This window comes from Candidatus Limnocylindrales bacterium, from assembly GCA_035626395.1.
Taxonomy (GTDB): Bacteria; Desulfobacterota; Binatia; order UBA1149; family CAITLU01; genus DASPNH01.
In genome coordinates, this window is record DASPNR010000030.1 from 55,801 (window position 1) to 113,471 (window position 57,671).

Sequence of the window (57,671 nt, forward strand, 5' to 3'; positions counted from 1 at the left end):
GGCAGTGGTTTCAAGGTAGCCGGGTGGGTAGACTCCGCGCCGATGCGCCCGCGCGCCCTCTCTCCGTCTTCGCCGCTCCCGCCGGAGCGCACTGCCTGCGCGCCGGTGCGCGCGTAGAGCGGCCCGATGCGAATCCTGCACTGGACCGAGCTCTATCGGCCGCACATCGGAGAGGTCGAGCTTCTGACCGAGCACCTCATCGGCGCTCTGCACGCCCGCGGCCACGAGAACGTCGTCGTCACCTCGCACACGTCGGCGCCGCTTCGCGACGAGGAGCAGCGCGGGCCCGCGCGCATCCACCGCTTCCGCTTCCAGCATGCGCTGGTCGCCCACGACGGTGCCGCCGTCGACGATTTGCGGCGCCGCGTCTGCGAACTGCTCTCGGCCATCGCGCCCGACGTGGTGCACGTGCACACGCTTCGCCCGAGCCTGCTCTTCCTCGAAGCGGCCGGCAGCGGCCCCTGGTCCACGATCGTCACCGCCTACGACGCGCAAGCGGCATCGGCCGCGCTGGCTGCGCGCGCGCTGACCCGCGCCGATGCCGTCGCGGCAACCTCGCAAGGCGGCCTTGCCACGTTGCGGCGCCTGGTCCCGACGCTGCCCGACACGGCGATCACGGTTCCCATCGGTCTTCCTGCCTCGACGCGTCGCGTGGCCGCGCGCGAAGCGGGGCCGCTCATCGTCGCGGCCGGACGTCTGGCGCCCGACGAAGGCTTCGAGCTGCTCCTGCGTGCGATGCCGATCGTGCTGCGGGTCTTCCCGCAGGCGCGCCTGCAGATCGCGGGCGACGGCCGAGATCGTGCGCGTCTGACGGCGCTCATCGAGGAGCTGCGCATCGGCCAGGACGTCGAGCTTCTGGGCTGGCAGTCGCAGGCGCGCACCGAAGCCATGCTGGCGCGGGCAACCGTGGTGGTCGTGCCCGCACGCCGCGGCGACGCGCTCGGCCTGACCGCGTTGCAGGCGGCGCAGCTTGGGCGGCCGGTCGTGGCCACCGCCTGCGGCGCGCTGCCGGAGATCGTGCATGACGGGGTCACCGGAGCGATCGTACCCAAGGCGCAAAGCAATCCTCTGGCATGGGCGATCATCGAGCTGCTCGCGCATCCCGACCGCGCGCTGCGAATGGGCGCGGCGGCTGCCGAGCGCGCCGCGCGCGATCTTTCGATGCCCGCAATGGTCAACGCGTACGAGGATCTGTACGCGCACGTCTCGCGCGAGCGCCGCCGGCGCGCCAGCAACGCTCTTTCCCATCGGCCCGTGCTGGTGTGGGAAGGGCCGCTCTCGGGCTACAGCGCGCTCTCCTACAGCAACGCCGCCATCTGCAATGCGCTGTTGCAGATGCAGGCCGTCGATCTGCGCATCGTGTCGAACCAGCGGACCTGGACGGATCTGGACTCGCGTCCCGAGCTGCAGGGCCTGCGGGAGCTGGATTCGGCCGTGGCCGGCAGTCCCGTCGGCGAGGCGGCCAACCGTGCATCACTATGGGTGCGCAACCAGTTCCCGATGCGCGGCGCGGCGCCCGGACGTTTCCCCTGGGTCGTCTCGCAGACCTGGGAGTATTCGCTGATCTCGACCCCGATGGTGGAGGCGCTCAACCGCTGCCGCGAAGTCTGGACGCCCTCCGTGTTCAGTGCCGAGGCCGTGCGGCGCTCGGGCGTACGCATGCCCGTGGAGGTCGTTCCGTTCGGTGTGGATACGACGCTGTTCACGCCCGAGGGCAAGCGCTTTTCGCTGCCGCACGACGATGCTTTCCGCTTCCTGTTCGTCGGCGCATCGATCTATCGAAAGGGTCTGGACGTGCTGCTGGCAGCCTATGCCCGCGCCTTCCGCCGCAACGAGAAGGTGCTGCTCGTGGTCAAGGACGTGGGCGTCGGCTCCAACTATGAGGGGCATACCAGCGGTGACCGCGTCGAGTCGTTCGCGGCCGACGCCTCCAACCCGCGCGTGGCCTATCTGGACGGGCGACTGCCTTCGGCGTCACTGGCGTCGCTGTACCGCTCCTGCGACGTCTTCGTCAGCGCCTACCGCGGCGAAGGCTTCTGCCTGCCGGCGCTGGAGGCGATGGCCAGCGGCTTGCCGGTCGTGGTCACCAGCGGCGGTGCCACCGACGATTTCGTCGATGAGAGCGTGGGATGGCGCATCCCGTCGCGGCCGCGCTACGTGGGCCGCTCCGTCTACGGGCAGCCTACGCCCGAGGACGTCTACCTGCTCGAGCCCGACGTAACCGCGCTCGCCGAGCTCCTGCGCGAATGCTTCGACCGTCGCGATGAAGTGCGCCGGCGTGCAGATGCGGCGCTCGAGCGCGTGCGTAGCGGCTGGACGTGGACGCACACCGCGCGACGCGTGCTGGATCGCATGGAAGCGTTGATGGGTCTCGGGGCCGCCGTGCAGCGCTGACGTCGGCAGCGTGAAACGCGAGAGCACGCACCGCCGCGCAGGACCATCGTATCCCGCAGCAGCGCCGCGCTCACCAGGGCGCAGCGGTTGGGCTCATCCGGCTACGAGTATCGCTTGATCCACAGCTTCATCTCATCGGTCAGCCGCTCGTCCTCCATGTAGACGCGCGGCGCGCCGGTGGGGCCCATCGCCAGGCGGATGATGAGATGGCCGTGGCGCAGCTCGCGCGGTTCATTCGAAGGGATGCCGCGCTGGTGCAGCAGCTGGTCGTAGTAGTCGTGGACATTGGGCGCCTGGAACCAGACCTCGGCCAGACGGTCGTTGAAGAAGTGTGCCGTCAACGTGCCGGTAAAGCCGATGTCGGTGAACCCGTGGACGTCCATGAACGTGTGCTTGAAGGGCGGCCTTCCCGGGTCGGACTCCGAGGTCTGCTCATCCTTGACGGACACTTCACCCGAGCCCATCGCTGCGACGCGACGCTGGAACTCCTCGGGAGTGATGTAGCTCGGCAGATCGCCGGCGAACAGGACCGGGTCGTACGCAACCTCGGTGAAGGACACGTTGCGGTAGGTCTCGTAGAACACGACGTGAGCGCCCCCGTAGAGCGCCAGCAGGAGCACCGGCAGGCCAAGGCCCAGCGCAAGATTGGTGGATCGGGCCATAGTTGGCTCTTTGAACGATCTGCGCGTCCGGGCAAGCGAACGTCAGGCAGGATCAGGCAACCCCGTGGCTGCGCGTCCATCGCTGACCGGGTAGGGCGGCCACACGACGACATCCTGGCGGCGGCTGAAGTGGAAGACGGCATCGCCTTCGCCCGAGATTCCCTGCTCCTGCGCCATGCTGTTCTCGGCGATCTCGGCGCCGGCGTGCTGCAGCGGCCAGGGCTGATGATGGATCTCGGCTCGCAGCAGCGTCCCGCTGGCCGTTTGCGAGTAGAGGCAGTAGCGCTCGGTCAGAAAATGCTCGAGCGTCCCGGGCTCCGGCTCGAAACGCGGCGAACTCGGCCAGTAGCTGGCCTGGAAGGCGATGCGGCGCTCGACGTTGCGACGGATGCTGCGGTAGTGGACGCGCTCGCGTCGTTCCTCGACTTCCATGTCGGCGACGAAGTACGGGAGCTGGAAGAGCAGGCGAGCGGCGGCGACGGCCAGGACGTTGGTGGCATCCAGGCTGACGAACCACACGCCCGCCTTGTCGCCATGCTCGACGTAGAGGCGCACGTTGAGCTCCGGGAACGCCGAGAACCACGGCAGGTCGGGCAGGCCGCGCACCATCACGCCCTCCATGCGGAACGGCACCACGCCGACCCACGAACTGCCGTTGAATTCCTGGATGCGCAGCTGGGACGGAACCAGCGGTCGCAGGGCGGATGCGGGCACGCGCCAATGCGCGAACAGCAGATCGCGCCAGCTCTGGCGCATCACCCATGGTCCCGATGGGAGGGGCCATGGGCGGTGCTCGGTGCGTCGCAGCGCGGGGTGCATGCCCGGTCGATTGTGGCCGGAAGATGCGCGCGGAGAAATGCAGGCGGCACGAATCAGCGCCGGTAGGCTCCACCAGCCGGGTAAGACCTTTGGCAGCTAGAAGCGGCGCGCCTTGCTGCAGCCGTATCTCGTACGTTCGCGGAAGAGACGCCGGTGGCGAGACCGCGCTCTCGCCACCGGCATTCAGGATCAGCGCCCGCCGCGGACGGCGCGCACGTAGTTGTAGACGGTCTTCGACGACGAGGCGATGCCGCCGGTCGCGTAATTGACGGTCCAGGCCTGGTTCGGGCTCGAGGACGACGTCGTCGAGGTCCAGTACGGCTTGGAGTGCGTGCAGCTGCAGTTCTCGACCATGCAGCCCGGCGCGCAGTTGTCGTTGTTGAAGGCGACGCTGATCGACGGGCTGGAGGTGCTGAAGTCGACGAGCGAGGCCATCTCGCGGACGTTCGGCAGCCGCCAGTCGTTGTAGCCGGCGAAGCCCGCGCCCTGGTCCATTGCGTTCAGCGAGTTGATCTTCCCGTAGGCACCCGCCCACTGGTACGCAAAATCCTGGTAGTCGTGAATGGTGCCGTCGTCCGACAGCTTCTCCCACATCAGGTTGGTGTTGACGTCGGTGATCGTTCCGTCGCCGTTGTCGATAAAACTGAACTCGAGCCCCGCGAGGAACTGGCCGTCCTGCCCCGAACCGTTGCACGCGATCGTGTTGATCGGATTCACGTTGTCGAGCGGGTCATAGCACGTGAACTGCCCGGTCTTCAGGATCGAGCCCTCGATGCAGATGAACTCGCCGCACGAGCACATCAGGTCGACATTGCCGCCGACCGAGCCTCGCAGCACTGCCAGTGCGTCCTGCGCCGTTACCGTCCCCGAATCGTTCACGTCGCCGCACGGCTGAAGCGGCTCGCACATCGGCTCTTCGCCGGCCATGGCGCTCGATGCCAGAGCGGCGACGAGCAGCCATGCCCCCAACACTGTCCTTGTCTTCATCGTCTTATCCCCTTGTCTGCGTATTCGTCGCGCGTGGACCCAGGGGAGCAAACCTCGCCCGTTATCCCTTCCGCCGCACGACGCGTCGCGAAGCTACCACGCTGGTCCGAGATTGGGCGAGCGGAAAGGCGTCAAAAACCTTGGCGCGTGAGCTCGTTCACGCGTGCGAACGCCGGCTCGTGGAGTTGCGCTCCGTTCAAGCGAGAACTTTCCATGGCCAAAGGAATGACGTGTCGAGCTCTCATCCAATCGTCGTGGAATCGAGCCTGGCCGGCGCTGTCATCTGCCGCGTGCCAGCGCCAACACCAGCCTCTCCGCCGCCGCCTCTCCGCTGCGCACGCAATCGGGGATGCCGACGCCGTGGAGCGCGGCGCCGGCCAGCGCGAACGCCGGCAATCGCCCGGCCTCGTCCTCGATGCGCGCCACGCGCTCGAGGTGTCCGACGTTGTACTGCGGCATCGATCGCGGCCACCGGACGATCCGCGCGTGCCGCGGCCGCGCGCGCACGCCGAGCAGCTCGGCGAGGTCGCGGTCGATCCCGGCAAGCATGCGCTCGTCGGGCATCTCGAAGTGCTCGGGGAAGAGCGCGCCGCCCACGAATCCGCGGATCAGCACCATGCCTTCGGGAGCGCGGCCGGCGTACTTGACGCTGCTGAACGTGCACGCCAGCAGCGTACGCCGCTCCACCGCCGGCACGACGAAGCCGAAGCCGTGCAGCGGATGGGCGATGTCCGCGCGGCGATAGAGGAGATTGACGATGGCGGTGGAGGCGTACTCGATGCCGTTCAGCGACCGCGCCAGCTCCGGCGATGCGCTCTCGAGGATGCGCGCGCTCGCATACGCGGGTGTCGCCAGGCAGACCGCGTCCGCCTCGATGCGCTCCTGCGCCGTGTCGAGCGTGTGGACGATCCAGCGGCCATCCTCGCGCCGCTCGACGCTCTCGACCATGACGCCCGTGCGCACGCAGCCCTGCGGCAGCAGCTCGCAAAGACGCGAAGGAAGAACCGACAGACCCTTGTCGAAAGAGATGAACAGCGAATAGCGCGGCCCAGCGGTGGAGCCGGGAGCCGCGGCGCTGCGCTTCATCGCCGCGCTCAGCCCGAGGATGAGGCTGCGATGCCTGCGCTCCATCTCCACGAACCGCGGCATCGTCGCGCGTAGCGACAGCCTGGCAGGGTCGGCGGTGTAGATGCCGCCGACCATCGGCTGCGCCGCCCGGTCGAGCGCCTCGCGCCCCAGACGCCGGGTGACGAAGCTGGCCAGGCTCTCGTCGCTGGCGTCGGTGCGTCGCGGCAGCACCAGGTCCATTGCCATGCGCGCCTTGCCCGGAAGCGAGAACAGCCGCGAGGCGGCAAACGTGGACAGGCGCGTCGGCGCCATCATGTAGAAGCCTTCCGGGATCGGGTGCAGCTTGTTGCCGAGCGCGACGAAGCTCTGCCGGTGCTCGTTGCTGGTGCCGATGATGCGGTCCTTCAGCCCGATTTCCTCAGCCAGCGCACGCGCCCACGGCTTCTCGGTGATGATGGAGTCGGGCCCCAGCTCGAGCAGGCAGCCTTCCTCCTCGACGCTTTCGATGACGCCGCCGGCGCGCGACGACCCCTCGAGGAGCACGACCTCGACGTCGAGCCCGCGCTCGCGCGCCAGCCTGTCCGCGCGATAGGCCGCAGTGAGCCCGGCGATACCGGCGCCGACGATGACGATGCGGGGCTTCAAGACCGCGACGAAAGCTCGTGCACGGTGTCCACGAGCGCGATGACGTTGTCGACCGGCGTTCCCGGCAGGATGCCGTGCCCGAGGTTGAAGATGTGCCCGGGCCTGCCGCCGACCTCCTCGAGCACGCGCGCCGCCTGCTTCTTCACGGTGGCGACGTCGCTCAGCAGGATGACGGGGTCCAGATTTCCCTGAATCGGCGTGCCCGGGAAGCGATCGAATGCCTGACCGATGTCCATCCGGTGATCGACGCCGAGCACGCGCGCGCCGGCCTCCATCTGAAGATCGAGCAGGGTTGCCGTGTCGGTGCCGAAGTGGATCACGGGCACGTCCTTGGGCAGCGCTTCCATGATCGCGCGCATGTGCGGCAGCACGTAGGTCTCGTAATCGTAGGGCGAGAGGCAGCCGACCCAGCTGTCGAAGATCTGAAGCGCCTGGCATCCGGCCTCGGCCTGCGCCGACAGGTACCGGGCGACCGCGCGCGAGAGCACCGACATCATCGCGTTCCACGCGCCGGCATCGGTGTACATGAAGCGCTTGGTGGCGACGTAGTTCTTCGAACCGCCGCCCTCGATCACGTAGGAGGCCAGCGTGAAGGGCGCGCCCGAAAAACCGATCAACGGGATATTCGGCTGCAGCTCGGCGCGGATGCGCGCGATGGCGTCGTAGACGAAGGCGAGCTCCTGGCGCGGGTCGATCTCGCGCAGGCGGTCGACGTCTTCGGGGCCGCGCACCAGGCGGGAAAGGCTCGGGCCGTCGCCGTGCACGTACTCGAGCCCAAGGCCCATCGGCTCCAGGATCAGAAGAATGTCCGAGAACAGAATGGCCGCGTCCGCGCCGATGCGTTCCTGCGCCTCGACCGTCACCTTGGCGGCCAGCTCGGGCATCTTGCACAGGTCGAGGAAGGAGTAGCGCGCCCGCACCTCGCGATACTCCTGCATGTAGCGGCCGGCCTGGCGCATCAGCCACACGGGCGTGTACGGCACCGGTTCACCGCGGCACGCCTTCATGAACGGGCTCTCGGAAAGGAGCCTGGGATCGGCCGCAGGCCGCGGCGGCCGCGCGGGCGCCGCGGCGGCCCGCAGCGTCGCGCGCTTGTCGGCAACGATGGCCGGTGCCTGCTCGCCGGCCTCCTTGATCAGCGTGCCGATCTTGGGGTGCGACGGCTGCATGTCGACGTGGAAGCCGTGCTCGACCAGCGTCTCCGTGCAGACCGGGCCGACCGAGCAGACCACCAGCTCACGCAGGGCTGCGCGGAACTCCTGCTCCTTTCCCAGGCGTCGTACGACTTCGAGCAGGCTGTAGAGCTGGTTGGAGCTGGTGAAGAGCAGGACGTCGACCGTGCGCGCCAGCACCTGCCCGATCGCGTCCTGCAACGGGTGGATGTCGTCGGGCAGCTCCCACCGGTACACCGGCACCTGATGCACGGCCGCGCCGCGCGCCCGCAGCGCCGCCACGAATTCATCGTTGCTGACGCCGTACTCCTGCACGGCGACGGTGGCGCCCTCGACTTCCACGCCTTCGGTGGCCTCATCCAGCGCTGCCAGGATCTGACGCCAGGTGTTGGGCTCGGGGACGGTGATGGTGACGGGGACGCCGAGCTCGCGCAGGACGCGCACCGGCTTGGGCCCGCGCGCCACGGTGGTGGTCGCGCTGAGCGCACGCACCAGGTCGGCCTGCTCGTAGCGCGTCTGCAGGGCGGCGAAGAGGTACCGCGTGCCAACCCCGGTCATGAAGATGACGATGTTTACGCGCCCCGCCAGCAGCTCCTCCGCAAAGACGAACGCCTGATCGTTCGCCTCCAGAGGCACTTCTTTCATCGTCGGCGCCGAGATCGGCACGCCGCCCGCGTTGTGGATCAGACGGCGGGCCTCTTCCGCCATGCGGCTTTCGAAGGAGACGACGCGAAGGCCGCCGAAACCGCGCTGGCTCGCTGCGTGGGGGGCTGAAACGGAATCGGCCATGAGGAGCCGCGATGCCGCGGCGCGCAACTGTCGCAAGATCACCGCATGCTGGCAACCGCCGCTATTGACGGAGCCGCGGTGGAGTGTCTTACTCGGGCCGACTGCGCGCGAGGGCTCGATCGCAGCGCACGCTGCGGCTTGGAGAACCCATCGGTCGGCCGGACCGATACGAGACGGAAGAGGTTGCCCGATGAAGATCCGCGACATCCAGAAGAGCAAACCCATCCAAATCCAGACCATCGATCCGGACAAGACGATCCATCACGCCATCAAGCAGCTGTGCCAGTACAACATCGGCGCTCTGCCCGTGGTCGATTCCTCGGGCTCTCTGGTCGGCATCATCTCCGAGCGCGACGTTCTGCGGCTGTGCTCTCGCGACGACTTCGTCGAGGCGCTGTCGCTCAAGGTCTCCGAGGTCATGACCAAGGACGTCGTCATCGGCGTCTGCGACGACGATCTCGACTACGTCATGTCGGTCATGACCGAGCGGCGCATCCGGCATCTCCCCGTCCTCGAAGACCGCAAGCTCGTCATGATCGTGTCGATCGGCGACGTCGTGAAGGCGCAGTACGATCAGAAGGACACGGAGGCGCGGTTTTTGCGGGATTATATGGCTGGGACCACCGCTTGATCGGAGGCGGCCGCCGCTAGCGCCCGATCTGCGCGTTGCACGCCTCGTCGCTCGCTCCAGCGGGCCTCCAGCCCGCTTACGCTCGCTTCTCGCCGTGCGCCTTGCATCTCGGGCACTATCGGCGGCCGCCTGTGCCACTGCCGCTAGCGCCCGATCTGCGGCGTTGCACGCCTCGTCGCTCGCTCCAGCGGGCCTCCAGCCCGCTTACACTCGCTTCTCGCCGTGCGCCTTGCATCTCGGGCACTATCGGCGGCCGCCTGTGTCACTCAAGGAAGGCGGAAGTGCCACGCGCGCGTTTTCGTCATTCGGTCGAAGCCGTAGTCGGACAACGTCACGCCGACGCCGCTGTCTTTCCAGCCTGACCAAGGGAGGGCCGGGTCGAGGAAGTCGCAGCGGTTGAGGAAGATGGTGCCCGCTTCGACGTGGGGCGCGACTCGGCGGGCGGCGTCGACGTCGCGGCTCCAGATGGAAGCCGTAAGGCCGTAGCGGCTGTCATTCATCTGTCGGATCGCCTCTTCGTCGCCTGCGATCGGAGCCACGGCGACCACGGGCCCGAAGCTCTCTTCCGTCGCGATGGTCATGGAATGGTTCGTGTCCGCGGCCACGGTGGCCTCGAACCAGCGGCCGCGCCCGCCGAGCTGCACGGCGTTGCCGCCGGTGGTCACGCGCGCACCCTTGCCGACGGCATCGTCGAGTTGCTCCTGCAGCGACGCCACCGCGTCGGCCTGGGCCATGGGGCCGAGCATCGTTCGTTCATCGAGGGGATCGCCCGGCTTCCACGCGCGCGCCGCCTCGGTCAGCGCATCGACGAAGTCGGCGTAGATCCTGTGATCGACGTAGATGCGCTCGACGGCGCAGCAGCTCTGGCCCGAGTTGTAGAATGCGCCCTCGGCCAGCGCTTCCGCCACGGCCGCGATGTCGACGTCCGAGCGGACGTAGGCCGCATCCTTGCCGCCGAGCTCGAGGCCGACGTCGATGAAGCGACCGGCAGCGGCCCGCGAAACCGCGCGCCCGCCCTCGACCGAACCGGTGAATGCGACATAGCCGACACGGGCGTCGGAGACGATGGCGGCGGTGATGCCATGCTCCGCGACGACGCCGGCAACCAGGCCATCGGGCGCGCCCGCGGCGGCGAAAGCCTCCTCGAAGTGCCGGGCGCAGCTCGGCGTGCGGCGCGAATGCTTCAGGATCACCGCATTGCCCGACAGCACCGCCGGCACGACGACATTGATGGCGATCAGCAGCGGATAGTTCCACGCGGCGATGTCGAGGACGATTCCGACGGGCACGCGCTGGATGCGGCGCTCGAAGCCTGCCTTCGGCTCGAGCATCGCGTCGGCCAGGCACCGCGACGCCGCCGCCATCATGTGCTCGGCGCGTGCGCGCATCGTGCGGACTTCGCCGCGACCTTGCGGAAGCGGCTTGCCCATCTGCTCGGCCAGCTCGCGCGCGATGGTTTCGGCGCGTGCGTCGAACGCTTGCAGAAAGCGGCTGCAAAGGTCGACGCGCTCTTGCAGCGGCGTTGCGCGCCAGTCGCCCGCGGCGCGCTGCGCACGCGCCAGCAGCGGCTCGACCGCCTGCGCCGACAGCATCTCGAACGTCGCTGCCACTTCGCCGGTGGAGGGATTGTCGACGGTTGCCTGCATGCCCGAACTTCGGCGAAAAAGCGGCGCAGGTCCAACCGCGCTGCAGGCGGCGATTCGGGACGCTCGCCGATCTTCGATATGGTCGTTTGGTGCGTTCTCTCGCCCTGGCCATCCTGCTGCTGGCATCGCCCGCCCTCCTGGGCGGCTGCACCGAGCAGGACACGGCGCCGCAGCGCGCTGCAGGAGCGCGCCATGCGCCGACGCCGCCGGCCAACCGGCTCGGCGACGAGACAAGCGCCTACCTTCGCGATCACGCGGCACAGCCGGTGCACTGGCGCACGTGGCGGCATCAGCCGCTGCAGGAAGCAGAGAGGCTTTCTCGGCCGGTGATGCTCGTGCTCGGCTTCGGCGCTTGCCAGGGCTGTCACGTGCTCGCGCGCGGCCCGTTCTCCGATCCCGAGTTCGCCGAATACGTCAACGAGCGATTCATCCCCGTGCTCGTCGATCGCGACGAGCGGCCCGATCTGGATGCGGTCTACATGATCGCCGTGCGACTGCTGACCGGGGGCGCGGGCTGGCCGGCGGTCGTCTTCCTCGATTCCAGCGGCGCGCCCTTCCAGGCGTACACGTACGGAGCGGCCGCCAGCGGCGAGCGCCGCGATCTCCGCGACGTCGTCGAAGGGGTGGCCAACGACGTCGAAATGGGAATGGACGTCGTCAGCATGCGCGCCTACGACATCAACGACCGTCTGCGCGTCTACTCGCAGCCGCGGCCGGCGGGCGACGTGCCCGAGACCGGCAAGGTGTTCGGGCCGCTCATGCTCTACCTCGCGCACAGCTACGATCGCGAGACCGGCGGCTTCGGCGACTCGCCGCGCTTCGTGCGGCCGCCCGCGCTCGACTTCCTGCTGCGGCTGCACCGGCGCACCGGGCAGACCGTGGCGCGCGAGATGGTCGAGACGACGCTGCTGCACGCACGCCAGAGCCCTCTGCACGATCCCGTCGACGGCGGCTTTCACCGCTACGCGCGCGGCCCGGCGTGGCGGAACCCGGCCTACGAGAAGACTCTGGCCGACAATGCGGCCATTGCCGCGGCGTACATGGATGCCTGGCAGACGAGCGGTCGCGACGAGCTCGCACAGACGGCGCGAACCACGCTCGACTTCATGGTCCGGCGATTGTCGTCGCCGTCGGGCGCGCTGTACGCGTCGCTGGATTCCGAGAGCGCCGGCGCGGATGGCAAGCCCTGCACCGGTTGCTACTACGAGCTGTCCGACGACCAGCGCTCCGCGGCGCTGGCATCCACCGAGGCCCGTGAACGGCTGCGACGCGAGCGCGAGACGAGGCACGTGCCGCGTCGCAACGAGGCGCTGCTCGCCGACGCCAACGGTCTGGCCATCGGCGCGCTCGCGCGCGGCGCCATGCTCTTCGGCGATGGTGAGCTGCACGCACGCGCCGTGGCTGCTGCCGATGCCGTCCTGAAACGTCATCGGCGCACGCCCGTGCCGAGCGCGTCTGTCGCCGCCACGGCCACGCTCGTGCACTGCATCTACGAGGACGGCGCGGCGTGTGGCAACGCCGATGCGTACCTGGACGACTACGTCTTCCTCTCCGCCGGGCTGCTCGATCTGTTCGAAGCCGATCCCGATCCGCGCTGGCTGCAGGCCGCGCGGGAGCTGGCCGACGAGATGATCGCGCGCTTCGAGCATGCCGGCACGGGAGGCTTCTTCCTGACGGCCGCCGATGCCGAGCCGCTGCTGTTCCGGCCCAAGCCCGATTCCGACACCGCGCTGCCGAGCGGCAACTCGGCGGCGGTGGTGCTGCTGATGCGCCTTTACGCGTTCACGGACGCGCAGGTCTACCGCGAGGCGGCCGAGCGCACGCTGCGTGCATTCTCCCACGTGCTGGAATTCCGGCCGTTGACCGCGCCCGCTCTGGCCGCGGGGCTGGATGCGTACGATGATCCCTTCAAGAACGTCGTCCTGGTGGTACCAGAGGGCGCCGAAGCCGAGCCGCTGCGGCGCGTGCTGGCGCGAACGTATCTGCCGAACCGTGCGATCATCGTCGCCGACGGGAAGCCGCCGCCGCTGCCCGTCGCTGCGCAGAAAGTCGCCAACGCCGGCCGTGCCACCGCGTACGTCTGCGAGAGCCACGTATGCCGCCCGGGGACCGACGATCCGCGTCAGCTCGCAGCTGCGCTGGCCAGCGTGGTTCCTCCCGACATGGACTGAAGCGCCGGCGCGCGTCCATCGCCGATGCTCCCGGCGGCTTACCGGAGAAAGACCGCCAGCGACGCCAGCGATGTCCGCCGGCTGCTGCCGCAACCTGCCGTTACGACAGCGCGCCCTGGCAGCTGGAGCCTGCGCCGGCGGTGCATCCGAAGCAGTGCGAGGCGGTGGCGATGGCGGTGCCGGCAAGATCGTCGATGTTGTCGATCGTCCAAAGCGTCTGCGCCGCGCCCTGGCGCACGAGCGGCATCTCCAGCATCTGATTGAAGTCGCAATCGTAGATCGAGCCGTCGTATCCGACACTGATCATGTCGCGGCACATCAGCGCGCCGACGGTCGCCGGATTGAAGTGCTGCACGAGCAGGCTCATGTAGCGCTCGTACTCGCCGGTGCGCTCGAGCATCTCCGCGAAGCGCTTGATCGGCATGTTCGTGATCGTCAGCAGACGGCGGAAACGGATCCCGTAGAGGCGGGCAAGCTCTTCCCGATATTTCTGCTCGAGCTCGGCCTGCGCCGGCGGCAGGAACGCACCGAGAGGATTGTAGACGAGATCGAGGTCGAGGCCGCTGTCGGGCTGGCCGTAGCCGAGGCTGCAAAGCAGCCGCAGCGCCTCGATGCTCCGGTCGAAGACGCCGCGCCCGCGCTGCCGGTCGACGTTCGCACCGGTGTAGCAGGGCAGCGAGCAGACCAGCTCGACGCCGTTGCGGCGGTAGAACTCCGGCAGCCACGCCATTCCCGGCTCGAACAGCACCGTCAGGTTGGAGCGAACGCACACGCGACGCCCGAGAGCGCGCGCCCGTTCCACGATGGTGGCGAAGAACTCGTTCAGCTCGGGCGCGCCGCCGGTGATGTCCAGTAACGCCACGTCGCGCGATGCCGCCAGCAGCTCCAGCACGCGTTCGGCCGTGGCGGCCGTCATGGTCTCGGTCCTCTTCGGACCGGCCTCGACGTGGCAGTGATGGCACGCCTGATTGCAGATCTTGCCGACGTTGATCTGCAGCGTGGTGCAGCGCTGCCGGACGGGCGCATCGAGGTCGTGATCGCGCAGGACCGTGAGGAAACCACGCGCTCCTGCGACGGCGGCGCTGCCGGCGCGCTCGGCCGGAACGCTCATCGCTAGCGGCCGTGCACTTCGATCACGCGCACACGGTGCGAGCTGAAGCGCGGAATCTCTTCGCTGAAGAAGACCATGCGGAAAGTGTCACTGCCGCGAGGCGGGATGGATCGGACGGCGGCCGAATCGACCTTGCCCGACTCGTCGGGCCGCATCGCCTCGGCGAGGCGATTGTATCCCTCCAGGTCGTGCACGACCTCGCCGGTGGGGCCGAGCAGCTCATAGCGCAGGAGCACGTGATGGACCGGGCTTCCGCTGCGGTTGATCAGCTCTCCGCGAATCACGAAGACGCTTCCTTCGGAGAACGGGTTGGCCATGCTTCCGCCCGAGAACAGCTCCGAGAGGTTGTCCCAGGACGTGGCGATGTTGCGAATCTCGATCGACGCGGGCGACAGCTCCTGACCCGGCTTCGATGCCGCGGTCCGGTCGCCGCCAGCCGCAGCGTCGTCGGAGGGACGACCCCGATCGTCAGTGCCGACGGCAGCGGCCGAGGGCGGCGCATCGGCAGCGTCCGACGAGCCCGGCAGCGGCCACAGCAGCCCCAGGGTCACCGAAGCCGCGAGGATTCCCGCGGGAAACGCGCACCGTCGCTCGACCATGGACGGCTATACTGCGCGCGCAGCGGTAATCAGGCAAGGAAGCGGCATGCGGCACTGGATCGCGCATCGTGCGCCTGGCGAGGATCGCCGTATCGTCCGCACTGTCTGCCCGCCGCACACCTGAGCGCGCCATTGAACGTCGAGTAAGGCTGCGCGGAGTCGGCCCGGCTTCGCCGCGACCCGATGTTGGCCGTCGTGCGCGCGTCAAAACCGGGTTGTCTTGCGGTCGTCGGAGTGACAATAAGTCGAGCAGGAGGGGGGATTATGCTACCGCACCGCGCCGCTTCCTCGAGCGGCGATAACCACGCGCGAAGCCGCTTGCGCACTCTCGGCGTCGCATTCGTCTGCAGCGCATTTCTCGTGGCTGCCGGCGTTGCTGCCGTGCGTGCCGGCTCCTGTCGAGTGCTCGTCGCGCTGGGCTCGATGCAGGTCGAGCCCACCGTCTCCGGCGCCATCGTCCGTCTCGGCGGGACGTGGGAGTTCGACAACCTGCTGCAGGTTGCCAGCGGCCTCTCCTTCAACGTCCTTCTGACCCGCGACGACAACTTCGTGCGGGTGCAGTACCCCGACACTGCCTACGCCGGCTATTTCCCCGGCCTCTCGACCTACGTCGACGAAGGCCTGGACGGATCCAAGATCGTCGGCATCGAGGCGGCAGGCGCCGTCGATCCGACGGCGCACTTCGTCAGCCTGGAATCCCAGCGCATGAAGCTGGCCGTGCCCATTCCGGCCGGCACCGGTCCTCTGAACGCCATCGCCTATCTGGTGATCGACGGCGACTACGTCTCACCCATCATCAGCAACACGCTATCGCGCTCGCTCAAGGAGCCCGAGGGCAACCCCGCCAAACGCGACGATTTCGGAGCGGCGCAGTGAGCCGCTCCTCATCGATGAAGGAGCTGCTGGCGGCCGCAGTGGTCGCGCTGGCCCTGACGCCGGCCGCGGCGCAGGCCACGCCGTGCGACGTGGTGCCGACCGTGTTCGACGGCGACCCGTGCGATCCGCTGACCGGGCCCTATCCGATGCTGCCCGGCCTGCCGCTGGTGCTGCCGTCCGACGGCCCCCGCGGCGACTGGAACGCGGGCGAGCCGATCATCGACAACGACTTCATCGGCGACGTCGACCTCGCCGTCCGCGTCGGCAGCTTTCTCACCGAGCCCGACGTTCCGGCACCCGCGGGCAGCGCGGGCAATCCTACGTTGTTCCAGAACGTGGCCGGCGGCGGCAACAGCAACCAGGGCGACGAGATCGGTTTCACGACCTTCGTCACCGACGGGCCCGGCACCGAGATGTACGGCACCGTGCTCACGACGAGCGAGCTGGATGCCCGTCCGGTGGCGGTTTTCGCGTACGCCGACCTGGATGGCGACGGCCGCATCGGCCCGCACAGCGGCGACGGCAATCTCGACAACGCCATCGAGCTGCAGGAGGCGCTCGCGCATCTCGGCCGTCAGGTCGGACAGGCGACGTCGGGTCGCTTCACGCATACCCTCGGCATTCGCGTGGGTGCGCCGGCAAGCATGGGTGGGCTGGTCGTGGGCCTTGCGGCCGGCATGTACACCGGCAGCGATTCGAACCAGCTGTGGTCGGATGGCACGCCGATCCTGACGCAGTGGCCGTTCTTTCCGCCGCTCGATCCGGTCAAGATCGTCTATCTGGATGAGCCGAACGCGCCCGATCCCGAAGGGCCCAACATCCTCTTCTACAATCCGTCCGAGTTCTTCCTGCCGGCTCCCGATCACCCCGATCTTCCCAACGTGTTCTCGGTTCCGGTCGATGGCAGCAATGCCAGCACCGACCAGTTCGTCTCCGTCAGCGGCGACGTCGTGGGCGCACGGCTGTTCCGCAACGCCGACCCGCTCACCTATGTGCCCTCTTCCAGGTTGACGGCGCGCGTGGCACCCGGGATCGGCGGCTTCGGCCGCAAGCTGGTGGTTCCGGCGGGCGAGATCGCGGTGGCGGCCGGAAACGTCGTCGAGCTTCGCCTGCTGCCGGTGGATGCTCTCGGCAACGTCGCCGACCCGCCTGGCGGCGGGTTCGACGTCAAGCTGCATGCCGAAGGCGGCCTGAAGATCCTGACGCCCGACTTCAACTCCAACACGGAGTTCGAGTTCGTCAATCTGGACGGCGCCGACGGCATCGTCGTCACGCTCGGCACCGACAGCGTCGTCGGCGGAGGCACGCTGGACGTGCTCGATCCTCCGCCGGCGCTCCCGGTCATCCGCGACCAGGCGGTCGTCACGGTCTCGGCCTCCGGCGACCTCGACACCGACGGCGACAACGTTCCCGACGACGGCGACGGCAGCCTCGTCGTCGGCGACAGCCCCTGCACCGCCGAGGCGATCGCCGACGAAGTTCCCTGCGACGACAACTGCCCCGATACGGTCAATCCTGCGCAGGTCGACACCGACGGCGACGGCCAGGGCAACTGCTGCGATGGCACCTGCGTGATCGACGACGAGACTTCCGGCTGCCTGGAATGTGCGCAGGCGCTGTCGCGTTTCCGCGGCACGTTCTCGCGCGTCAACGCCAAGCTGCAGCCGCGCGCCGCCGTCGGACCCGACTACGTCAAGCTGAACCTGCGCTTTCCGCTCGACGTCGGGCAGAGCATCGCGCCCGATGGCGAGGAAGTGGAGGTGTCGCTGGTCGAAGGCGACCGCCTGCATTATTTCGCCTCTCTGGCCGGAGCGCTGACGGTCAGGCGGCCGGGCATCTACGTCTACGAAGACGGCGAGGGCAGCAATGCCGGCATTCGCAAGCTGCGAATCAAGGTGCGAGGCACCGCGATCAAGGCGACGCTTGTCGCGCGGGGCTTCGGCATCCTCGACACCACGCCCGCCGAGACCATCGAGAACGGGCTGGTGCTGTCGCTCGGTATCGGCGACGACGCGTTCACAAGCCTCGTCTCCTGCACGACCACGCTGCGCTCGATCCGCTGCGCGGCGGGTCAGTAGGAAGCCGGCGCGGCGGTTCTCCGGCAGCGCGCGCCGGCAGATGGCGGATGCGCGCGCCGTGGCCGGGGTTGCTGGCGATGGCGTTGGACGAGACCATGCCTGACGGCGGGTTCTTTCGTAGAGTACGGCGTCCGTGACCCCGACGACGACCACGACGCAACGCGCCTTCGCAGCGCCCGCCCCTCCCGGCATGCCGTCGCGGCTGCTGGCCCCGGGCATCGCACGCGTGGTCGCGGCCATCGCGGCGTTGGTGATCGTCTCGGTGTGCGGCTTCAATTCGGCCGCGCGCATCGGTCAGCCCTTCCCGGGCTTTTTCGTCTGGGAGAACCTGTTCGTGCCTGCCATCGGCGCGTCCTCGTGGAGCGGCGTCGAGTCCGGTCTTCGCTATCACTCGTGGCTCCTGTCGGCCGACCGCGTGCCGTTGGCCGATGCCGCCGATCTGCAGCGCGTGCTGGCCGGCAAGCGCGCCGGCGACTCCGTCACGTACGAGGCGGAGCACCAGGGCCAGCGCTACACGGTGCAAGTGCCGGTGCGAACCTTCGGGCTTCGCGAGTACTTCGAGAGCACCGGCATCTATCTGCTCGACGCGCTGGCGCTGATGACGCTGGCCGTGATCATGCTGTATCTGAAGCCGCGCGGCGGCGATGCCGGGTCGCTGTTCGCGTTCGCGACCATGCTGTCGCTGTATCTGGCCACGGCGATCGATCTTTTCGGTCCGTACTACTTTCGCGAGCTGTACTTTTTCTTCGCAGGGTGCGCCCCCACCACCGCCCTGGTCGTGTTGAGTTTCTTCCCCGTGGGCCGCGTGCGCCGCCGCTGGGAGACTCCGGCGCTGCTGCTGGCGCTCGGCGTCTCGCTAGCCTTCGGCATTGCATCCAACTTCGTGTTCTTCCGCGACCGCAGCGCGCTGCTGCTGCTGGACCGGCTCTTTCACGTGTACCTGGCCGCGAGCATCCTGACCGCGCTCGGTTTCTTCGCATGGCACTTTGCCACGGCGCGCGACCAGGCGGTGCGCCAAAGGACGAAGGTCGTGCTGCTGGCCAGCCTCGGAGCCTTCCTGCCGGCGGTGGCGGTGTTCGCGCTGTATGCGGGCCTGGCGGCCATCCCCTTCAATGTGCTCACCGTGTTTTTCGTCATCTTCCCGGTCGGGATCGGCTACGCGATCGCCAAGCACGACCTCTTCGACATCGACCGGCTGATCAAGCGGGCGCTGGCATACGTGATTCTCAGCGCTGCGGTGCTCGGAGCCTATGGGCTGACGATTACGGTTCTCGAGCTGCTGTTCGCGAACCTCACCGGCGTGGCCGAGCGCCTGACATCGGGGCTCGTGGTTCTGGCGTTGCTGCTGCTGCTCAATCCCAGCCGCGACCGCGTGCAGGGCTTCGTCGACCGGCTCTACGACCGGCGCCGCTACGAGTACCGCGACGTCGTGCGGTCGGTCTCACGCCGCTTCAGCTCGATCCTGGATTTCGAGGCGCTGGTGCGTACGGCGCTCGAGCTGATCGACGAGACGGTGCAGCCGGTCAGCGCCGAGATCTTCACGGTCGCCGCCGACGGCAGCGTCACGCGCCGCGGGCTGCTGATCCACGACGCGGGAGGCAATGGCCGCCTGCTCGTTCGGGACGACCCGGCGCCCGAGCTGGCCGAAGCCGTGGATGCGATGCGCGGGAGCGATCTTCTGACCACCGGGATCGCGTCCTCGCCGGCGGCCGAGCCGGCGGTGGCCGCCGTGCTGCCCGAGCTCTCCGCCGTCGAGCGTGTGCTCGCCACGAGCATGCGGCTGGAGGGCCGACTGACGGGTTTCCTGGCCGTAGGCCGCAAGCGCGCCGGCGGCTATCACACGGCCGACGATGCGGAGCTGCTGCGCACGATGTCGGATCAGCTCGCCGTCGCGCTCGAGAACGCCCATGCCTACCAGACGATCGGCCTGCTCAACCTCGACCTGGCGGCGAAGGCGCAGGCGCTGACGCAGGCCAACCGGGAGCTGCATGAGGCGCAAGACCAGCTGATCCGCTCCGAGCGCCTGGCTGCCATCGGCGAGCTGTCGGGCGCGGTGGCGCACGCCATGCGCAATCCGCTGGCGGCGATCAAGATGGCGGCCGAGTTCGGCGGCATGGAGTTCGAGAACCACGCGGCGGCCGAGAACTTCCGCGACATCAGCTCGGAGGCAGGCCGCCTGGAGAAGCGCATTCGTGATCTGCTGGACTTCTCGCGTCCGTTCGAGCCGCATCCGGAGCTCGTCGACTTCGACCAGATGATCGCGCGTGCCGTCGACGTCTCTCGTGCCAGGGCCTCGCAGAAGCGCGTGCAGCTGGTATTCGAGGGCGACGGCGCGGGCACGGCGCGCCTGGATCCGACGCTGTTCGAGCAGGTGATCGTCGAGCTGGTGGCCAACGCCATCGACGCATCGCCCGAGGATGGGCGCGTCATCGTCCGCAGCGGGCGCGCATCCTCCAACGGCACCTCCAGCGCCTGGGTGGAGGTTGCCGACAACGGCCCGGGAATTCCCGAGGACAAGCGGGCGCGGATCTTCGATCTGTTCTTCACCACCAAGAAGCAGGGAACGGGCTTCGGCCTGGCCACGGTGAAGAAGATCGTCGAACGTCACAGCGGGAGCGTCGCGGTCGACACCGCGATGGGCAGGGGAACGACGTTCACGGTCACGGTGCCGGCGGCGTGAGGTTCAGCTGTCGAGCGCCACGTACTCATCGCACGGCGAACGACCTCCGGTATGCCAGCGGGCTCGTGCCGACCACCTGCGCGAAGTGCTGCCGAAGGACCGCCGCCGACCCGAAGCCGACCTTTTCGGCGATGGCTTCCACCGGCGAGCCCGTCGTCTCGAGCAGGCGCTGCGCGCGCCGCACGCGAGCCCGGTTGATCCACGCCGCCGGCGTCGTCCCGACCTGCTCGCGAAACCGCCTGCTCAAAGTCCTCGTGCTCATGGCCGCACGCCGCGCCACGACCGGAAGCGACAGATCGCGATGGAGATTGGCGTCGAGCCATTCCAGCACCGGGCCGAGCGAGCTGCCCTCCAGCGCCGGCGGCTCGTGCGTGATGAATTGCGCCTGGCCGCCCGACCGCTCCAGCGGAAGCACGGCAGCGCGAGCAACCTCGGCCGCAACGGCGGCGCCATGGTCGCGCCGCACGAGATGGAGGCATAGATCGAAGCCCGCTGCGGCTCCGGCCGAGGTGAGCAGGCGGCCGTTGTCGACGTAGAGGACGTCGGGGTCGACGTCGATGCTCGGGTACCGCCGCGCAAGCTCGGCCGCTCCGCCCCAGTGCGTCGTGGCGCGCAAACCATCCAAGGCGCCCGTTGCCGCAAGGATGAACGCGCCGCTGCAGATCGAGGCCACCCGAGCGCCGCGGTCGACGGCGCGGCGGACCGCACGCACCACTTCCTGCGCAACGAGTCGATCCACGTCGTCGATGCCGGGCACGATCACCGTCGCAGCACGTGCCAGCGAAGACAGCCGCCAGGGCACGGACAGTGCGACGTGCGCCGACTCGACCGTGGCGGAGGCGCTGCAGACGCGCACGTCATAGAGAGGGTGCCCAGCGCCGCTGCGAGCACGGCCGAAGATTTCGCATGGAACGGCGAGGTCTCCGAGGACGACGCCATCGAAGGCGAGCACGGCGACGACGTGAGGCGACGGTGGATTTGGCTCGATTCCTGCGCTCGGTGTCTTTCTGGCCACTGGCCGAGTCTGCCGCGTTTCCTAGAATCGTGCGAGGAGGAACGACATGGAGGCGGAAGCCACACGTTCGATCATGGACTACCTGGGGCCGACGCTTGGAGCGCTGGTCTTCATCGCCGTCATGTCTCTGGTCAAGGAACCGGCGAGGCGCAACTTCAATGCGATCTTCGTCGCCGGGGCGAGCGCAACCTACTTGAGCGGCGGCTTCGGCGTGTGGGAGCTGCTGTATCCTGCAATCGCGGCGCCGATCGCCTATCTCGGCCTGCGATCGCACCGCTACATCGGACTGGCCTGGCTCCTGCACTCGGCCTGGGACGTGGCACACCACGCGTACGGCAACCCGATCTGGCCCTTCATGCCGGGCTCATCGTTCGGGTGCATGATCTTCGACGCCGTGCTGGCGATCTGGTTCTTTGCCGGAGCTCCCTCGCTCTTCGTCGCTGCGGATCGACGAGCTTCGCCCGCCGTGCAAGGCGCGTGAGGAGCGAGGCTCCCGTGAAGCCGATCGCGCGGAACCGCGCAATCATGCGTGCGTGATCTGCCGGCACGGGAGCCGCGAAGCCGCCGATCGTTCACGGCTGGCGCCTTCCCGGCCCGCTCAGGCGCGCGGCACACGGCCCGTGGCCGACAAGGGCCGCAGCGGCGCTATACGTTGGACATACTCGATCAGGCGAGCCCGTCTGGCCGCACGAAACGCGACGTAGTCGTCGCGCAGCCACGGGCTCATGAGATGGACGAAGACTGCTTCCTCCAGAAAACCGGCATCCTCCGCACGCTGCAGGCGTCTCCAGACCGACCCCGGCGATGATCTATTCTCTCCAGGAGCGTCCGCACGTACTGTCGCCTTGCACTGCGATAACGCCGCGCGCACTCCGTACAGCTCGCGGGCATGCATCGACGAGTCATGCGGTGGTGGGGCGGAGAGCTTGGCCAGGGCATAGGTCATCCATACGTCGCCGTAGTCGCCTAGAGCCGTGGGATCCATCATCAGACTGCTGTCGGCCCCGTTGACGTCGGCCGGCCTGAAGAAGTGGCTCCGGTCCATGTCGTCACCGCCGCCCATGCGAAGCCGCAGCGTGTACCATCCCAGCTCGTACGTCGGGTCGCTCACGACGGCGAGGACGGCTTCCTCGTAGGCCGCGTGGCGGTTGCCGAGCCGGTCCTCGGTGTCGCTCAGGTAGCGATGGGCAGCACGATTCCAGGGATCCAGTGCGAGCGCCGCGTGAAACCCTTCGCGTGCCTTTTCGAAATCGCCCTTCCGGTAGTGCACATCCGCGTAGGCGGTGCGGATGACGGCATTTCCCGGGCAGAGCGCCGATGCCGCTTCGTAATGCGGGATGGCGTCGTCGAAGCGGCCCTGCGCAAACAGGTCCTCGCCCTCGTGGAAGCTCGCCCTGGCTTCTCGCGAACATGAGGAAACGTCGTCCGGAAAGAGCCAACGGCCATCGAGCAGGGCCAGCGAGTCGACGGCGAGCGCGAAGTCCGCCGTCTGACCGCCGCGACGGATCACCTCGAGCAGCGTCTTCCGCCGCGCGTAGTAGTCGTCGCTGCCGATTCTCGGCTGCGGCATCTGCCGAGGAGCCGTAGCTGGCTGGCATGCCGTGCAGACCAGGGCTGCGGCAATGAAGGATGCGAGGAGGACGGGCCGTTGCATGGGCGTGTGCTACCGCGACGGCAAAGCTGCCACCAGCCGGCCGTCGCCGCGCCGCACGGCCCGAGCGGTCATCGAATGGCGCATGTGTCCATCGCCACGCCGGCGGTGCGCCGTGTCAGCCGATCTGGAACTTCTCCAGTCTGTAGCGCAGCGTGTCCTTCGACATGCCGAGCAGGCGCGCGGCCACCACGCGGTTGCCGCCGGCGTGCTCGAACGCCTGACGCAGCGCCGACGCCTCGATCTCCTCGAGAGAAATCGGGCCGTCGTTGAAGTCGAGCCGGAAGTCGCCGACACGGCGGATCGGTCCGCCGGCGCCGCCGGCGGTTGCCGCACCGTCTTCGCATTCCATGCGCGGCTCGTTCGGCGCGAACAGGTGGATGTCGGGCGCGTCCAGCCATTCGCCCTGGCACAGCACCACCGCGCGCTCCATCGCATGCGCGAGCTCGCGCACGTTCCCCGGCCAGGAGTAGTCGAGCAGCGTCGCGTGCGCGCGGTCGCTGAGCCTGGGCGGCGTCATTCCGTATTCGGCGGCGTGCTTCTGCAGGAAATGCTCGGCCAGCAGGATGATGTCCCTTCCGCGTTCGCGCAGCGGCGGCGACTTGATCGGGAACACGTTGATGCGGTGGTAGAGGTCGGGAAGGAAGTTGCCGTCGCGCACGGCCTTCGGAAGGTCGAGGTGGGTGGCGGTGATGACCGAGCAGCGCATCGGTCGATCGCGCGTGCTGCCGAGCCGGCGCAGGACGCGCTCATCGATGACCTTCAGGATCTTGGCCTGCAGGTCCAGGCTCATGCGGCCGATCTCGTCGAGGAAGATGGTGCCGCTCTCGGCAGCCTCGAAGAGGCCGGGCTTGGCCTTGACGGCGCCGGTGAAGGCGCCGCGCTCGTAGCCCATCAGCTCGGCTTCGAGCAGGTGATCGGGGAGGGCCGCGCAGTTGACCTCCAGGAAGGGAGCGTCGCGGCGCGGCCCGGCACGGTGCAGGGCGCGCGCAATCAATCCCTTTCCCGTGCCGGTCTCGCCGGTCACGAGCACCGTGGGGCCGCCGCCGCCGCGCTTTTCGAGGCCCGCCAGCTTCAGCACCATTTCCCGCAACGCCTTGATGGCAGGCGAGTCGCCGACGATGCCCGAGCCCGCATCGTCGCCCGCAAGATCGCGCGACCGGTAATACTCGAGCTCGTTGCGCATGCCCTTGCTGGTCACGCAGCGCTCGATGATGAGGTTGAGCTCCTGGAGATTGACGGGCTTGGTGAGGTAATCGCTGGCGCCCGCGCGCATGGCCGAGACCGCATCCTCCACCGTGCCGTGCGCCGTGATCAAGACCACCGACACGGTGGCATGCGATTCCTTGACCAGCTTGAGAAGGTCGTAGCCGGTCATGCCGGGCAGCTGGAAGTCGGTGAGCAGGATGTCGGGCTCTCCCTCCTCGATCAGCCGCAGGCCGTCTTCGGCGGTTTCGGCGGCGCGAACGGTGTGCTCCAGGCGCTGGAGCGTGCCGGTCAGGTAGCGCCGCAGCACATCCTCGTCCTCCACTAGTACGATGTCGGCCATTCTCTCCTCGGCCCGCCGCGCGGCAGGCGATCTGCTGATTTCCCTGCCCGTGTACCTTGCCAGGTGGGCATTTGACCACCTCGCCGCCCTCTTGGACCGGCACGGTGCACGGGACCGCGACGTAAGTCATTGAAATCGTTCACGGCGCATCCGTGGCACACCAGTTGCTCTATGGGTTGCGTGACAAGGATGACCACCATGCGACTTGCGACCCCGACGAAGCGACCGGGCTCTGCGGCCACTCCGAGCACGGGCATTCGCTCCCAGATTCTGGAGGCGGCCCTGGCGGAGTTCGGCGAGCACGGGTTCGGTGACGCCTCACTTGCCGCCATCGCCCGCAAGCTCGGCGTCACCGCGCCGCTGCTGCTCTACCACTTCGGCTCCAAGGCCAACCTTTGGCGCGAGGCGGTCGACGTGCTGATGCTGCGCTGCGCGACCGTGATCGAGGCCGCCGTCGAGGACGGACGCAACATGGACGGCGCCAGCGCTCTGCGTCTGGTGCTGCGCCGCTTCGTCTATTTCCTGGCCGCCAATCGCGCGATGTATCGCCTGCTGCGCGATGAGGGCGCTGCCGATCACGAGAGCCGCGAATGGCTGGTGTCGCGCCACCTGGCACCGCTCTTCGGCCAGCTCGAGACGATCTACGACCGCGCGGTCGCCGACGGCGGGCTGCGCGCAGCACCGTTCCACACCACGATCTTCATGATCCTCGGCTCGGCTTCCCAGTATCTGGAATCGCGCTCTCTCGTCTCGAGCCTCTACGGCCGTTACGAAGTCGGCGCGCAGGCTCTGGCCGCGTACGCCGAGCAGGTCATCGATTTCTGCTTCGAAGGCATCGCTTCCGACCACAACTGGCACGCGCACTCCGGGCAGACCGATGCTCTGCGCGTCGCGGTCGGCTGAGCCCGGACGATACGGAGTACCGCCATGACGATGGATCGAGCCAGCATCACCGACGATCGTTTCACACTTGCCGAGACTCTGCCGTCCATCGGGCTGCTGCTCCTGGGCGTGCCTACGCTGACGGTGCTGGTGATGTCGGCCGTGCGCTACGTCGCCAACGGGAGCATCTGACGCGTCGGGCGTTTCCGGATTGGAGACTCGATATGCTGAGCATCGGTTGGAGCTTCATGATGGGCCGATCCCAAGGGGGAAGGGGGATGACCCGGAAGCGCGAGCTCGGGTCCCGACGCTGCAGTGGGACAGCAGCGTCGGGCACTCGGGCAAGCGAAGCGTCGCGCACACGTGTGCGCGAGGCATGGAGCCCTCGTGCGAGCGAGGGATGGGTCGGCGTCGGACTGTCGTCGCTGCTGCTGGGGAGTGTGGCAGTGGCGGCGACGCCGATCGACGGAGCACGCGCCATGGTGCTGCTCGGAAGCGACGCGATGCTGCGTGTGCTCGGTCTGGCCCTGCTCGTCACATCCACCGTTCATCTGCTCATGACCAGCCGGCGTGACTGGAAGCGCCTGGCGGAACGTGAGCGTCGCGCGCCCGGCCTTCTAACCTCGCTCGGGCTGGATGCGCGCGGCGCTCATCGTGACATTCGTGCAGAGGTCGGACCGCAACTCCGACCTTCTGTCGAACACCGGGGGGAGACCGGCGACCGTCGAATGTAGGGGTGATTCCGGATGCGACCGTGGTCGCATCCGGCTCCCGGAAAAGATGGTCGCGAACTGCGCCGGGCACGCCGCAAAGTGCCCGGCGCTTTTCGTTTCGGATCGGGGTGCGGTCTCGCTTTTGAGCGGAATGATGCGTGGCGGCAAAACGCTCGAATGCGAGACTGACCCCGATCAGTATCGCTGCATCACCGTTTCGGCGAAGCGGCGCATCTCGCGCTCCGGATCCTCGTTGATCGGGATGACGTACTGCTGGAGGCCGCCGCGCTCGAGCGCCCGCACGTAGTCGATGATCGCATCGGGCTCGGCGGCGATGGCCGTTTTGTCGACTAGCTCGGGCCGTACGAACCGCTTCTCGTCCTCGCGCGCGAACAACAGGTGCCCGCGGTGAAGCGTCAGATGGCGCTCATCCGGAGGCAGTGTGGCAACGTAGGCCTTGTACTCCGCAACGATCTCGGCCACGTCGCCGGTCCCGGCAAGCGGCGCGCGATCGCCCCATTCGCACTGCACGTGCAGCCAATTGGTGATGAACGAGGCCAGCACGCGCAGAACGCGCGGCGAGGCCTTGGTCTCGCCGGCCTCCAGCACCACCGTCGGCATGAAGGCGACGGTCGGAACCGGCGCGCGACCCGACCTGGCCGCCACCGCCTCGATCGCCGGACGCACCGTCGCCAGCAGCGGCGGCGAGATGCCCCAGATCATGTGTCCGTCGCACTCGCTGGCACAGAACTCGAGGATCCTCGGAGCCATCGCCGACAGGATGATCGGGATGCGCTCGCGCAAGTTGAGGTAGCCGCCTTCGCGATGAAGGAAGCGAACACGGACGTTTCTTCCCTCGGCCTCCATGTCGGCTGTCTCGCCGTCCAGCAATCGCCGGATGACGCGCACATCGTTCTTCAGGCGCGAGAGCGGGACGGGCGGCAGCGCCATCGTGTAGCGCGCGGTGTTGCCGGTGCCGATGCCGAGATCGACGCGTCCCGGCGCGAGCTGGGCGATCGTGGCGATGGAATGCGCGATCACCGGCGCCATGCGCGTGCTGACGACCGCGACGCCGGTGCCGAGGCGAATGCGCGAGGTGCGATCGGCCGCCAGCGCCATCGTGGCGTAGACGTCGGAGTAGATCATCTGCGAGTCGTAGAACCAGGCCTCGTCGAAGCCGAGATCCTCCGCCAGCTTGACGAGATGATGGTCGCCGACGCGCGATGCGAAGCTGACGCCGAACTTCATGGTGCTGCCTCCAATGGGGCACCCATGTTACGGGTGACGTCGACGCGATGATACGGCCGCGGCCGTTGCGGCAGATGCGGCGGGTGCGATAGGTTCGCCGCATGTCCTTCACCTACGAGCAGATCGTCGAGCAGATGACGGGACCCGGCGGGCCCTTCGAGCTGGTGCTCGAGGAGGTCGGCGGCCTCCCGATGAGGAACTTCAAGAACCGCGAGCGCTCCATTCGCGAGAAGCTTGCGAATGCGGGAGCGCGCCAGGGCATGCCGGCCATCGTCTGCGGCCCGCGCCGCATCGCCTACGACGAGATGGTCCGCCTGGTGTGGGGCGTCTCCCACAAGCTCAAGATCGAGCATGGGCTGCGCAAGGGCGACCGCCTGGCCATTCTTGCCTACAACAGTCCCGAATGGCTGCTGGCCGCTTTCGGTGCCACATCGGCTGCCGGCATCGGCGTCGCGCTCAACGGCTGGTGGCAGAGCGAAGAGCTCGAGTACGGCCTGAACGATTCGGGCAGCCGTTTCCTCGTCGTCGACCGGCGCCTGTTCCCGCGGGTGCAGCCGGTGCTTTCGAAGGTGCCGACGCTGGAGAAGGTGTTCCTCATCGGCGGAGGCGAGATGCCTTCGGGAGTCGTCTCCTTCGACGACCTCGTCGTCGAGAACGATCGGATGCCCGAGGATCCCATCGACGAGGACGATCCGTTCATGATCCTGTACACCTCGGGCACGACCGGGCGCTCCAAGGGCTGCATCACCACGCACCGCGGGACGATCACGCAGGTGCTCGGCATCCTGTTCGCCGGCATGGCCAACTCCATCCTCTCGGGGCGCGAGCTGATTCCGAGCGGCGGCCAGCCGGCAAGCCTGCTGACCTCGCCGCTGTTCCACGTCGGCGGCCTTCACTCGGGCGTCTGCTCGCAAATCACGGCAGGCGTCAAGATGGTGTTCCTGGACGGGAAGTTCGATCCGGATCGGGTCATGCAGACGATCCAGGACGAGAAGGTCGCGATGTGGCCGGCCATTCCGACCATGCTCCACCGCGTCGTGCACTCACCCAACATCGGGAACTACGATCTGTCCAGCCTGCGCAGCGTCTCCTTCGGCGGTGCGCCGACGGCGCCCGAAACCATCGACAAGGCGCGCGAGGTGCTGCCGGTCGAGCCGATGTTCACGAACGCCTACGGGCTGACCGAAACGCACGGCGTGGCCACGGTCAACGCCGGCAAGGACCTGCTCGGAAAGAAGACGGCGGCGGGGCGGCCGGCGCCGTTCCTGGACTGCAAGATCATCGACGATCAGGGACGCGAGGTGCCGCGCGGACAGCTCGGCGAAGTCCTCTTCTATGGCCCGACGATCACGCCGGGATACTGGAACCGCCCCGACGCCACTGCCGAAACCGTACGCGTGGGATGGCTCTACACCGGCGACGTGGGCTATCTGGACGACGAAGGTTTCCTGTTCATCGTCGATCGCGCCAAGGACATGATCCTGCGCGGCGGCGAGAACGTCTACTGCGTCGAGATCGAGAACGTGCTGGCAAGCCACCCGGAGATCGACGAGGCCGCCATCGTCGGCGTCCCCGATGCCGAGATGGGCGAGCGCGTTCGCGCAGTGGTCAAGCGAGTGGAAGGCTCGACGCTGGATGCCGATTCGGTCAAGCGGCACGTGGCCGCGCACATGGCCGCGTTCAAGGTTCCCGAGTTCGTCGACTTCATCGACGGGCCGCTGCCGCGAAATCCGGCGGGGAAGATCCTGAAGAACCAGCTTCGGTAGAGGTTGCACCACCAGCCCTGTTGGGGGCTGCCCGGGGCTCAACCCGTTGCTCGCACGGGCAGCAGGAGCGATTGTGATTCATGGAGTCGTATGCCCATCGTGAGCTCCAGGCTTCACAGCATCCGGTTCCGGATGATGATCGCTCGGCGCCGTCTACGGCACGGCCGTGGCACCGTCATGCGTTGGAAAGTGGAAGGAGGCGTGTCTCCGTCCAGACCGCCGTGCCGGGCGACGGTGCCGTCGTCACCGCAGGACGCGCGCCAGAAGAGAACCTGACGGATCACTTCGTTCAGTTCTACCAGGATGACGCGTCTCTGGTGGAATCGCTTGCGGACTATGTGCGGTGTGCCATCGAGTCCGACGAAGCGGTTGTCGTCATCGCTACCGCCGCTCATCGGTCCCGCCTGCGGCGCGTCCTGCGAAACCGCGGTGTCGATCTGGCGGCTGCCCGCCGGCGCTCGCAGTACGTTCCGCTCGACGCCGACGCTACGCTCGCAAAGCTCATGCGCGGGCCGGACCCGGACGCGGCCGCCTTCGACGCGGTGATCGGCGGATGCATCCGCAAGCTCGCCCGGGCCTGGCCTGCCGTGCGTGCATTCGGAGAAATGGTGACGCGCCTCTGTGACGCCGGCAATCGTGACGGCGCGCTGCGCCTGGAGGCGTTGTGGGAGGAGCTTGCCCGGCTGCAGCGGTTCTCGCTCTACTGTGCGTATCCGCTGCGGGCGTTCTCCGGCGACGGCGCGCCGGCCTTCCTCGACAGCGTCTGCCGCGCGCACTCGCATCTGATCCCGGCCGAAAGCTTCTCCGACGCACGCACGCGCTACGAGCAGCTGCGGGAAGTCGTTCTTCTGCAGCAGAAGGCGGAGCGTCTGGAGCACGAGATCGAGCAACGCGAGGCAAGCGAGCGCGAGCTGGCGGATTTCGTGGAGAACGCGATCGAGGGGCTGCACAAGGTCGGTGCGGACGGGACCATTCTGTGGGCCAATGGCGCAGAACTGCGCATGCTCGGCTACGAGCCCAGCGAATACATCGGTCACCACATCGCCGAGTTCCACGTCGATGCCGAGGTGATCGACGCGATGCTATGCCGCCTGCTGAGCGGCGAAAGCCTGATCAATCATCGGGCGCGCCTTCGTTGCAAGGACGGGTCGATCAAGAACGTGCTGATTCACTCGAACGGCTGCTTCGTGCACGGGAAGTTCGCGTACTCGCGCTGCTTCACCCGCGATGTGACGGACATCGAACGGGCGCACCAGGACAGCTCGATGCTGGCGACCGTCGTGGAGTGCTCGAACGATGCGATCATCACCAAGGCACTCGACGGAACCATTACGACGTGGAACCCGGCCGCCACCAGGATGTTCGGCTATACGGCCGACGAAGCGATCGGCAGTTCGGTCGCGATCCTGATTCCGGCCGACCGCCTGCAGGAGGAGGCCGAAATCTTCGAGCGGCTGCGCGAAGGCAACACGGTCGAGCACTACGAGACGGTGCGTCTGGCGAAAGATGGGAGACGCATCGACATATCGTTGACCGTGTCACCGATCCGGGACGAGCACGGCGCCGTCACGGGTGTGTCGACGATAGCTCGCGACGTGACGGACCGGATGCGCGCCGACCGCGCGTTGCGCGACAGCGAACGGCGCTTCTCCGCGTTCATGGAATGCCTGCCCGGGCTCGCATGGATCAAGGACTCCGAGGGGCGCTACGTCTACGCCAATCGAGCCGTCGAAGGCCCTTTCGGGATGAAATGCGAGCAACTGTACGGGAAAACCGATTCCGAGGTTTTTTCAGCCGAAACTGCGCGGCAGTTCCGTGAAAACGACGAGCGGGCGCTCGCGACCGGCGATGGCGTGAGGGTGATCGAGGCGCTCGAGCACGAGGATGGCGTGCATTATTCGCTGGTCAGCAAGTTTCCGATCGATGCCGGCGAAACGCGCTACATCGGCGGCGTCGCGATCGATATCACAGACAGAATGCGGGCCGAGGCCGCGCTCGTGGAATCCGACCGCAGGAAGGACGAGTTCCTGGCAACGCTGGCCCACGAGTTGCGAAATCCCCTGGCGCCGATCCGCAACAGCCTGCACATCCTGCGCATGCAAGACGGCGGCAGCGCCGCCAGGGACCGAGTCCACGAGATGATGGAGCGGCAGGTAGCGCACATGGTACGGCTCGTCGACGATCTCCTCGAGCTGTCGCGCATCAGCCGCGGAAAGATCGAGCTGCGCAAGGAGCGCGTCTATCTACGCGATGTGATCGAACAGGCTCTGGAGACCAGCAAGCCGCACATCGAAGGGGGCGGTCACGTCATCAGGATCGAGCTGCCCGACGAGCCGGTTCTGATCGAGGCCGATCCCGTGCGTCTGGCTCAGGTCTTCGCCAACCTGTTCAACAACGCGGCGAAGTATACCACCGAGCCCGGGACCATCACCGTTGCCGGCGGTCGACGCGGCGGCACCGTTTCCGTATCGATCATCGACACCGGCATAGGGATCCCCGCCGGCATGCTGTCGCGGGTGTTCGAGATGTTCGCTCAGGTCGATAATCCCCTGCGTCGTAGCCAGGACGGGCTCGGCATCGGCCTCAGCCTCGTTCGGACGCTGGTCGGTATGCATGGCGGCACCATCGAAGCGCGCAGCGAGGGTCTGGCACGCGGAAGCGAGTTCATCGTCACGCTTCCGGTCGCGGATTCCGCGACTTCCGAGCATGACGACCCGCGCACCTGGCGGAAGGGCGAAGGCCGGACCGTTTCGCGCATCCTGGTCGTCGACGACAACCGCGACGCAGCCGACAGCATGGGCATGATGCTGCGCTTCCTGGGTGCGGACGTGCAAGTTGCGTATGACGGCCCGTCCGCGCTCGAGGTGACGCGCATCGTACGACCCGACGTCGTGCTCATGGACCTGGGCATGCCGGGCATGAGCGGGTACGACGTGGTACGCCGCATGCGCGAGGATCCGATCTGTCACTCCGTGCTGTTCATCGCGCTGACGGGGTGGGGACAGGACGAGGACCGCAGGCGCTCTCGGGAGGCGGGCTTTCATCACCATCTCGTCAAGCCCGTCGATCTCGGCGCGTTGCAGGCGCTGCTCGCATCGCGCGAGTCGCGCGCCTGAGCGGATCGGCTATGGCTGCAGGATCTGCGACTTCCAGCCGCCGCGCGTGCGCGTGAACAGCTCCCGCTTGTGCAGGCGCGGCTCGGCGCGTTCCCAGAACTCCACCGAATCGGGGACCACCCGGTAGCCCTTCCAGTGCGCAGGACGCGGCACGCTGCCGCCGGGGAATCTCGCCGCCAGCTCGCGATATCTCTTCATCAGCACCGCCCGACTTTCGATGGGCGCGCTCTGATTGGAGACGGCCGAGGCGATGCGGCTGGCCGGCGGGCGTTCCTGCCAATAGGCGTCGGCCGCTGCCGCATCCAGCTCGCGCAGCCTGCCCTCGATGCGAATCTGTCTGCCGGTGACCTCCCAGTAGAAGACGAGCGCGGCGTAGGGATTGGCCGCCATCTCCCGGCCCTTGCGGCTGTTGGCGTTGGTGTAGAAGACGAAACCCGTCGGACCCGCCTCCTTGAGCAGGACCCAGCGGGCACTTGGCCGGCCGCGGGTGTCCGCGGTCGCCACGACCATGGCCTCGGGCAGCACCGCACCGGCCTGGACCGCCTGGCGAAACCAGCTTTGAAATCGCGCGATTGGGTCGGCCATGGCGGCCGACTGTAGACCTGCATGGGCATTGGTCAACGCGCCGGGACTGCCGAATCCCTTGGCGGCCAGGCTGAGGCTTGTCGCGCGAAGGCGGCGGCGGTCGGTCCGACTCCGGCGGCCGCACGGCTTCCGCCGGCGGCCAGGCCTCGGCCTCCGGGGACGGCCAAAATGCTCCCGCAGCCGAAAAAATGCGTTGACGGGGCGAAGTTGACGCAGTTAACTTGGCGCCAACGCCCTCCTGGCGTTCCGCGGAGGCCGGCGGTGCGACGCCGGTCCCCGCGGGTACCCCGATTCCGCCGGCACGGGCGATCCGTGCCCGCGCGACACAAGGAGATCACGATGGGATTGGCGACCTCCCCCGACCAAACGACCGTCGCAGCGCCGGCGCGTCTCAAGCAGGGCCCCTCGAGCTGGCAGGAGTGGTGGATCAACGCTTGGCGACCGTCGACGACCGAAGCCGCCTACCGCATCACCGAGATCGAAGGGGAGGTTCCGCGCGAGCTGAACGGAACGCTCTACCGCAACGGTCCTTCGCAGAAGATCCTGCCCGCGCAAGGCTACGGCGCGCTTCATCTGTTCGACGGCGATGCCCTGGTGCATGCGTTCCGGTTCGAGGACGGCGCCGTTCATTACCGCGGCCGCTTCGTCGAGCATCCCACGTATCTTCGAGAGCAGGCGGAAGGCCGCTACTGCATGAACGGCGTCGGCGTCAAGGTCGATGATCCGGTGGAGCCGTTCCGCGTCCAGCCGAACACCAACGTCGTCTTCCATGCAGGCAAGCTGATGGCGCTGGTCGAGAACTCCTGGCCCACCGTGCTCGATGCCGACACGCTCGCGACTCGCGAGACGATGTTCGGATTCGGGGATAGCCAGCTCGGCATGAGCGTGACCGCGCATCCCAAGATCGACGGCAAGACCGGCCAGATGATCATCCACGGCTACCAGCCCTTCGAGCCGTACCTGCAGCTCTACATCGTCGAGCCCGACGGGCGCTGTTCGCTCGCCGAAGCCATCGACGCGCCGTACGCGGTGATGGCGCACGATCTGGCCATCACCGAGAACCACGTCATCTTCGTATGGGCCCCCGCCTATTTCGACGGCATGAAGATCGCCGAAGGTGGCGGCTTCAATGAATCCATCCGGTGGGAGCCCGAGCGCGGGCTGCTGTTCGGCATCCGGCGCCGCGAGCCGGGCGCGAAGACACAGTGGTTCACCGCGCCGTCACCGGGTTTCATCTTCCACCCCGGCAACGCCTACGAGGAAGACGGCAAGATCTACATGGACGCCTGCACCTACCGCGACGGTGGCGCGCTCCTCGAAGCGCTGTCGGGGTTCCGCTCGGCCAAGGTCCGTCCCGGCTTCCACGCCGTTCCCTTTCTGTACGAGTTCGATCTGGCCAGCGGCACCTGCCGCGAGCGCCAGCTCGACGACCGCGGCGCGGAGTTCCCGCGAATCGACGATCGTCTGGTCGGTCACAAGAACCGTTTCGGATACGCCGCCATGAGCCGGCGTGGCAACGACATGGCCGACACGTGGGCAACCGTCGTGCGCTACGATCGCACCGGCGGCCACAGCGTCGTTCATGACTTCGGCAAGTGGCAGTGGCCGAGCGAGCCGGTGTTCGTTCCCAGAAGCGCCGGCTCCGCGGAGGACGACGGCTTCGTGCTGTGCACCGTCTACGACGGCAACACCGATGGCAGCTATGTCGCCGTCCTGGACGCCGCCAACCTCGATGCGAAGCCGCTGGCCAAGTGCCACCTGCAGCACCGCATTCCGATGGGGTTCCACGGCAACTTCGTCGCCTGAAGAAGAAAAGAACGTACGTGCATCGCGATCCGCGCGATGCACGTACCTGTCTCACCGGCTCCTGGTGCCCGGAGGCTCCTTGGCGAGCTTTCCGTCGTGGTCGAGCTTTCCTCCGTGACGGTCGTGCGTCTTGTCGTGTTGGGCGGTATCGCCGACGCGCTCGCCGGTCGCCAGTGGATTCTGCGCCTGTGCCCTGGTCTCTTCCGCATCGTGTTCGGGCAGCGGGCGCCAGCCCGTGCGCGGGCTGGGCGGGACGGTGCGCCCGCTCTCATCGAGTGTCCGCTCCGAACTTTCCCGGCCACCGATTCGATCGATCTTTCTCGCCTGAGACATAGCCTGCTCCTCGCTCATGTGCGCGCTGTCGGCGCCGAGCCGATACCGACGTGACAGGTGCGGCCTGCGCTTTATTCGCAGCGGCGGCAGGCGGGGGAGGCCGCGCAAGGCACATGCGAGCTTTCGGTCATCCCTCACGGTCGCATATGAGAGCGCTGGATCACGGGAGCCGCACACATGCTCATTGCCAAGTCGCGCCGCTCGCTCGTCCTGCTCTTCATCGTCGCCTGCACGGGGGCCGGCACCGCCGGATGCACCGCGCTGCGACCGCTCGTGGCGCCGAGCGCGCATCAGTGCCCGTGGATCGACGTCGAGCCGGCGCAGCTTTCCGGTCCTGGACGACAGCAGCTGCGCGCGCGCGTCACTGCCACCGGAGTCGATCACGCGTTCGGTGTTGCCGTCGAGCGGACCGAAGACTCGCTGCTGCTGGTCGGGCTGACGCCGCTCGGGACCAAGAGCTTCGAGGTCGAGCGGCGCGGCAAGCGCGTGCGAGCCGCGAACCATCTGGGCCTCGCGTCGGTCGTGCCGCCGCGAAACGTGCTCGCCGACGTCAGCGGCATCCTTGCCGCCAGCCCATGCAGTCCTTCGGTTGCCGGCGAGGCCGCTGCCGAGCTAGGCCGCTGGACCATCACCGACACGTGCAGCGGCGGCCGTCCGGCGCGGCGTCACGTTCGCGGCCCGGGCGCCGTCGGCAACGTCGACATCGAGTACCGCGGGAACGAAACGATCGTCACGCAGCACGACTGCGGCTACGAGGCCATCTACGTCGCGGTGGCCAGCGAGGACGCTGCCATGGTCGCGCCGCCGTCGTCCCAGCGCGACTTGACCGCGCCAGCTGCGTCCGCGCGCACTGCGTCCGAGCCCGCCGCGCCCGCGCCCGTCGCCATCGCGCCCGGTGACACCACGCCCGCGACCATCGCGCCCGCCGCAACGGCGCCCGCTGCGACGTCTCCACGCCCGAGTGACGGCGCCGTGGCGGCTGCACAGTCCGAGCCGGAGCGCCGGCCGCCGGCGGCGCCGCCGGCAGAGGTCGATCCGGCCTCGCTGACGATCTCGCCGCGTATCGCGGCCATCATCGAAGACATCGACCGCAGCGACGACGACCTCGCATTGGACGCCGGTCGCAGGCCCGCCGAGTTGCTCGCGTTTCTGGAGATCGAGCCCGGCATGCGCGTGGCCGAGCTAGGCGCCGGCGGCGGCTACACGGCCGAACTGCTGGCGCGCGCGGTCGGCCCACGCGGAACGGTCTATGCGCAGAACAATCGACTGATCCTCGACCGCTTCGCCGAGAAGCCATGGAGCGAGCGGCTCGCCAGGCCGGTCATGCGCAGAGTCGTACGCGTCGACCGTGAGTTTTCGGATCCGTTGCCGGCCGAAGCCCGCGACCTGGACGTGGTCGTGATGAACCTCTTCTACCACGACACCGTCTGGATGAAGGCGGACCGCGATGCGATGAACCGCGCCATCTACCGGGCGCTGCGTCCAGGCGGGCGCTACGTCGTGATCGACCACAGCGCGCGGCGCGGGCGCGGCATCCAGGACGTCGAGAGCCTGCACCGCATCGAGGAGAGCGTGGTGCGCGACGAAGTCGTGCGCGCCGGTTTCCGGCTGCGACGCCAGGCCGGCTTCCTGCGCAATCCCTCCGATCCACGCGACTGGAACGACTCGCCGCGGGCCGCCGGCGACCGGCGAGGCACCAGCGATCGCTTCGTCCTGGAGTTCCTCAAGCCGGGCGGGTGATTCTGAGACCGGTGGCCCACCGGCAGCGCGTCGCGTTCGGTGTCGCCATGCGGCGTCCTAGTCGTCGTCCGCGTCGGCGGGCATCAAAGCGATCAGCGACAGCACGATCCACGTCAGGATGACCCCGAACAGCGCGGTTCCGACGCGGCCGAGGCCGGCCGCCACGCCGGCGGCCGCCGTGACCCAGATCGACGCCGCGGTCGTGAGGCCCTGGATCGTGCGCCGGTCCTCGAGCTTCAGGATCGCGCCGGCACCGAGGAAGCCGATGCCGGCGGCAATGCCCTGGATCACGCGCGACACCTCGTCGAGCTCCATTCCTGCCGCCGATGCCGACAGCACGAACATCGCGCTGCCGATCGCCACCAGCATGTGCGTGCGCAGGCCCGCCGGCTTGCCGGCGCGTTCGCGCTGAATGCCGACGATGCCTCCCATCACCGTCGCCGCGAGCATGCGGAAAGCCACGCGCTGAAGCTGATCGACGTCGGGAAACCCTCCGGTCAGCTCCTCCCACAAGATCTGCAGCATCGGGTTCTCCTCAGCCTGCGCGCCCGCGGGCAGAATTCTCGCGTACGAATCGCTCGATGAACTCGAGCGGACTGGACCGGAAGCGCACCGACGGCGACAGCGAAGCAGCCATGTAGCCATGGTCGAGATTGCTGTAGATCACCGTCTCCACGCGGCCACCGGCGCCGGCGACCTTGCGGGCCAGGCTGTGGGTGTTGTCGACCCCCACCGACAGGTCGTCCTCGCCGTGCAGCAGCAGCAGCGGCGGATTGGTGCCGTCGACGAAGTCAATGGGCTGACTCGCACCGACCGGCGCCTCGCCGAAGATCCCCTTGATCTCGGGCAGGACGTCGACAGGAAAGTCGTACGGGCCCGACAGCCCGATCATTCCGCGCAGCCACTGGCGGCTGCCGCCGGCATTGCGCAGCCATTGATCGTCGAGCGTGATCATCGCCGCGTTGTAGGCGCCCGAGGAGTGTCCCATGACGAACAGGTCGGCGGCGTTGCCGCCGTAGCGGTCGATGTTCTGCCGCGTCCAGACGACGGCCGTGGCGGCGTCCTCCAGGAACGACGGATACTTGAAGGCGGGATAGTGGCGATAGTCGGGGATCACCACGACGAATCCTCGCGCGACCAGGCCCTCGGCAACGAATCGGAAATCGGCCTTACTGCCGTAGCTCCAGCGGCCCGGGTAGAAGAAGACCAACACCGGAGCGTCGCGCTCGTCGCGAGGCGTGTAGACGTCCAGCTTCAGGCCGGTGCGGCCGCAATAGGCGATGTCGCTGTAGCGGCGGCCCTCGCGCGGCGTCAGCGCGTTCATCCAGTCGGCCGCGCTGCAGCCGCCAGCGAGCACAGCAGCAGCGATCAGCGGAAGAAGCTTGAGCATGCGTGTCCTTTTGGTGACGAAACCTACTGCAGACGGATCGCCCGCACCGTGCCGCGCGACCTGGCGGCCGAGCTGTCGAACGTTCCGCTCAGCGTGCTCCCATCGGGCGACCATGCCAAGGCGAAGGTGCCGCCGCTGCTGCGCCGCGCACCCTGCTCGCGGAAGCGAAGGACGATCTCGCGGCCGCGCACGCGGCCGTCCACCGAGATGGCCGTCCGCGACTGCCCGATCAGCACGCGCCCGTTCTCCGACCACTTCTGTCCGCGACCGGTGATGCGGTCGCCATTGTGCTCGAGCTGGAGGCGATAGCCGAGACGCAGGCCCTTGAACGCTTCGACCGACGTCTGCTCCACGTGCGTGGCCAGGCCCCACCATCCGCTGAAGTTGATGTCGGAGGCGCTCGGCGCCTGGCCGGTGGCGCCGCGGTCGGTGGCCGGATCGCCGGAGCGGCGGCCGGGCGTCGTGGCCGCGGGCGGCGGGAGCTTCTCGGGCGCCCGGTTCTCGCGCATCACGCGCCGATCGTCTCGTCCCGGCACGACCCGCACGCGTATGTCGCTGGTGTCTTCGCGATCGTTGCGCGCCAGGGGCTGCCCTACCTCGCGCGCATCGCGCATCGCGATGTCGTCGCCGCCGTCGGCCTCGTCGGCGCCGTCGGCGCGAGGACCCGAGGCGCCGCCGTGCGCCGGCTGGCCATCGCGTGACGCCACCTCCTCGAGTTTCTGGCGAGTCGTATCATCCTCCCCGGCCTTCTCGTCGCGCCGCTCGCCCGTCGCATCCTCCTCGCCGACCGCCTTGCCGACCAGCACCGACCGCGGCCTGCTGACGCTGTCGTCCTCCTCGGCATCGTCCTGGTCCAGGCGGCGCCAGGCCTTGACGAGGCTGGCGACGATGCCGTCGGTCGGCAGCTCGCGCGGAATCTCGACCACGAACGCGTTGCGCGGAAGCGGCTCGCGCCCGGGACAGAAGGAAGCGGGCTCGCGCCCCGACAGGAACAGCTCCCTGCGGGTCTGGCGAGCCTTGACGTCGCAGCCCTTGCGCAACACGAGGCCGGTGCTGACGTCGACCTGGTATTCGCGAACGTTGTGCGGTCGCTCCCACGCTCCCGGCGAGCGCCGCCCCGCGTACACACGCTCGGCGAAGCGAGCCCACACCGGCGCCGCCAGGCGCGCGGCGGTGGCGTCGCTGACGATGGGGCGCGGCTGGTCGAAGCCGACCCAGATGCCGCCGACCAGCTCGGGCGTATAGCCGATGAACCACGCGTCGGTCACGTCATTGGTGGTGCCGGTCTTGCCGGCGACGGGAATGTCGACGCTCTTCGGAAGCGCTTCGCGGCCGGTGCCGCGCTGGACCGCTTCCGACAGGACGTGGTTGACCAGGAACGCCGTCTCTTCGCCGATCACGTCGCGCCGTTTCACCTGCGAGTACCAGATGATCTCGCCGTCGGCGGTCTCGACCCGGTCGATCATGCGCGGGCGCACGCGCTTGCCGGCGGCTGCGAAGGTCGTGTACGCGACCGTCAGATCCAAGGGCGAGACGTTGACGGCGCCGAGCGCGATCGAAGGCAGCTCGGCCTCCACGTCGATTCCGGCACGGCGCGCGAGCATGGCCACGTCTTCGAGGCCGACGGTCTGGGCGAGGCGCACGGTGGCGAGGTTGTTGGAGTGCACCAGCGCGTCGCGCAGCGGCAGGAAGCCCTCGGACGTCTTGCTGATGTTGTGCGGCTGCCAGATCGAACCGTCGGGCATGTCCATGGACAACGGTGCGTCCTCGAGAGGCTGCGACAGCGCATAGCCGCGCTCGAGCGCTGCCGCATAGACGAAGGGCTTGAATGCGCTGCCTGCCTGGCGCCTGGCCAGCGCGGCACGATCGAAGCGGGATTGCGCGAAGTCGCGCCCGCCCACCCAGGCCAGTATGTCGCCATCGTGCGCGTTCATCACCACGATCGCGCCTTGCAGGTACGGGGTCTGCCCGTCGGCCATGCGCTGGCTGGCCTTGTAGTGCGGCCCTTCGAACTTCCCGTACGAGCCTTTCTCGATGCTGCGCAGCTGATTGCGAAGCTCCTCCTCGGCTGCGCGCTGCATGCGCGAGTCGATCGTCGTGAAGATCCGCAGCGGGCGCGCGTAGAGCTGGTCGCCCAGCTCTGCCTCCAGCGTGTGGCGGATCTGCTCGACCGCGTAAGGGGCCAGGCCGGCCTCGGTGCTGCGCTCGCGTCCGCGCCTGGTCACGTGCAGCGCGTGCCGCCGCGCGGCTTCCGCTTCCACCGGCGAGATGCGCTGCTGGCGCTCCATCAGCGTCAGCACGAGATTGCGGCGACGGCGTGCCTCGTCGGGCCGCCGGCGCGGGTCGTAGTAGCCCGGAGCGCGCGCGAGGGCGGCGAGCGTCGCGGCCTGCGGCAGCGTCAGCTCGCTCGCTTCGATGCCGAAGTAGTGTCGCGCCGCGTTCCCGACGCCGTGGACCGCATTGCCGAGGTAGATGTGGTTGAGGTAGAGCTCGAGGATCTCGTGCTTCGAATACTTGCGCTCGATGTCGCTGGCGACGCGGATCTCGAGCAGCTTGCGTCGCAGCGTGCGGCGCTCCACGGGCAGTCGCTCGGGGAAGACGCTTCGCGCCAGCTGCATCGTGATCGTGCTGAAGCCCTGGTCGATGCCGCCTTCGCGAACGTTGGCCAACGCAGCGCCGCCCACGCGCCGCCAGTCCAGGCCGCCGTGGTCGAAGAAGCGCTGGTCCTCGATGGCCAGGAACGCCTCGGCCACGTGCCTGGGCAGGTCCGCGAGCGCGACCATCGTGCGCTCGGGTGGCGCGAAATCGGCAAACGGCTCGCCGCTGCGGTCGAGCAGCACCGGCGCACCGCCGGGCTGATAGGATGCGAGCCGCTCCACGTCGGGGCAGCCTCGCAGCCCGCAGGTCTGCCAGGCAACGACGCTGACAATGATGGCGAGCGCGGCCGCACCGACGACGGCTCCGGCATAATGGCGCGGATGCAGCGCGCGAGCGGACGATGCCAGACGTGCGCCTCGCTGCGAGGCGGCGCGGCGCAGGAAGCGAACGGCTCGGGAACGGCCGTCGCTGCTCTGTGGTTTCCCATTATCGATGCACTACAGTCTGGTCGCATCCCGCGGCGGCTGTCGATGACGTCCTCGGCTGCGCTGGCAAAGTCGCGGCGAATGGTCCCCTCGACCGTGGAGACTTTTCGTCAGCGGCCCTTCCAGATGGGCTTCCTCTTCTCCACGAACGCACGCTGCGCCTCGCGTGCGTCCTCGGTCCTGCGCAGCGGCCGGCCGAGCTCTTCCTGGCGCCTGTACGCCTCGTGTAAGGGAAGGTGCAGAAGCTCGCGGACGCCGCTGCGTGTGGCCGCAACGGCCAGCGGTGCATTGGACGCCACGGCGGCGGCCAGCTCGAGCGCCGTCTCCATCACGAGCGAAGCCTCCACGACCCGGTTGAGCAGACCGAGCTCGAGCGCGCGCCGCGCGCCGAGCGGCCGCGCCGTCATCATGATCTCCTGAGCGTGCACCCACGCGATCTGCCGCGGCAGCATCACGGCGGCATGTCCGGTGGGGAAGAGGCCGAGCGCCACCTCCTCCAGAGCGAACGTCGCGTGTTCGGCCGCAACGCGCATCTCGGAGGCGAGCATCAGATCGAATCCGCCGCCGCGGCAGTGGCCGTTGATCGCGCAGATCAGCGGCTTGCCCAGGTCGAACTCCACCAGCGTGGCGGTCGAGACGGCGCGCAGCCCTTCGAAGATCTCCGGATCGATTCTCTCACCGCGGGCGAAGGCTTGCGCGGCCGGAATGGTTTCCTTCAGATCCATGCCGCTGCAGAAGACGCGCTCGCCGGCGCCCGTCAGCACGACGCATCGGACGTCGTCGTCGGCTGCAATCTCGCGCCATGCGCGTGCCAGCTCGCGCAGCGCCGGCGGGTTGAGCGAGTTGGCGTGCCGGGGACGGTTGATCGTGACGACGGCGATGTGTGCGTGCGCCGCCGGACGATCGATGGAGATGACGGAGTCGGCCATCACGGGGGCAACACGATGGCCGTCCCTGGGATGGCCGGCGAGGGCAGGGCGGCATCGAAGGCCACTGCCGGACCGTCCAGGAACCAGAGGCAGCTCGCGCCGGTCATGGCATGGTGCCAGAGCAGGTCCGCCTTGCCGTCGCCGTCGAAATCACCGCTGCCTTCGACCGCGAAGGCGGTATCGGCAACCAGCGGCAGCTCGCTCGCGCTGACGGCCGCAGCATCCTCCATGATCCAGACGTAGGTGTTGCCGCCGAGGCTGTTGCGCCAGACCAGGTCGTCGTCGCCGTCGGCGTCGACATCGCCGGACGCGGCAAGGTCCAGGTCGGCGTCTGCCAGCGGAGGAAGAGCGACGCTTTGCGAGGGTACCGTTGCGTTCATCAGCCACGCGTAGAGCCAGCCCTGCGTCGCGTGGCGCCACAGCAGGTCGTCGCGGCCGTTTCCATCGAGGTCGGCAACCGCTGCAATCTCGTATCCGGGATCGGGCACCCACGGCAGGACGGCGCTGAGGGTGACGCCGCCGTTCTCCATCAGCCAAAGGAAGCTGGTTCCTCGCCGGCTGTCGCGCCAGATCAGGTCGTCGGTGCCGTTGCCGTCGACGTCGCCGCTGCCGACGATCTCCAGGTGCTGCCCGAGCACGACCGGTAGCGACGCTTCGGTGGCGGCCGCTCCGTTCATCAACCAGGCCAGATCGGTGCCGATGGCGGCATCTCGCCACAGAAGATCGCTCGTACCGTTGCCGTCGACGTCGGCGCCGACGGCGAGGGCGGGGCCCGCCGGCGGCATGGGTGTCACCGAGTGCATCGAGACGACGGCATCGCCGTCGATCAGCCAGAGCGAGTTGGCACCGTTGCCGCCGTGCCGCCAGAAGAGGTCGCTCTTGCCGTCGCCGTTGAAGTCGGCGCGTGCGCGCCCGACGCCCGGGCCGGGTCGATCCGGTGGCGGCATGCCCGCCGCCTGGCATGGGTCCGGAAGGGGCGGCAGTCCCTGCGGCGACGGATCGTACGGCGAAGGGCCCGGTTCGGGATCGCCCGGCAGATAGCCGGAGGCCAGCAGCTGATTGCCCGACAGGAAGAACGCGTTCGGCAGGTACGCCGTCGCCGACAGATCGTGCTGGACGTACGGATAGGGTTCGCCGGGTACCGACCATACAGGATGGGCGTAGCCATCCTTCGCACCGGGCATCTCGAGGACGAGGTTGACGTCCACCGCCGCTATGGAGTTGCGCACCATCTGTCGCAGGTCGTCTTGCGACGCTTCGGGATGCAGCTCGCTCAGGCGCGCAAGCACGGTCTGGAAGCGGGTGTCGACGGCGATGTCGTCACCGACTTCGCCTCCGTTGGAGGCCGACAGATGCAGCAGCGCACCGCGCTCGAGCTGGCCAAGCGTGCCATTGCCGTCGGAATCGCCGAACAGGAGGAGGTCGTCGCTGTCTCCGTCGTCGTTGAAGTCGAACCTGCTCAAAGTTTCGGAGAGATGGTACGTGAACAGCGGCAGCGGCTTGTCGCCATTCGGATAGGTGTCCTCGTCTTCCGTCCAGACACGCACGTGCCGGCTGACGACGATCCTGCTCTTCCTGCGGTACGGCCGCCCGTTGAGGCCCGTGCCGAACGCCTGTCGCCTCAGCAGCCCGTCGGACGGATTGTCGCTCGAGCGAACTCCCGGCGCGGCCTTGTCCACCCGATCGATCACGCCGTCGTCGTTGGCGTCGAGCGTGTACAGCACGACCTCCGCCGGGCGCAGAAGGTATTCGGGAGCTTGTCCCTGTCGGCGCAAGTCGGCCAGGTGCTTGTAATACTCCCGCCCGCTCGTGGTCGTCACGCCGGACGGGAACGTGAGCGCGAAGACATTGGGAAACTTCGTCCACTCGCTCCCGTCGCGCCACGTGCGCGTTTCGGTCTCCATCGGAGATTCGATTCCGGGCCCGGCATCCGCATAGAACGCCAGGCGGTACGGGGAGGCCTCGATGACGGAGTGCTGGCGGGTGGAGGCGTCGGTGCCGTCGTCGTTGGTGTGGATGCCGAGGCCTGCCAGGCGGATGTCGTCCAGGAGCAGCTCGCTGGCCTGACGACCCTGCTGTTCGAGATCGAGCTCGGTGCTGGCCCGGTCCGCGCGCAGCTTGACCGCCGTCATGAGCTGAAGGGTCGTGGCGGCGAGGACGCCGAACACCATCGTCGCCATCGAAGCTTCGACCAGACTGAACCCGCGCGAGCTGCATTTCCTGACGATCATCGTCAGCCCCCTGGAACCGGCCTGTGCGGGCCGCATCGGCTCTCTTTGCCTGGGCACGCGCAGTGTCTAGGATGCGCCGACTCATGGACAATCGGCAAGGCGCAGTATCCAGGGCCGCCCACAGCGGATTCGTTCTCGCCGTTGCCGCCGCGGTGCTGGGCCTGCTCGGCTTCGGCTCCGCCTACGCGGGGATCCTGCCGGGCTTCACCGGTTTTCTGGTGATGGCGCTCGGCCTGCTGACGGGCATCGCCGCCCTGATCCTGTCGATCGTCGGCCTCAGCGCCACCCGGCCGCACAAGGGCCGCACCGGCGGCAATCGTGCCCGCCAGGGCCTGGTGCTGTCGGTGGCGGTGATCGGTCTGATCCTGGCGCCCGCGATTCGTGTCGGGAATGTGCCTCGCATCAACGACATCACCACCGATCCCGCCGATCCTCCCGCCTTCGTCGCCGCCGCGCAGCTCGAGGAGAACAGGGGCCGCGACATGGCGTATCCCGGAGAGGCGTTCGCGGCTCAGCAGCGCGAGGGTTATCCGGATCTGAAGCCGGTGGAGATGGCGGTGCCGCCCGCCGTTGCCTTCGACAAGGCCCGCGCCGCGCTGGCGTCGATGGATCGCATGGAGATCATCGGCGAGAGCAAGGAAGAAGGACGCATCGAGGCCGTGCAGACCACGCGCCTGTTCAAGTTCAAGGACGACATCGTCGTGCGGATCCGGCCGCACGGCGACGGCAGCCGCATCGACGCCCGTTCCAAATCGCGCGTGGGCAAGGGCGACCAGGGCGCCAACGCCGACCGCATCCGCGAGCTCTTCGAGCTCATGCGCTGGAAGTAGCGCGCCCGGCACCAATGACCGGCGCCGAGGACGCCCTGCTGCTGCGCGCGGACGAGCGCCCGGCACCCGCCATCATCGTCCGCACGCAGCGCCTGGCTCGCCTGCTGCGCCTGCGCATCGCCGAGCTTCGCGAGCTCGCGCAGCGGCCGGTGGCGGAAACGCCCGACATCCTGACCATCGACCAGTGGATCGAGCGCGCGTGGGAGCGCACCTCGCCGCGCGAGCTGCTGCTGCCGGCTGCCGCCGAGCTGGCGGCGTGGGAAGGCATCATCGCCGGGGACGCGCGCGGACAGGTGCTCGACGTCGGCGCCGTCGCCAGCGAAGCCGCCAGCGCCTGGCGGCTTCTTCACGAATGGTCGGAGCCGGACTGGCAGCACGAACAGCTCTCGCCCGAGACCGAGGCGTTTCTCGGATGGCGAGACGAGTTTCGCCAGCGCGCGGCAGCACAGGGCTGGGTGACGTCCGCCGAGCTTGCCGGTCGTGTGACCGCGGCGCTGGAGGCGGCGGCCACGCCCAAGGGACAGACCCTGTCGCTTTTCGATCCGGCGCCTGCCGGCAACGACTCGCTGGCTCCGGGCCGGATGGTCTTCGTCGGCTTCGAGCGCCTGGAGCCCTACGTCGTGCGGCTTCGCGAAGCGCTGCGCCGTGCGGGGACGGTCATCGAGGATCACACTCCAGGCGATGGCGCCCCCTCGGCACCCGTGCTGCGCGTCTACGCCACCGCGCAGGACGAAGCGCGCGCCACCGCGCGCGACATCGCCGCGTTTCTTGCCGAGCGGCCGCGCGCTCGCGTCGGCGTGCTCGTCACCGACCTCGAGCGCTATCGCAGCCTTCTCGAGGTGACGTTTCTCGAAGAGCTCGATCCTTCCTCGCTGCTGCCCGGGCAGGAGCTTCGCCCGCGGCCCTTCGATCTTGCCGGCGCGCCGGCGCTGCACGAGCACTGCGTGATCGCGCACGCCCTGGATCTGCTCGAGCTGGATCGGCACGCCAATCCGCGCGCATTGGTCTCGCGCATCCTGCTGGCGCCGTATCCGCGGCCGGAAGCCGGCGGCGACGAGGAGCTGGAGGCGCGCGCGTTGACCGAAGCCGCGCTGCGCCGGCGCAATGTCCGTGCGATCGATCTCGAGGAGCTTGCGCGGCGCACGCGCGGCGGTGCGCCGCGTTTCGCTGGCGCGCTGCTCGCGCTGAAGCGGCAGCTCGAACGATCGCGCGTGCCGGCCGCTCCCGGCGCCATCGCCAGGCGCTTCATCGCGCGGCTGCAGGCGCTGGGATGGCCCGGCGCCGACCTGCAAGGCGATGAGCGCGTCGCGTTCTCGCGCTGGCGCGATGCGCTTGGCGCGCTGGCCGCGCTCGAGATCGTCGAGCCGGTCATGACCGAGGCGCATGCACGCCGGCGCCTGCTCGAGCTGTGCATGCGCACCAGCGTGCAGTCGCCGTCGGCGGGGTTGCAGGTGCAGGTGATGGGGCTGCTCGACAGCGCCGGCCTGGTCTTCGACCGCATCCACGTCCTCGGCCTCGATTCGATCAGCTTTCCTTCCGCGCTGCGGCCGAACGCGTTGCTGCCGGCGCGATGGCAGCGCGAGCAGCGCCTGCCGCTGGCGTCGGCGGAGGCCGAGCTCGAGTTCGCCGCGGCGGTGTGGAATCGCGTGCTGCGGTCGGCACCCGAGGTGCATGCCAGTCATGCGGTCGGCGGCGGCGAGGATGAGCTGCGAAGCGCCAGCTCGTTCGTGGCCGCGCTGTCGCGCGAGGAGCCGGCGCTGCGCGCGCACTCCCCGTGGTACGCCGCGCAGGCGTCGAGCGCGCTGGAGCCGCGTCCACCCGAGACCGCCGTGCCGGCGCTGGTGCGAAGCGGCGGCACATCGCTTCTGGTCGGACATGCGCGCTGCCCCTTCCAGTCGCTCGCGCACGTCCGCCTGGCGGCCGATTCCTTCGACAGCGAGCAGAGCGAGCCTGCCAGCAACACGCGCGGCGATCTCGTGCACGCGGCGCTGGCTCAGGTGCTGCCGCGCATCGGCACGCGGCGCCAGCTCGGCGTCCTGACCGACCGGGCGATCGCCACGCTGGCCGCCGAAGCCGCCGAGGCGGCGATGGCAACCGAGAAGGCGCGCGCCGTTCCGCCGCTGCTGCACGCGCCGACGCGCCACTGGCTGCAGGGCATCGTCGCCGCCTGGCTGGTCTGGGAGCGTGACCATCGCTTCGGCGACTGGACCTTCGAAATGGCCGAGCAGCGCCTGCTCGCCACGTTCCCGGCGGCAGACGGCGGCGACGACATCCGTGTCACGTGCGTCGTCGACCGCATCGACGTCATCGAAGGCGGCCGTCTGCTCATCGACTACAAGACCGGCACCAGCGTGCATCGCGTCGGCGCGTGGAGCGGCGAGCGCCCTGATGATGCACAGCTGCCGATCTACGCCGTCGCCGTCGGCGCGGCCTTCCCCGACCGTCCCGTGGCAGGACTGGCTTTCGCGCACCTCGACAACCGCGAGAAGCTCGAGCTGCTGGGCCGCTGCGACGTTGCACAGTCGGAAAAGCTCGGACCGCCGAGCAGCCGCAGCCGTGACCGCACAACGTGGAGCGGGTGGAACGATGCGCTGGCGCAGATGTCGGCGGCGCTCGGCGGCCTTGCCGCTTCCTTCGCGCGCGGCGACTTCGCAGTCGACCCGCTGCGCGAGGCCAACACCTGCCGCACCTGCCGGCGCCAGCGTCTGTGCCGCGTCTTCGAAGGCACGATTGACGACGAATCCGACGATGCCGCGGACGAAGCATGAGCGACGTCGTGGACATGCTGGAACGAGCCGCCGGCGAAGCGGCGCGCGTCGCGGCCGGCGACATGGTTGCCGACCACGAATCGCGCATGCGCGCGCTGTCGGTGGACTCGAGCGTGGTCGTGCAGGCGCCGGCCGGGTCGGGCAAGACCGAGCTGCTCGTGCAGCGCTTCCTGGCGCTGCTGGCGACCGTCGAGCGGCCCGAGGCCATCCTGGCGATCACGTTCACGCGCAAGGCCGCGGCCGAGATGCGCGAGCGCATCCTGGAGGCGCTGCGCGGCGCCGAGCGCGGCGACCCGCCGCGGGGGCCGTCCGATGCGCAACGGCTGCAGCTGGCGCGCGCCGCGCTCGAGCACGGCCGCCGCTGGAAGCTGGCCGAGAATCCGTCGCGATTGCAGGTCTACACCATCGACAGCCTGTGCGCGCGTCTGGCAGCCTCGATGCCGCTGCTGAGCCGCCTTGGCGGCGTGCCCGAGACGGTCGAAGACGCCACGCCGCTGTATCGCGAGGCCGCGCGCCGCTGCCTCTACGGCGACGCGCGCGAGCAGGATGCGGGGCTGGCGCACTGCATCGACCTGGTTCTGGAGCGCGTCGAGATGGGCGTCTCGGGCCTGGAGGCGCGCCTCGTCGACATGCTCTCGCGCCGCGAGCAGTGGACGCACGTGGCAAGCGCGGTCCTGGAGCAGCCCGAGCCGCTGCTGGCGCGCATCGAGGACGGCTTTGCCGCCGCGCTCGGCGACTGCACGCGCACGCTGGCGCTGCTGTTTCCCGAAACGCTGCGCGAGCTGGCGCACGAGGTCGCGCGCCGGACACGCCACGCCCTGCAGGGAAGCCTGCTCCCGTGCAACTGGCCGACCCTCGGCGAGAGCGCTCTGCTGTCGGCGGGGCCCGAATCGACGGCGGCATGGGGCGAGCTTCGCGCGCTGCTGATGACCAGAACCGGCCTGCGCAAGCCTTCCGGCCTCAACGTCAACGTCGGCGCCGCCGATTCCGCCGTCAAGACGTGCTACACGCGGCTGCTCGACGAGGTGCAGGCACTGCCCACGCGCCAGCTCGAGAAGCTGCTCGCCGATCTCTCGTGCGCTCCCGAGCTCCCGGCCGCTGCCAGGTTCAGCGGCGAGTCGCGCGATGCCATGCTGGCGCTGCTGCGCGTCCTGCTGCTGGCTCACCAGGAGCTGTGGCTGGTGTTCCGCGAGCGGCGGATGGTCGATTTCGTCCAGGTGGCCGCGGGCGCGGTCTCCGGGCTCGGCAGTACCGACGCTCCAAGCGAGCTGCTGCAGCGTCTGGACGCGCGCATCTCGCATCTTCTGGTCGACGAGTTCCAGGATACCAACCTCGTGCAGTGCGAGCTGGTCGCCAGGCTGACGTCGGCGTGGACACCCGGCGACGGCCGCACGCTGTTCCTGGTCGGCGATCCGATGCAGTCGATCTACCGCTTCCGCAAAGCCGAGGTCGGCCTGTTCCTTCGCGCATTCGAAGGCCGGCTCTTCGACCACGTGGCCGCCGAGCCGGTGCGCCTTCAGGTCAACTTCCGCTCCGACAGGAGCGTGCTGGCATGGATCAACCGCGTCTTTGCCGGAGTGCTCGGCGACGTCGACGACGCACGCCGGGGCCTGGTCCGCTTCGCGCCCTCGGTGGCGCGGCCGGGCGCTGCCGACGGGGAGCCGGTCAGGATCTACTCGTGGCGTGCCGTCGGCGACGCCGACGACAAGGGCAAGGGCGAGGCACGCGGCCTCGCCGACCTGATCACCGCCGACCTGCTGCCGCAGGCTCGCACGCGCGGCGGCAAGGTCGCGATCCTGGTGCGTTCGCGCTCGCACGCCTTGCCGCTGCTGGCCGAGCTGCGCGGACGCGGCATCCGCTATCGTGCGCCCGGCTTCGACATGCTGGCCAACAGGGCCACGGTCAGCGATCTGGCCGCGTTGACGCGTGCGATCGTGCATCCGGCCGATCGTCTGAGTTGGCTGGCGGTGCTGCGCTCTCCGATGGTCGGCCTGGAGATCGCCGATCTTCTGCGACTGTTCGAGCCCGAGGTCGAGGAGGCGCGCGCGCGCGCCGATCATGCGCCGCCGCGCCTGGTCGCCGCCGTCCTGCGCGATGCCGAAGCACGACGGCGCGTGCTCGGCGACGATGCGTGCGCGCGCGTCGAGAAGGCGCAAGCCGTGCTGAGCTGCGCGCGCGCGCGGCTTGGCGCGGTGCCGGTGGACCGCGTCGTGCGCAGCGCATGGATCGCGATGGGCGGGCCGGCCTGCGCCGATGCCGAAGGCCTGCTCGATGCGGAGCAGTTCTTCGCGCTCGTCCCCGGCTGCACCCAGCGCGCCACGCTCGACCTGGACGACCTCGAGCGCAGGCTGCAGACGCTGGAGGCCAGCGTCGACCCCGATCCCGCCATCGATCTGGAGGTGATGACGATCCACAAGGCCAAAGGCCTGCAGTTCGACACGGTGGTGCTGCCGCGGCTGGACGGCACCACGCGCGGCCGCACGCCGGAGGCGGTGACGATGGAGACGGACGCGGCCACCGGGCACATCGAGCTGATGGCGATGGCGCCGGCGCGCGGACGCACCGACGAGGACGAGGAGAAGCGCTACAAGCTGCTCGAGCGACGCGAGCGCGAGCGCGACGCGGCCGAGCTGCGCCGCATGCTCTACGTCGCCGCCACGCGGGCCGAGCACCGGCTGGTTCTGTCGGCGACCGCGCCTGCGGAAGGGAAGCCTGCACGGCGCGCCACGGCGATGGCGGTGCTGGAACCGTTCGTGGGCAGCGCCGACATCGTGACGCTGGACTGTCCGCCGGTGCTGGGGCCGCTCGGACGACCGTCGATGCGTCTTGCCGCGGGCTATGAGCCCGCGCCGCCGGTGCCGCGCGCGCAGCCGCGCACGGTCGTCGTGCAGCGGCCCTCGGAGGCCGGCGCCGAAGAGCTCGATCCGGCGCAGATGTCGGCCTCGATGAAAGCCATCCACATCGGCAAGGTCACCCACGCCGCCGTCGAGCGCATCACCGAAGACGGCGTCGATGCCTGGACGGCGGCGCGCGTGCGCGCCGAGCGCGGCTGGATCGAGCGCCGCCTGCGGATGGCCGGTGCCGTCGAGGAGGAGCTGCGCGAGTGCGCGCGCGCGGTGGAGGAGGCGCTGGTCGCGCTTCTCGAGGACGAGCGCGGCCGCTGGCTGCTGGCGCCGCACCAGGACGCGCGCACCGAGCTGCCGCTGACAGGCCTGCAGCCGCAGGCCGTGACGGTGGCCAGCATCGATCGCACATTCATCGAAGAGGGCGTGCGCTGGATCATCGATCTGAAGACGGGGCGGCCCGACGGGCGCGAGTATCGAGGCCTGTCCGAAGACGAGGCGGCGCGCCGCTATGTCGAAGCCCGCACCGCCGAGTACGCGACGCAGCTCGAGCAGTACCGCAAGCTCATCGAGCTCGCCGCCGGCGCGCACGGCGACCTGCCGGAGCGGGGCGCGCAGGCACCGGTGCGGCTCGGCCTTTTCTTTGCCCGTCTGCCTGCGGCACATCGTTGGCGAGAAATCACCACCCCGTCCGACAGGAGCCAGCGCTGATGTCGCAAGATCCCGTCCGTTATGCAGTCGACAATGAGATTGCCGTCGTCACCGTCGACGACGGTCGCGCCAATGCGCTGTCGCACGCCGTCATCGATGCGCTCGGCGCGTGCCTGGACAGGGCGGCTGCCGAGGAGGCAAAGGCCGTCGTCATGACCGGCCGCCCGGGCCGTTTCTGCGCCGGCTTCGACCTCAACGTGATGATGGCCGGCCCCAGCCAGCGCCGGAAGCTCGTCGAGGAAGGTGCGCACCTGTTCCTGCGGATGTACGAGTTTCCGCGTCCGATCGTGCTGGCATGCACCGGACATGCGCTGGCGGCAGGGGCGGTGTGGCTGACCGCGTGCGACTGGCGCGTCGGTGCCGACGTCGAGGCCAAGATCGGTCTGAACGAGGTCGCCATCGGCCTGCCGCTGCCGATCTTCGCGCTGGAGCTTGCGCGCGCGCGGCTGGCGAGCCACCGCGTGCTGGACGCGACGGCGCACGCGCGCATCTACTCGCCGCGTGAGGCGGTCGAGGTCGGCTATCTCGACGAGGTGGCCGCCGAGGCCGAGGTCATGGCGCGCGCCATGGAGCGGGCGGCCGCGCTCGGCGCTCTGCGCGACCCGGCCTACAGCCACACCAAGCAAATGGTGCGCGCCGCGGTGTCCCGCCACATTCGAAGCACTCTCGAAGAGGACATGGACAGGATCGGCTGACGAGGCCGCAATCGAAGGATCGACGATGGCGCAGAGGTTCGACACGCTGAGCGAAGAGCTGGCCGACTTCGTTCGGGCACAGCCAGTCTTCTTCGTGGCCAGCGCGCCGCTGTCGGCCGACGGCCACGTCAACGTCTCTCCCAAGGGCCTTGACACGCTGCGGGTGCTCGGCGCGGATCGCGTCGCCTACCTCGACCTCACAGGCAGCGGCAACGAGACGTCCGCGCATGTCGCGGAGAACGGCCGCATCACCATCATGCTGTGCAGCTTCGGCGCGCAGGCGCGCATCCTGAGGATCTATGGGCGCGGTCGCGCGATTCTGCCCGAAGATCAGGGATGGCCTGAGCTGCGCCGTCACTTCGGCGACTATCCCGGTGTACGTCAGATCATCGATGTGGCCGTCGACGAAGTGCAGACGTCGTGCGGCTACGCGGTGCCGCGCATGGACCTGGTCGGCGCGCGCGATACGCTGATCCGCTGGGCCGAGCGCAAGGGCGAGCAAGGCACGCGGGTCTACCAGAAGGAACGCAATGCGCGCAGCATCGACGGCCTCGTCACGCCCATCGGCCGGCGCGATCGGCACTGAGCCTCGTTGTTGCGGCCTCCGGTGGCCGGTGCCACCATCGCCGCAATGGGCGCGGCGCGCAGCATCGGCTTCACCGTCTACACCGACGTTCTCTGTCCGTGGTGCTACAACGCCACGGTGACGCTGACACGAGTGCGAGACGAGGTGGGCGACGTGCTCTCGTTGCAGTGGAAGAGCTACCTGCTGAGACCGCAGCCGCAGCCGCGGTCTCTCGACGCGTTTCGCCGCTACACGCAGTCCTGGATGCGGCCGGCCGCGCAGCCCGACGCCGGCGAGTTCCAGGTCTGGTCCACCGACGAGCCGCCGCCGTCGCACTCGATTCCGCCCAATGTCGCCGTCAAGGCCGCGGCGCGGCAGAACGCGCTGGAGCGTTACCACCTGGCGCTCATGCACGCGTACTTCGCACGCAACAGGAACATAACGGACACGGCCAACCTGATCGACGTCGCCGGCGAGTGCGGTCTCGACGTCGACCGGTTCGAGCGTGATCTCGACGACGCCTCGGTGCTCGCCGAGGTGATCGAGGATCATCGCGAGGCGATCTCGCTCGACATCCATGGTGTGCCCTGCGTCGTCGTCGAAGGAGGCTTTCAGCTTCCCGGTGCGCAGGAGCGGGCCGTCTACAAGAACGTCATCGCCAAGACGCTCGAACGCAGGAAGGTCCTTGCATGAAGCCCCCAGTCCTGGCCGACGCGGCGCTGCGCAATCTCGAAGAGGACGCGCAGGCGCTGGCGGGCACGATCATCACCAACCGCCGCCGCATTCACGAGCAGCCCGAGCTCGGGCTGATGCTGCCGAAGACGCAGGCCCTGGTGGTATCGGAGCTGGAGCGCATCGGCGTTCCGATCATCCGGACGGGACGCACGCTCAGCTCGGTCGTCGCCGACATCGAAGGCACCGCCACCGGCCGTGCAACGAGGGTGGCGCTGCGGGCCGACATGGACGCCCTGCCCCTGAGCGAGCACAACGACCTGCCCTACGCCTCCAAGGTCGCCGGCTGCATGCACGCATGCGGACACGACGCGCACGTGGCGATGCTGCTCGGAGCTGCCGAGCTCCTGATGAAGAAGCGCGACGCGTTCGCCGGAACCGTGCGGCTGATGTTCCAGCCGGGCGAGGAAGGCTTCGGCGGCGCCAGGCTCATGATCGACGAAGGCGTGCTCGAAGGCATCGAGTCGGCGTTCGCGCTGCACATCGACTCGAGCACGCCGATGCATACGCTGTCGCTGCGCAAGGGGCCGATCATGGCCTCCGCCGATTCGTTCCGCGTCGTCTTCCACGGCGCCGGCGGGCATGCCTCGATGCCGCATCTGACCAGCGATCCGATTCCCGCCATCGGCCCCTTCGTCGACGGCCTCTCGCACGTGGCTGCGCGCGAGACCGATCCGGACGACCGTGCGGTCTTCAGCGTTACCAGGGTCGTGGCCGGCACGACGCTGAACGTCGTCCCGCCCACTGCCGAATGCTACGGCACGATCCGCACCCTCAGCGCCAAACGCCGGCGCATCGCGCACGAGCAGTTGCGCCGCGTCGCCGAGGGCGTTGCCGCCTCTCGCGGCCTTCGCGCCGAGGTGCAGGTGGACGAGGGCTACCCGCCGACGGTCAATCACGACGCGCCGGTCGAGCTCATCGCGCAGACTGCGCGGGCGCTCGGCCTGCGCGTGCACGAGATGCCGAGCCCGATGATGGGAGCCGAGGACTTCTCCTACGTGCTCGAGAACGTTCCCGGCGCGATCGCGTTTCTCGGCGTGCGCTGCGAGGGCGGCGGTCCGCTGCACTCCGATCTCATGAAGATCGACGAATCGATGCTTGCCAAGGGCGCCGCGCTGCACGTGGCGGCGGCGTTGCGCATGATGGAAGGCTGACGCGCGCGGCGCCGGCCGTGCTCGGGCGGAGCCGCGTCAGGCCCTGCCGCGCGACTCTCCCATGACCACCGCCCTGGCGATCAGGTGCGCGACGCGCAGCGCTTCGGGCAGGTGCGAGCGCAGCTGACCGGCCGCAACGAGCGCGCTCGCCTCGACGGCGCCGATGCCGGCGCAGGCAACGTGCACGTTGTGGCCGCTGTCGAAGGAGCGCGGGCACTTCTCGAGCAGTGCGATGCGGTCGTGCAGGCCCGCCGCCGCCAGCGCGCCGACCAGCACTTCGTCGCCCGGCGGCTTGCGGTTGACGATCAAGACGGGCTTGTCCAGGCGCTCCGATATCTGTCGAGGATCGAGCACCGCGAGGCCTGCGATGGTGATGCCGCCGAAGACGAGCGCCTGCACGCTGCCGATCATGCGCAGGCCCGAGATCCACTCGACCAGGAACTCGCTGACGTTCTCACCGTCGATGGCGAAGCTCGTCATCGCCACCGCCTCGACGGCGCCCGCTCCCTGGGTCATGACGGCCACGATCGGCGTCGTCGCCGATGTGCCTTTGACGAAGGGGCCGTCGTCGATGGCGAGCAGATGAGGCGCATGGCGCTTCATCGGTTCTTCTCATCACGCCGGCGCGGGCAGGCAAGATCGCCACGCGCAGGCAGCGGTGCCCGAGCCCGGCGCCGCGCGTCGGCCTAGGAAGCAGCCTTGCGCAGGTCCGGCAGCGTGTAGCCCTGCTCGCCGAGCTGGGCGCGGATGACCTTCTTGTCGAGCTTTCCGGTGGACGTCAGCGGCAGCGAAGGAACCAGCAGCACATCGTCGGGAAGCTGCCACTTGGCGAAGGTGCGGCCGAGATGCTCGAGCACCTGTTCCTTGGTCACCGTCGCTCCGGGCGCGCACACGACGAGCGCAACCGGCCGCTCGTCCCATTTCGGATGCGGCTGCGCCACGACGGCAGCCTGCGCCACGCCGGGCAGCGCGCAGATGTCGTTCTCGATGTCGACGGAGGAGATCCACTCGCCGCCGGACTTGATCAGATCCTTGCTGCGGTCGGCGATGATCAGGTACTGCTCCGGGTCGATCTTGGCGACGTCGCCGGTCACCAGCCATCCGTCGTGGAACTTGCTCGGCTGCGGATTGTTGAAGTACTCGGAGGCGATCCACGGGCCGCGAATCAGAAGCTCGCCGACGCTCTTGCCGTCGTGCGGAAGCGGGTTCCAATTCTCGTCGAAGATCTCGATCTCGAGGCCGGGGATGGGAAGGCCGGCCTTGGCCACGTTCTCGAACTGCTGATCCTCGGTCAGGCTGAGGTGCGAGCGCTTGGCGACCTTGCGCGAGAGCGTGCCGAGCGGGTTGGTCTCGGTCATGCCCCAGCCCTGGATCATCTCGACGCCGAGCTTGTCCCAGTACCAGCGGATCAGGGACGGCGGCGGTGCCGAGCCTCCGCACGTCACGCGCGAGAGCGCCGAAAGATCCCATCGGTCGGGCTCGGCCTCGATGGCCTGGCGCACGCCCTGCCAGATCGTCGGCACGCCGGCCGAGACGGTGACCTTCTCCGCGGCCATCAGGTCGAGCATGTCCCTCGGCGTCATGAAGCGATTGGGCAGCACCTGCTTGCAGCCCAGCATGGTTGCGGTGAAGGGCAGGCCCCAGCTCATCGCATGGAACATGGGAACGATGGGACAGACCGCATCGACCGCCGAAAGCGCGATCGAGTCCGTCATCGCCTGCGCCATGGTGTGCAGGTAGGTGGACCGATGCGTGTACATGACGCCCTTGGGATCCCCGGTGGTGCCGCTGGTGTAGCAGAGGCCCATCGGCGCGTGCTCGTCGAGCTCGGGCCAGCAGTAGGTGCAGTCGCTGCCGGCGAGGAACTTCTCGTAGTCGACCGCGCCTGGCAGCGAGCTCTTCCACTCGGCGGTATCGGAGCACACCACCCAGTGCTCGACGGTCGGGCATTTGGCGGCGAGCGGCTCGAGCAGCGGCAGCAGATCCTCGTCGATGAAGATCACGCGATCGGCGGCGTGGTTGATGATGTACTCGAGGTCGCGCGCGCTCAGGCGGATGTTGAGCGTGTGCAGGACGGCGCCCATGCACGGCACGGCGAAGTACAGCTCCAGGTGACGGTGGTTGTTCCAGAGGAACGTGGCCACGCGGTCGCCATGGGCGATGCCGAGATCAGCGAGCGCCCGCGCCGCCCGATGCGCCCGCTGCCGCGTCTCCGCCAGCGTCTGGCGCTTCATCCCTTGCGCCGTGCGCGTGACGACCTCTTCGGCCGGCGACAGCAGGGGCCCGCGCTCCATCAACCGCGACATCAACAGCGGAGTCTTCTGCATCGTCATCGTTTCCAACCTCCTGAACGGGGTCACGTCCGAATCCGCGGCTTCGCGCGTCCTTCTCCAGGCACAAAACCGCGTTTTCGAGACCTGACCCCGTGTCTATTCCTTACGCGGCGAGGACGAAATCGTCGGGCTCGGTCCATCCGATGCGTGCGAGCTCGGCGCGCACGCGAAGACGCGCTGCGGCGCCGGCCACCGCGCTCACTGCGAACGGCCGTGGTGAAAGCTCGCCCAGATGCGTGTGCGCGATGACCGGCCACGAGCGCCCGCCGCCGCGCACGACGCCGCCAATCTTGCGCGGATCGACGTCGACCAGGCCATCGGCCACCACGCCTTCGCCGGCAAGCGCCTTGACCAGCCGCTTGCCCACCGGGCCGGCCCCGAGGATCCACAGGCCGCGGCCTTTCTCGATCGGCGCCAGAAAGCGCGCAAGGAAATGCGCGCGCAGCCGCATCATTGATTCCTCGCCGTAGCGAGAATCGCTGCGGCATGCCTGGCGCGCGTGCTGGCGCCAGCTCATCAGCGTTTCGGGCACGCGCCGGATGGCAAGGCCGAGCTCGTGCGCGCGCAGCATGAGGTCCCAGTCCTCGGCCCAGCCGGCATCGCGCCAGCCGCCGAGGCGCTCGCGCAGCACGTCTGCGCGCAGCATCCACGTCGGGTGCAGCGCGGGACACTCCA

At 68.6% G+C, this 57,671-nt stretch carries 43 protein-coding genes (1 of these 43 running past the window's edge); 21 read left to right on the forward strand and 22 right to left on the reverse strand.

Annotated features, from left to right (window positions below; translation table 11 throughout):
• The first annotated feature begins 126 nt into the window (after window positions 1–126).
• Window positions 127–2,394, forward strand: a complete 2,268-nt coding sequence (locus VEC57_09770; protein HYB99401.1) for a glycosyltransferase — start codon at window positions 127–129, stop codon at window positions 2,392–2,394.
• A 101-nt stretch (window positions 2,395–2,495) separates the two neighbouring features.
• On the opposite strand, the gene VEC57_09775 is transcribed toward VEC57_09770, so the two are convergent.
• The 5 genes from VEC57_09775 to hemE all read right to left on the reverse strand — a co-directional run bounded on the left by VEC57_09775 (window position 2,496) and on the right by hemE (window position 8,455).
• Window positions 2,496–3,056, reverse strand: coding sequence for a hypothetical protein (locus VEC57_09775; GenBank protein ID HYB99402.1), 561 nt, complete (start codon window positions 3,054–3,056; stop codon window positions 2,496–2,498).
• 42 nt (window positions 3,057–3,098) lie between these two features.
• Window positions 3,099–3,875, reverse strand: coding sequence for a DUF2071 domain-containing protein (locus tag VEC57_09780; protein HYB99403.1), 777 nt, complete (start codon window positions 3,873–3,875; stop codon window positions 3,099–3,101).
• 189 nt (window positions 3,876–4,064) lie between these two features.
• Window positions 4,065–4,862 (reverse strand): DUF1566 domain-containing protein, encoded by a 798-nt coding sequence (locus tag VEC57_09785; GenBank protein HYB99404.1) that lies wholly within the window; start codon window positions 4,860–4,862, stop codon window positions 4,065–4,067.
• A gap of 279 nt (window positions 4,863–5,141) precedes the next feature.
• Window positions 5,142–6,575, reverse strand: coding sequence for a protoporphyrinogen oxidase (hemG, locus tag VEC57_09790; protein HYB99405.1), 1,434 nt, complete (start codon window positions 6,573–6,575; stop codon window positions 5,142–5,144).
• Entirely contained in the window at window positions 6,572–8,455 is a 1,884-nt protein-coding gene (gene hemE, locus VEC57_09795) for a uroporphyrinogen decarboxylase (protein HYB99406.1), read from the reverse strand. Before hemE ends, hemG begins: the two co-directional genes overlap by 4 nt.
• A 271-nt stretch (window positions 8,456–8,726) precedes the next feature.
• Between hemE and VEC57_09800 the strand changes: the two genes are divergently transcribed.
• Window positions 8,727–9,167: a CBS domain-containing protein gene (locus tag VEC57_09800; protein ID HYB99407.1), complete on the forward strand. Its 441-nt coding sequence runs from the start codon at window positions 8,727–8,729 to the stop codon at window positions 9,165–9,167.
• A gap of 266 nt (window positions 9,168–9,433) precedes the next feature.
• Here VEC57_09800 and VEC57_09805 read toward each other — a convergent pair whose 3' ends face one another.
• On the reverse strand, window positions 9,434–10,813 hold the full coding sequence (locus VEC57_09805) for an aldehyde dehydrogenase family protein (GenBank protein HYB99408.1): 1,380 nt from the start codon (window positions 10,811–10,813) through the stop codon (window positions 9,434–9,436).
• Between the two features lie 89 nt (window positions 10,814–10,902).
• Between VEC57_09805 and VEC57_09810 the strand changes: the two genes are divergently transcribed.
• Window positions 10,903–12,984: a DUF255 domain-containing protein gene (locus VEC57_09810; protein HYB99409.1), complete on the forward strand. Its 2,082-nt coding sequence runs from the start codon at window positions 10,903–10,905 to the stop codon at window positions 12,982–12,984.
• A 100-nt stretch (window positions 12,985–13,084) separates the two neighbouring features.
• Here VEC57_09810 and arsS read toward each other — a convergent pair whose 3' ends face one another.
• Both arsS and VEC57_09820 read right to left on the reverse strand, forming a co-directional pair.
• On the reverse strand, window positions 13,085–14,095 hold the full coding sequence (gene arsS / locus VEC57_09815) for an arsenosugar biosynthesis radical SAM (seleno)protein ArsS (protein ID HYB99410.1): 1,011 nt from the start codon (window positions 14,093–14,095) through the stop codon (window positions 13,085–13,087).
• 2 nt (window positions 14,096–14,097) lie between these two features.
• Entirely contained in the window at window positions 14,098–14,694 is a 597-nt protein-coding gene (locus VEC57_09820) for a hypothetical protein (GenBank protein ID HYB99411.1), read from the reverse strand.
• Window positions 14,695–15,012: 318 nt separating this feature from the next.
• Here VEC57_09820 and VEC57_09825 point away from each other — a divergent pair, with 318 nt between their 5' ends.
• The 3 genes from VEC57_09825 to VEC57_09835 all read left to right on the forward strand — a co-directional run bounded on the left by VEC57_09825 (window position 15,013) and on the right by VEC57_09835 (window position 20,328).
• Complete coding sequence (locus VEC57_09825) at window positions 15,013–15,570, forward strand: hypothetical protein (GenBank protein HYB99412.1); 558 nt, start codon at window positions 15,013–15,015, stop codon at window positions 15,568–15,570.
• Window positions 15,567–17,648, forward strand: a complete 2,082-nt coding sequence (locus VEC57_09830; protein HYB99413.1) for a hypothetical protein — start codon at window positions 15,567–15,569, stop codon at window positions 17,646–17,648. The genes VEC57_09825 and VEC57_09830 overlap by 4 nt, the downstream gene beginning before the upstream one ends.
• A 133-nt stretch (window positions 17,649–17,781) precedes the next feature.
• Window positions 17,782–20,328 carry a GAF domain-containing sensor histidine kinase gene (locus tag VEC57_09835; protein HYB99414.1) on the forward strand — a complete coding sequence of 849 codons (2,547 nt, stop codon included), beginning with the start codon at window positions 17,782–17,784 and terminating at the stop codon, window positions 20,326–20,328.
• Window positions 20,329–20,353: 25 nt separating this feature from the next.
• Here the strand turns inward: VEC57_09835 and VEC57_09840 are convergent, their stop codons facing one another.
• Entirely contained in the window at window positions 20,354–21,280 is a 927-nt protein-coding gene (locus VEC57_09840; protein HYB99415.1) for a helix-turn-helix domain-containing protein, read from the reverse strand.
• A gap of 109 nt (window positions 21,281–21,389) precedes the next feature.
• Here VEC57_09840 and VEC57_09845 point away from each other — a divergent pair, with 109 nt between their 5' ends.
• Window positions 21,390–21,824 carry a DUF6010 family protein gene (locus VEC57_09845; GenBank protein HYB99416.1) on the forward strand — a complete coding sequence of 145 codons (435 nt, stop codon included), beginning with the start codon at window positions 21,390–21,392 and terminating at the stop codon, window positions 21,822–21,824.
• A 117-nt stretch (window positions 21,825–21,941) separates the two neighbouring features.
• Here VEC57_09845 and VEC57_09850 read toward each other — a convergent pair whose 3' ends face one another.
• Both VEC57_09850 and VEC57_09855 read right to left on the reverse strand, forming a co-directional pair.
• On the reverse strand, window positions 21,942–22,913 hold the full coding sequence (locus VEC57_09850; protein ID HYB99417.1) for a tetratricopeptide repeat protein: 972 nt from the start codon (window positions 22,911–22,913) through the stop codon (window positions 21,942–21,944).
• A 199-nt stretch (window positions 22,914–23,112) separates the two neighbouring features.
• Window positions 23,113–24,543, reverse strand: a complete 1,431-nt coding sequence (locus VEC57_09855) for a sigma-54 dependent transcriptional regulator (GenBank protein HYB99418.1) — start codon at window positions 24,541–24,543, stop codon at window positions 23,113–23,115.
• A gap of 198 nt (window positions 24,544–24,741) precedes the next feature.
• Between VEC57_09855 and VEC57_09860 the strand changes: the two genes are divergently transcribed.
• The 3 genes from VEC57_09860 (at window position 24,742) to VEC57_09870 (ending at window position 26,159) form a co-directional block, all read left to right on the forward strand.
• Window positions 24,742–25,446, forward strand: a complete 705-nt coding sequence (locus VEC57_09860) for a TetR/AcrR family transcriptional regulator (protein HYB99419.1) — start codon at window positions 24,742–24,744, stop codon at window positions 25,444–25,446.
• A gap of 24 nt (window positions 25,447–25,470) precedes the next feature.
• Window positions 25,471–25,617, forward strand: a complete 147-nt coding sequence (locus tag VEC57_09865; GenBank protein ID HYB99420.1) for a hypothetical protein — start codon at window positions 25,471–25,473, stop codon at window positions 25,615–25,617.
• Between the two features lie 254 nt (window positions 25,618–25,871).
• On the forward strand, window positions 25,872–26,159 hold the full coding sequence (locus tag VEC57_09870; GenBank protein HYB99421.1) for a hypothetical protein: 288 nt from the start codon (window positions 25,872–25,874) through the stop codon (window positions 26,157–26,159).
• Window positions 26,160–26,333: 174 nt separating this feature from the next.
• Here the strand turns inward: VEC57_09870 and VEC57_09875 are convergent, their stop codons facing one another.
• Window positions 26,334–27,386 (reverse strand): LLM class flavin-dependent oxidoreductase, encoded by a 1,053-nt coding sequence (locus VEC57_09875; protein HYB99422.1) that lies wholly within the window; start codon window positions 27,384–27,386, stop codon window positions 26,334–26,336.
• Between the two features lie 101 nt (window positions 27,387–27,487).
• Here VEC57_09875 and VEC57_09880 point away from each other — a divergent pair, with 101 nt between their 5' ends.
• Together VEC57_09880 and VEC57_09885 are read left to right on the forward strand one after the other, a co-directional pair.
• Entirely contained in the window at window positions 27,488–29,152 is a 1,665-nt protein-coding gene (locus VEC57_09880; protein ID HYB99423.1) for a class I adenylate-forming enzyme family protein, read from the forward strand.
• A gap of 221 nt (window positions 29,153–29,373) precedes the next feature.
• Complete coding sequence (locus VEC57_09885; GenBank protein ID HYB99424.1) at window positions 29,374–32,268, forward strand: PAS domain S-box protein; 2,895 nt, start codon at window positions 29,374–29,376, stop codon at window positions 32,266–32,268.
• Window positions 32,269–32,277: 9 nt separating this feature from the next.
• Here VEC57_09885 and pdxH read toward each other — a convergent pair whose 3' ends face one another.
• Window positions 32,278–32,853 (reverse strand): pyridoxamine 5'-phosphate oxidase, encoded by a 576-nt coding sequence (gene pdxH, locus VEC57_09890; protein ID HYB99425.1) that lies wholly within the window; start codon window positions 32,851–32,853, stop codon window positions 32,278–32,280.
• 339 nt (window positions 32,854–33,192) lie between these two features.
• Between pdxH and VEC57_09895 the strand changes: the two genes are divergently transcribed.
• A complete protein-coding gene (locus VEC57_09895; GenBank protein HYB99426.1) occupies window positions 33,193–34,659 on the forward strand; it encodes a carotenoid oxygenase family protein in 1,467 nt (488 codons plus the stop codon).
• 51 nt (window positions 34,660–34,710) lie between these two features.
• On the opposite strand, the gene VEC57_09900 is transcribed toward VEC57_09895, so the two are convergent.
• Complete coding sequence (locus VEC57_09900; GenBank protein HYB99427.1) at window positions 34,711–35,010, reverse strand: hypothetical protein; 300 nt, start codon at window positions 35,008–35,010, stop codon at window positions 34,711–34,713.
• 159 nt (window positions 35,011–35,169) lie between these two features.
• Between VEC57_09900 and VEC57_09905 the strand changes: the two genes are divergently transcribed.
• Window positions 35,170–36,732, forward strand: coding sequence for a DUF3261 domain-containing protein (locus VEC57_09905; GenBank protein ID HYB99428.1), 1,563 nt, complete (start codon window positions 35,170–35,172; stop codon window positions 36,730–36,732).
• A 57-nt stretch (window positions 36,733–36,789) separates the two neighbouring features.
• Here VEC57_09905 and VEC57_09910 read toward each other — a convergent pair whose 3' ends face one another.
• The 5 genes from VEC57_09910 to VEC57_09930 form a co-directional block, all read right to left on the reverse strand.
• A complete protein-coding gene (locus VEC57_09910; protein HYB99429.1) occupies window positions 36,790–37,257 on the reverse strand; it encodes an MgtC/SapB family protein in 468 nt (155 codons plus the stop codon).
• A gap of 10 nt (window positions 37,258–37,267) precedes the next feature.
• Complete coding sequence (locus VEC57_09915; GenBank protein HYB99430.1) at window positions 37,268–38,122, reverse strand: alpha/beta hydrolase; 855 nt, start codon at window positions 38,120–38,122, stop codon at window positions 37,268–37,270.
• 23 nt (window positions 38,123–38,145) lie between these two features.
• Complete coding sequence (locus tag VEC57_09920) at window positions 38,146–41,001, reverse strand: PBP1A family penicillin-binding protein (protein ID HYB99431.1); 2,856 nt, start codon at window positions 40,999–41,001, stop codon at window positions 38,146–38,148.
• A 314-nt stretch (window positions 41,002–41,315) separates the two neighbouring features.
• Complete coding sequence (locus VEC57_09925) at window positions 41,316–42,134, reverse strand: enoyl-CoA hydratase-related protein (GenBank protein HYB99432.1); 819 nt, start codon at window positions 42,132–42,134, stop codon at window positions 41,316–41,318.
• Complete coding sequence (locus tag VEC57_09930) at window positions 42,134–44,365, reverse strand: FG-GAP-like repeat-containing protein (GenBank protein ID HYB99433.1); 2,232 nt, start codon at window positions 44,363–44,365, stop codon at window positions 42,134–42,136. The genes VEC57_09925 and VEC57_09930 overlap by 1 nt, the downstream gene beginning before the upstream one ends.
• Window positions 44,366–44,448: 83 nt before the next feature.
• Here VEC57_09930 and VEC57_09935 point away from each other — a divergent pair, with 83 nt between their 5' ends.
• From VEC57_09935 to VEC57_09965, 7 genes are read left to right on the forward strand one after another with little or no spacing between them, the layout of a single operon-like run.
• Complete coding sequence (locus tag VEC57_09935) at window positions 44,449–45,195, forward strand: DUF1499 domain-containing protein (GenBank protein ID HYB99434.1); 747 nt, start codon at window positions 44,449–44,451, stop codon at window positions 45,193–45,195.
• Between the two features lie 14 nt (window positions 45,196–45,209).
• Entirely contained in the window at window positions 45,210–47,963 is a 2,754-nt protein-coding gene (locus VEC57_09940; GenBank protein ID HYB99435.1) for a PD-(D/E)XK nuclease family protein, read from the forward strand.
• Window positions 47,960–51,517 carry a UvrD-helicase domain-containing protein gene (locus VEC57_09945; protein ID HYB99436.1) on the forward strand — a complete coding sequence of 1,186 codons (3,558 nt, stop codon included), beginning with the start codon at window positions 47,960–47,962 and terminating at the stop codon, window positions 51,515–51,517. The genes VEC57_09940 and VEC57_09945 overlap by 4 nt, the downstream gene beginning before the upstream one ends.
• Window positions 51,517–52,212 (forward strand): crotonase/enoyl-CoA hydratase family protein, encoded by a 696-nt coding sequence (locus tag VEC57_09950; GenBank protein ID HYB99437.1) that lies wholly within the window; start codon window positions 51,517–51,519, stop codon window positions 52,210–52,212. The genes VEC57_09945 and VEC57_09950 overlap by 1 nt, the downstream gene beginning before the upstream one ends.
• A gap of 25 nt (window positions 52,213–52,237) precedes the next feature.
• Complete coding sequence (locus tag VEC57_09955; GenBank protein ID HYB99438.1) at window positions 52,238–52,798, forward strand: pyridoxamine 5'-phosphate oxidase family protein; 561 nt, start codon at window positions 52,238–52,240, stop codon at window positions 52,796–52,798.
• A 21-nt stretch (window positions 52,799–52,819) separates the two neighbouring features.
• Complete coding sequence (locus tag VEC57_09960) at window positions 52,820–53,470, forward strand: DsbA family protein (protein ID HYB99439.1); 651 nt, start codon at window positions 52,820–52,822, stop codon at window positions 53,468–53,470.
• Window positions 53,467–54,663, forward strand: a complete 1,197-nt coding sequence (locus VEC57_09965) for a M20 family metallopeptidase (GenBank protein HYB99440.1) — start codon at window positions 53,467–53,469, stop codon at window positions 54,661–54,663. Before VEC57_09960 ends, VEC57_09965 begins: the two co-directional genes overlap by 4 nt.
• A gap of 36 nt (window positions 54,664–54,699) precedes the next feature.
• Here VEC57_09965 and VEC57_09970 read toward each other — a convergent pair whose 3' ends face one another.
• The 3 genes from VEC57_09970 to VEC57_09980 all read right to left on the reverse strand — a co-directional run.
• Complete coding sequence (locus tag VEC57_09970) at window positions 54,700–55,266, reverse strand: DUF99 family protein (GenBank protein ID HYB99441.1); 567 nt, start codon at window positions 55,264–55,266, stop codon at window positions 54,700–54,702.
• 83 nt (window positions 55,267–55,349) lie between these two features.
• Entirely contained in the window at window positions 55,350–56,996 is a 1,647-nt protein-coding gene (locus VEC57_09975; protein ID HYB99442.1) for a long-chain fatty acid--CoA ligase, read from the reverse strand.
• A gap of 103 nt (window positions 56,997–57,099) precedes the next feature.
• Window positions 57,100–57,671, reverse strand: partial view of a glycosyltransferase gene (locus tag VEC57_09980; GenBank protein HYB99443.1) — the 3' portion only. It continues 484 nt past the right edge of the window; only the last 572 of its 1,056 coding nucleotides appear in the window; the start codon falls outside the window, past its right edge — the gene reads right to left on this strand; the stop codon is at window positions 57,100–57,102.

What these genes read in the sequence shown, in the direction of transcription:
- VEC57_09860 (HYB99419.1), top strand. Translation starts at nt 24,742, where the DNA reads ATGCGACTTGCGACCCCGACGAAGCGACCGGGCTCTGCGGCCACTCCG.
- VEC57_09955 (HYB99438.1), top strand. Translation starts at nt 52,238, where the DNA reads ATGGCGCAGAGGTTCGACACGCTGAGCGAAGAGCTGGCCGACTTCGTT.
- VEC57_09905 (HYB99428.1), top strand. Translation starts at nt 35,170, where the DNA reads ATGCTCATTGCCAAGTCGCGCCGCTCGCTCGTCCTGCTCTTCATCGTC.
- VEC57_09875 (HYB99422.1), bottom strand. Translation starts at nt 27,386, where the DNA reads ATGAAGTTCGGCGTCAGCTTCGCATCGCGCGTCGGCGACCATCATCTC.
- VEC57_09915 (HYB99430.1), bottom strand. Translation starts at nt 38,122, where the DNA reads ATGCTCAAGCTTCTTCCGCTGATCGCTGCTGCTGTGCTCGCTGGCGGC.
- VEC57_09845 (HYB99416.1), top strand. Translation starts at nt 21,390, where the DNA reads ATGGAGGCGGAAGCCACACGTTCGATCATGGACTACCTGGGGCCGACG.
- VEC57_09805 (HYB99408.1), bottom strand. Translation starts at nt 10,813, where the DNA reads ATGCAGGCAACCGTCGACAATCCCTCCACCGGCGAAGTGGCAGCGACG.
- VEC57_09775 (HYB99402.1), bottom strand. Translation starts at nt 3,056, where the DNA reads ATGGCCCGATCCACCAATCTTGCGCTGGGCCTTGGCCTGCCGGTGCTC.
- VEC57_09855 (HYB99418.1), bottom strand. Translation starts at nt 24,543, where the DNA reads ATGGCCGACATCGTACTAGTGGAGGACGAGGATGTGCTGCGGCGCTAC.
- VEC57_09850 (HYB99417.1), bottom strand. Translation starts at nt 22,913, where the DNA reads ATGCCGCAGCCGAGAATCGGCAGCGACGACTACTACGCGCGGCGGAAG.
- VEC57_09925 (HYB99432.1), bottom strand. Translation starts at nt 42,134, where the DNA reads ATGGCCGACTCCGTCATCTCCATCGATCGTCCGGCGGCGCACGCACAC.
- VEC57_09975 (HYB99442.1), bottom strand. Translation starts at nt 56,996, where the DNA reads ATGACGATGCAGAAGACTCCGCTGTTGATGTCGCGGTTGATGGAGCGC.
- VEC57_09930 (HYB99433.1), bottom strand. Translation starts at nt 44,365, where the DNA reads ATGATCGTCAGGAAATGCAGCTCGCGCGGGTTCAGTCTGGTCGAAGCT.
- VEC57_09970 (HYB99441.1), bottom strand. Translation starts at nt 55,266, where the DNA reads ATGAAGCGCCATGCGCCTCATCTGCTCGCCATCGACGACGGCCCCTTC.
- hemE (HYB99406.1), bottom strand. Translation starts at nt 8,455, where the DNA reads ATGGCGGAAGAGGCCCGCCGTCTGATCCACAACGCGGGCGGCGTGCCG.
- pdxH (HYB99425.1), bottom strand. Translation starts at nt 32,853, where the DNA reads ATGGCCGACCCAATCGCGCGATTTCAAAGCTGGTTTCGCCAGGCGGTC.
- VEC57_09895 (HYB99426.1), top strand. Translation starts at nt 33,193, where the DNA reads ATGGGATTGGCGACCTCCCCCGACCAAACGACCGTCGCAGCGCCGGCG.
- VEC57_09865 (HYB99420.1), top strand. Translation starts at nt 25,471, where the DNA reads ATGACGATGGATCGAGCCAGCATCACCGACGATCGTTTCACACTTGCC.
- VEC57_09965 (HYB99440.1), top strand. Translation starts at nt 53,467, where the DNA reads ATGAAGCCCCCAGTCCTGGCCGACGCGGCGCTGCGCAATCTCGAAGAG.
- VEC57_09800 (HYB99407.1), top strand. Translation starts at nt 8,727, where the DNA reads ATGAAGATCCGCGACATCCAGAAGAGCAAACCCATCCAAATCCAGACC.
- VEC57_09770 (HYB99401.1), top strand. Translation starts at nt 127, where the DNA reads ATGCGAATCCTGCACTGGACCGAGCTCTATCGGCCGCACATCGGAGAG.
- VEC57_09785 (HYB99404.1), bottom strand. Translation starts at nt 4,862, where the DNA reads ATGAAGACAAGGACAGTGTTGGGGGCATGGCTGCTCGTCGCCGCTCTG.
- VEC57_09950 (HYB99437.1), top strand. Translation starts at nt 51,517, where the DNA reads ATGTCGCAAGATCCCGTCCGTTATGCAGTCGACAATGAGATTGCCGTC.
- VEC57_09820 (HYB99411.1), bottom strand. Translation starts at nt 14,694, where the DNA reads ATGGTCGAGCGACGGTGCGCGTTTCCCGCGGGAATCCTCGCGGCTTCG.
- VEC57_09940 (HYB99435.1), top strand. Translation starts at nt 45,210, where the DNA reads ATGACCGGCGCCGAGGACGCCCTGCTGCTGCGCGCGGACGAGCGCCCG.
- arsS (HYB99410.1), bottom strand. Translation starts at nt 14,095, where the DNA reads ATGAGCGTTCCGGCCGAGCGCGCCGGCAGCGCCGCCGTCGCAGGAGCG.
- VEC57_09900 (HYB99427.1), bottom strand. Translation starts at nt 35,010, where the DNA reads ATGAGCGAGGAGCAGGCTATGTCTCAGGCGAGAAAGATCGATCGAATC.
- VEC57_09880 (HYB99423.1), top strand. Translation starts at nt 27,488, where the DNA reads ATGTCCTTCACCTACGAGCAGATCGTCGAGCAGATGACGGGACCCGGC.
- VEC57_09780 (HYB99403.1), bottom strand. Translation starts at nt 3,875, where the DNA reads ATGCACCCCGCGCTGCGACGCACCGAGCACCGCCCATGGCCCCTCCCA.
- VEC57_09935 (HYB99434.1), top strand. Translation starts at nt 44,449, where the DNA reads ATGGACAATCGGCAAGGCGCAGTATCCAGGGCCGCCCACAGCGGATTC.
- VEC57_09945 (HYB99436.1), top strand. Translation starts at nt 47,960, where the DNA reads ATGAGCGACGTCGTGGACATGCTGGAACGAGCCGCCGGCGAAGCGGCG.
- VEC57_09910 (HYB99429.1), bottom strand. Translation starts at nt 37,257, where the DNA reads ATGCTGCAGATCTTGTGGGAGGAGCTGACCGGAGGGTTTCCCGACGTC.